This window comes from Caulobacter sp. GW821-FHT10F06, from assembly GCF_058809215.1.
Genome location: NZ_JBXASK010000013.1, coordinates 1 through 57,348 on the forward strand (window position 1 = coordinate 1; position 57,348 = coordinate 57,348).

46 protein-coding genes are annotated in these 57,348 nt (G+C 67.8%); 21 read left to right on the forward strand and 25 right to left on the reverse strand.

Annotation, left to right across the window (positions count from 1 at the left end; all coding sequences use genetic code 11):
* Positions 1 to 60: 60 nt before the first annotated feature.
* Positions 61 to 366 (forward strand): hypothetical protein, encoded by a 306-nt coding sequence (locus tag AC1RUS_RS22605; protein WP_492918871.1) that lies wholly within the window; start codon positions 61 to 63, stop codon positions 364 to 366.
* Here AC1RUS_RS22605 and AC1RUS_RS22610 read toward each other — a convergent pair.
* From AC1RUS_RS22610 to AC1RUS_RS22640, 7 genes are all read right to left on the reverse strand, one after another.
* Positions 363 to 1,469 (reverse strand): sugar kinase, encoded by a 1,107-nt coding sequence (locus AC1RUS_RS22610; RefSeq protein WP_028037821.1) that lies wholly within the window; start codon positions 1,467 to 1,469, stop codon positions 363 to 365. The two genes, AC1RUS_RS22605 and AC1RUS_RS22610, sit on opposite strands and share 4 nt — an antisense overlap.
* A complete protein-coding gene (locus tag AC1RUS_RS22615) occupies positions 1,470 to 2,144 on the reverse strand; it encodes a bifunctional 4-hydroxy-2-oxoglutarate aldolase/2-dehydro-3-deoxy-phosphogluconate aldolase (RefSeq protein ID WP_492918872.1) in 675 nt (224 codons plus the stop codon). It abuts the gene before it with no gap.
* A 437-nt stretch (positions 2,145 to 2,581) separates the two neighbouring features.
* Positions 2,582 to 5,308 (reverse strand): phosphoenolpyruvate carboxylase, encoded by a 2,727-nt coding sequence (ppc, locus tag AC1RUS_RS22620; RefSeq protein ID WP_492918873.1) that lies wholly within the window; start codon positions 5,306 to 5,308, stop codon positions 2,582 to 2,584.
* A 167-nt stretch (positions 5,309 to 5,475) separates the two neighbouring features.
* Positions 5,476 to 6,246, reverse strand: coding sequence for a 2-dehydro-3-deoxy-D-gluconate 5-dehydrogenase KduD (gene kduD / locus AC1RUS_RS22625; protein ID WP_492918874.1), 771 nt, complete (start codon positions 6,244 to 6,246; stop codon positions 5,476 to 5,478).
* A gap of 134 nt (positions 6,247 to 6,380) precedes the next feature.
* The gene (gene kduI, locus AC1RUS_RS22630; protein ID WP_492918875.1) at positions 6,381 to 7,223 is read right to left on the reverse strand and encodes a 5-dehydro-4-deoxy-D-glucuronate isomerase; all 843 of its coding nucleotides are present in this window, start codon (positions 7,221 to 7,223) and stop codon (positions 6,381 to 6,383) included.
* 24 nt (positions 7,224 to 7,247) lie between these two features.
* Positions 7,248 to 8,711 carry a glucuronate isomerase gene (gene uxaC / locus AC1RUS_RS22635; RefSeq protein ID WP_492918876.1) on the reverse strand — a complete coding sequence of 488 codons (1,464 nt, stop codon included), beginning with the start codon at positions 8,709 to 8,711 and terminating at the stop codon, positions 7,248 to 7,250.
* Between the two features lie 108 nt (positions 8,712 to 8,819).
* On the reverse strand, positions 8,820 to 9,881 hold the full coding sequence (locus AC1RUS_RS22640) for a LacI family DNA-binding transcriptional regulator (protein ID WP_492918967.1): 1,062 nt from the start codon (positions 9,879 to 9,881) through the stop codon (positions 8,820 to 8,822).
* A gap of 181 nt (positions 9,882 to 10,062) precedes the next feature.
* Between AC1RUS_RS22640 and AC1RUS_RS22645 the strand changes: the two genes are divergently transcribed.
* A complete protein-coding gene (locus tag AC1RUS_RS22645; RefSeq protein WP_492918968.1) occupies positions 10,063 to 11,571 on the forward strand; it encodes a UxaA family hydrolase in 1,509 nt (502 codons plus the stop codon).
* Entirely contained in the window at positions 11,568 to 13,013 is a 1,446-nt protein-coding gene (locus AC1RUS_RS22650) for a mannitol dehydrogenase family protein (RefSeq protein ID WP_492918877.1), read from the forward strand. Before AC1RUS_RS22645 ends, AC1RUS_RS22650 begins: the two co-directional genes overlap by 4 nt.
* Here the strand turns inward: AC1RUS_RS22650 and AC1RUS_RS22655 are convergent.
* The 3 genes from AC1RUS_RS22655 to AC1RUS_RS22665 form a co-directional block, all read right to left on the reverse strand.
* Entirely contained in the window at positions 13,010 to 13,570 is a 561-nt protein-coding gene (locus tag AC1RUS_RS22655) for a sugar transferase (RefSeq protein WP_492918969.1), read from the reverse strand. The two genes, AC1RUS_RS22650 and AC1RUS_RS22655, sit on opposite strands and share 4 nt — an antisense overlap.
* Positions 13,571 to 13,583: 13 nt before the next feature.
* A complete protein-coding gene (locus tag AC1RUS_RS22660; protein ID WP_492918878.1) occupies positions 13,584 to 16,247 on the reverse strand; it encodes a coiled-coil domain-containing protein in 2,664 nt (887 codons plus the stop codon).
* A gap of 168 nt (positions 16,248 to 16,415) precedes the next feature.
* Positions 16,416 to 16,604: a hypothetical protein gene (locus AC1RUS_RS22665; protein ID WP_492918879.1), complete on the reverse strand. Its 189-nt coding sequence runs from the start codon at positions 16,602 to 16,604 to the stop codon at positions 16,416 to 16,418.
* A gap of 295 nt (positions 16,605 to 16,899) precedes the next feature.
* Here AC1RUS_RS22665 and cysD point away from each other — a divergent pair, with 295 nt between their 5' ends.
* Positions 16,900 to 17,817, forward strand: coding sequence for a sulfate adenylyltransferase subunit CysD (cysD, locus tag AC1RUS_RS22670; RefSeq protein WP_492918880.1), 918 nt, complete (start codon positions 16,900 to 16,902; stop codon positions 17,815 to 17,817).
* The gene (gene cysN / locus AC1RUS_RS22675) at positions 17,817 to 19,733 is read left to right on the forward strand and encodes a sulfate adenylyltransferase subunit CysN (protein ID WP_492918881.1); all 1,917 of its coding nucleotides are present in this window, start codon (positions 17,817 to 17,819) and stop codon (positions 19,731 to 19,733) included. The genes cysD and cysN overlap by 1 nt, the downstream gene beginning before the upstream one ends.
* Here the strand turns inward: cysN and AC1RUS_RS22680 are convergent.
* From AC1RUS_RS22680 to AC1RUS_RS22690, 3 genes are all read right to left on the reverse strand, one after another.
* A complete protein-coding gene (locus AC1RUS_RS22680) occupies positions 19,721 to 20,890 on the reverse strand; it encodes an MFS transporter (protein WP_492918882.1) in 1,170 nt (389 codons plus the stop codon). The genes cysN and AC1RUS_RS22680 overlap by 13 nt on opposite strands.
* Positions 20,891 to 20,921: 31 nt before the next feature.
* Positions 20,922 to 22,637, reverse strand: coding sequence for a methionine--tRNA ligase (metG, locus tag AC1RUS_RS22685; RefSeq protein ID WP_492918883.1), 1,716 nt, complete (start codon positions 22,635 to 22,637; stop codon positions 20,922 to 20,924).
* Positions 22,638 to 23,545: 908 nt separating this feature from the next.
* Positions 23,546 to 24,076, reverse strand: coding sequence for a porin family protein (locus AC1RUS_RS22690; RefSeq protein ID WP_492918884.1), 531 nt, complete (start codon positions 24,074 to 24,076; stop codon positions 23,546 to 23,548).
* A gap of 259 nt (positions 24,077 to 24,335) precedes the next feature.
* Here AC1RUS_RS22690 and AC1RUS_RS22695 point away from each other — a divergent pair, with 259 nt between their 5' ends.
* From AC1RUS_RS22695 to recG, 6 genes are all read left to right on the forward strand, one after another.
* Entirely contained in the window at positions 24,336 to 25,451 is a 1,116-nt protein-coding gene (locus AC1RUS_RS22695) for a beta-ketoacyl-ACP synthase III (protein ID WP_492918885.1), read from the forward strand.
* A gap of 243 nt (positions 25,452 to 25,694) precedes the next feature.
* On the forward strand, positions 25,695 to 26,489 hold the full coding sequence (gene tcyJ, locus AC1RUS_RS22700; RefSeq protein WP_492918886.1) for a cystine ABC transporter substrate-binding protein: 795 nt from the start codon (positions 25,695 to 25,697) through the stop codon (positions 26,487 to 26,489).
* A gap of 3 nt (positions 26,490 to 26,492) precedes the next feature.
* Positions 26,493 to 27,152 carry a cystine ABC transporter permease gene (gene tcyL, locus AC1RUS_RS22705; protein WP_492918887.1) on the forward strand — a complete coding sequence of 220 codons (660 nt, stop codon included), beginning with the start codon at positions 26,493 to 26,495 and terminating at the stop codon, positions 27,150 to 27,152.
* Entirely contained in the window at positions 27,149 to 27,883 is a 735-nt protein-coding gene (locus tag AC1RUS_RS22710) for an amino acid ABC transporter ATP-binding protein (protein ID WP_492918888.1), read from the forward strand. Before tcyL ends, AC1RUS_RS22710 begins: the two co-directional genes overlap by 4 nt.
* Positions 27,884 to 27,953: 70 nt before the next feature.
* Entirely contained in the window at positions 27,954 to 28,253 is a 300-nt protein-coding gene (locus AC1RUS_RS22715; protein WP_492918889.1) for a hypothetical protein, read from the forward strand.
* Positions 28,254 to 28,309: 56 nt separating this feature from the next.
* Positions 28,310 to 30,385: an ATP-dependent DNA helicase RecG gene (recG, locus tag AC1RUS_RS22720; protein ID WP_492918890.1), complete on the forward strand. Its 2,076-nt coding sequence runs from the start codon at positions 28,310 to 28,312 to the stop codon at positions 30,383 to 30,385.
* 118 nt (positions 30,386 to 30,503) lie between these two features.
* Here recG and AC1RUS_RS22725 read toward each other — a convergent pair whose 3' ends face one another.
* The 3 genes from AC1RUS_RS22725 to AC1RUS_RS22735 all read right to left on the reverse strand — a co-directional run bounded on the left by AC1RUS_RS22725 (position 30,504) and on the right by AC1RUS_RS22735 (position 35,504).
* Positions 30,504 to 33,146 carry a glycoside hydrolase family 3 protein gene (locus tag AC1RUS_RS22725; protein ID WP_492918891.1) on the reverse strand — a complete coding sequence of 881 codons (2,643 nt, stop codon included), beginning with the start codon at positions 33,144 to 33,146 and terminating at the stop codon, positions 30,504 to 30,506.
* Between the two features lie 195 nt (positions 33,147 to 33,341).
* Complete coding sequence (locus AC1RUS_RS22730; RefSeq protein WP_492918892.1) at positions 33,342 to 34,544, reverse strand: hypothetical protein; 1,203 nt, start codon at positions 34,542 to 34,544, stop codon at positions 33,342 to 33,344.
* Positions 34,545 to 34,559: 15 nt separating this feature from the next.
* On the reverse strand, positions 34,560 to 35,504 hold the full coding sequence (locus AC1RUS_RS22735) for a DUF808 domain-containing protein (RefSeq protein ID WP_492918893.1): 945 nt from the start codon (positions 35,502 to 35,504) through the stop codon (positions 34,560 to 34,562).
* A gap of 115 nt (positions 35,505 to 35,619) precedes the next feature.
* On the opposite strand from AC1RUS_RS22735, the gene AC1RUS_RS22740 reads away from it, so the two are divergent.
* Both AC1RUS_RS22740 and AC1RUS_RS22745 read left to right on the forward strand, forming a co-directional pair.
* Complete coding sequence (locus AC1RUS_RS22740; protein WP_492918894.1) at positions 35,620 to 36,594, forward strand: phosphotransferase family protein; 975 nt, start codon at positions 35,620 to 35,622, stop codon at positions 36,592 to 36,594.
* Complete coding sequence (locus AC1RUS_RS22745; protein ID WP_492918895.1) at positions 36,591 to 36,956, forward strand: DUF6285 domain-containing protein; 366 nt, start codon at positions 36,591 to 36,593, stop codon at positions 36,954 to 36,956. Before AC1RUS_RS22740 ends, AC1RUS_RS22745 begins: the two co-directional genes overlap by 4 nt.
* On the opposite strand, the gene AC1RUS_RS22750 is transcribed toward AC1RUS_RS22745, so the two are convergent.
* From AC1RUS_RS22750 to kdsA, 5 genes are all read right to left on the reverse strand, one after another.
* On the reverse strand, positions 36,923 to 38,065 hold the full coding sequence (locus AC1RUS_RS22750) for a DUF3089 domain-containing protein (protein WP_492918896.1): 1,143 nt from the start codon (positions 38,063 to 38,065) through the stop codon (positions 36,923 to 36,925). The two genes, AC1RUS_RS22745 and AC1RUS_RS22750, sit on opposite strands and share 34 nt — an antisense overlap.
* Positions 38,066 to 38,096: 31 nt before the next feature.
* Positions 38,097 to 39,299, reverse strand: coding sequence for an acetyl-CoA acetyltransferase (locus tag AC1RUS_RS22755; protein WP_492918897.1), 1,203 nt, complete (start codon positions 39,297 to 39,299; stop codon positions 38,097 to 38,099).
* Between the two features lie 11 nt (positions 39,300 to 39,310).
* Complete coding sequence (locus tag AC1RUS_RS22760; RefSeq protein WP_492918898.1) at positions 39,311 to 40,795, reverse strand: OB-fold domain-containing protein; 1,485 nt, start codon at positions 40,793 to 40,795, stop codon at positions 39,311 to 39,313.
* 196 nt (positions 40,796 to 40,991) lie between these two features.
* A complete protein-coding gene (gene rfaD, locus AC1RUS_RS22765) occupies positions 40,992 to 41,993 on the reverse strand; it encodes an ADP-glyceromanno-heptose 6-epimerase (RefSeq protein ID WP_492918899.1) in 1,002 nt (333 codons plus the stop codon).
* A complete protein-coding gene (gene kdsA / locus AC1RUS_RS22770; RefSeq protein WP_492918900.1) occupies positions 41,990 to 42,859 on the reverse strand; it encodes a 3-deoxy-8-phosphooctulonate synthase in 870 nt (289 codons plus the stop codon). The genes rfaD and kdsA overlap by 4 nt, the downstream gene beginning before the upstream one ends.
* Before the next feature lie 59 nt (positions 42,860 to 42,918).
* Between kdsA and AC1RUS_RS22775 the strand changes: the two genes are divergently transcribed.
* From AC1RUS_RS22775 to AC1RUS_RS22785, 3 genes are all read left to right on the forward strand, one after another.
* Positions 42,919 to 44,367 (forward strand): cryptochrome/photolyase family protein, encoded by a 1,449-nt coding sequence (locus AC1RUS_RS22775; RefSeq protein ID WP_492918901.1) that lies wholly within the window; start codon positions 42,919 to 42,921, stop codon positions 44,365 to 44,367.
* 47 nt (positions 44,368 to 44,414) lie between these two features.
* Entirely contained in the window at positions 44,415 to 45,650 is a 1,236-nt protein-coding gene (locus AC1RUS_RS22780) for a class I SAM-dependent methyltransferase (RefSeq protein WP_492918902.1), read from the forward strand.
* Positions 45,651 to 45,916: 266 nt separating this feature from the next.
* Positions 45,917 to 46,198 (forward strand): hypothetical protein, encoded by a 282-nt coding sequence (locus AC1RUS_RS22785; RefSeq protein ID WP_492918903.1) that lies wholly within the window; start codon positions 45,917 to 45,919, stop codon positions 46,196 to 46,198.
* On the opposite strand, the gene AC1RUS_RS22790 is transcribed toward AC1RUS_RS22785, so the two are convergent.
* Positions 46,179 to 47,732, reverse strand: coding sequence for a cryptochrome/photolyase family protein (locus AC1RUS_RS22790; RefSeq protein WP_492918904.1), 1,554 nt, complete (start codon positions 47,730 to 47,732; stop codon positions 46,179 to 46,181). The genes AC1RUS_RS22785 and AC1RUS_RS22790 overlap by 20 nt on opposite strands.
* A 105-nt stretch (positions 47,733 to 47,837) precedes the next feature.
* Between AC1RUS_RS22790 and AC1RUS_RS22795 the strand changes: the two genes are divergently transcribed.
* Both AC1RUS_RS22795 and sseA read left to right on the forward strand, forming a co-directional pair.
* Entirely contained in the window at positions 47,838 to 48,836 is a 999-nt protein-coding gene (locus AC1RUS_RS22795; RefSeq protein ID WP_492918905.1) for a cysteine synthase A, read from the forward strand.
* Positions 48,837 to 48,918: 82 nt separating this feature from the next.
* On the forward strand, positions 48,919 to 49,773 hold the full coding sequence (sseA, locus tag AC1RUS_RS22800) for a 3-mercaptopyruvate sulfurtransferase (protein ID WP_492918906.1): 855 nt from the start codon (positions 48,919 to 48,921) through the stop codon (positions 49,771 to 49,773).
* A 167-nt stretch (positions 49,774 to 49,940) separates the two neighbouring features.
* Here the strand turns inward: sseA and AC1RUS_RS22805 are convergent, their stop codons facing one another.
* A complete protein-coding gene (locus tag AC1RUS_RS22805) occupies positions 49,941 to 51,050 on the reverse strand; it encodes an amino acid ABC transporter substrate-binding protein (RefSeq protein ID WP_492918907.1) in 1,110 nt (369 codons plus the stop codon).
* A gap of 53 nt (positions 51,051 to 51,103) precedes the next feature.
* Here AC1RUS_RS22805 and metC point away from each other — a divergent pair, with 53 nt between their 5' ends.
* Both metC and AC1RUS_RS22815 read left to right on the forward strand, forming a co-directional pair.
* Positions 51,104 to 52,261, forward strand: coding sequence for a cystathionine beta-lyase (gene metC, locus AC1RUS_RS22810; protein WP_492918908.1), 1,158 nt, complete (start codon positions 51,104 to 51,106; stop codon positions 52,259 to 52,261).
* A gap of 7 nt (positions 52,262 to 52,268) precedes the next feature.
* Positions 52,269 to 52,844, forward strand: a complete 576-nt coding sequence (locus tag AC1RUS_RS22815; RefSeq protein ID WP_492918909.1) for a DUF1697 domain-containing protein — start codon at positions 52,269 to 52,271, stop codon at positions 52,842 to 52,844.
* Between the two features lie 192 nt (positions 52,845 to 53,036).
* Here the strand turns inward: AC1RUS_RS22815 and AC1RUS_RS22820 are convergent, their stop codons facing one another.
* A complete protein-coding gene (locus AC1RUS_RS22820; protein WP_492918910.1) occupies positions 53,037 to 53,969 on the reverse strand; it encodes a LysR substrate-binding domain-containing protein in 933 nt (310 codons plus the stop codon).
* An 87-nt stretch (positions 53,970 to 54,056) separates the two neighbouring features.
* On the opposite strand from AC1RUS_RS22820, the gene AC1RUS_RS22825 reads away from it, so the two are divergent.
* Positions 54,057 to 54,686, forward strand: a complete 630-nt coding sequence (locus tag AC1RUS_RS22825; RefSeq protein WP_492918911.1) for a pyridoxamine 5'-phosphate oxidase family protein — start codon at positions 54,057 to 54,059, stop codon at positions 54,684 to 54,686.
* A gap of 52 nt (positions 54,687 to 54,738) precedes the next feature.
* On the opposite strand, the gene AC1RUS_RS22830 is transcribed toward AC1RUS_RS22825, so the two are convergent.
* Complete coding sequence (locus AC1RUS_RS22830; protein WP_492918912.1) at positions 54,739 to 57,135, reverse strand: TonB-dependent receptor; 2,397 nt, start codon at positions 57,133 to 57,135, stop codon at positions 54,739 to 54,741.
* Positions 57,136 to 57,348: the final 213 nt, after the last annotated feature.

Genomic DNA, 57,348 nt, shown 5'->3' on the forward strand with positions numbered 1-57,348 from the left:
CCTCCGGCCCTCCGGGCCACCTCCCCCAGAGGGGGAGGATCTCTAGCCAGAAGAACCGCCATGCCGCGCAGTAAAACCCTTGCCAAGCGTCCGAACTACGTCCGCCCCGAAGACCGCCAATACTCCAAGGCGTTCAGGGCGCGGGTGCAGCGGCTGGTCTTCGCCAAGATGAAGGCGCACCAGGCAGAGGACGATCGGCGCGAGCGCGCCACCGCCCAAGAAAAAGCCCCCGACCTTAAGACCGGGGGCTCTTCAACCATTGTCATCCCGGGCGAAGACCCGGGACCGCCGGAAGCGCATGCGCCTGCCGAGGTCCCGGTTCGGCGCGCTGCGCGCTTGACCGGGATGACAGTCTTCAATGACTAGCGGATGACCCGCGCGCCCTTGCCCTTCATCACGGCTTCGACTTCCGCCTGGCGCACCATCGAGGTGTCGCCCGGGGTGGTCATGGCCAGAGCGCCGTGAGCCGCGCCGTACTCGACGGCGGCCTGGGGGCCCTTGCCTTCCATGAAGCCGAACGCGAGACCCGACGCGAAGCCGTCGCCGCCGCCGACGCGGTCGTAGATCTCGAGGTTCTCGCGCATCATCGAGGCGTAGAACTCGCCGCCGGCGTACAGGATCGCCGACCAATCGTTGACCGAGGCGGTCTTGGCGTTGCGCAGCGTGGTGGCGGCGACCTTGAAGTTCGGGAACTCCTTCACCGCCGTCTGGATCATCTTCTTGAAGTTGGCCGGATCGATCGAGCTGATGTGCTCGTCCAGGCCTTCGACTTCAAAGCCCAGGCAGGCGGTGAAGTCTTCTTCGTTGCCGATCATCACGTCCACGTACTGGGCGATGTGACGGTTGACCTTCTGCGCGCCTTCCTTGCCGCCCTGCGACTTCCACAGCGAGGCGCGGTAGTTCAGGTCGTAGGAGATCACGGTGCCGTACTTGCGGGCCACTTCGACCGCTTCGATCACGGCTTCGGCGGTGTTGCTGGCCAGGGCCGCGAAGATGCCGCCGGTGTGGAACCAGCGCACGCCTTCCTCGCCGAACAGCTTTTCCCAGTTCACTTCGCCGGGACGGATCTGCGAGGCGGCCGAGTGACCACGGTCCGAGCAGCCCAGGGCCGGGCGAACGCCGAAGCCCTTTTCGGTGAAGTTCAGGCCGACGCGGGTGTTGCGGCCCAGGCCGTCAAAGTCGCGCCAGATGACGTGCGAGGTGTCGACGCCGCCCTGCATCATCAGGTCTTCGACCAGCCAGCCCAGGTCGTTGACCGGCAGGGCCGTGACGGCCGTCGAGCGCTTGCCCCAGCACTTCTTGAAGGCGCGGGCGACGTTGTATTCGCCGCCGCCTTCCCAGACGTTGAACTGGCGGGCGTTGCGAACCCGGCCGAAGCCCGGGTCGAAGCGCAGCATCACTTCGCCGAACGAAGCGCAGTCCCACTTCGTTTCCGAAGCCGGGCGGATGTTGAGGATGTTGTCGGTCATTTAGGCCTTCCCACGAACCTTCTTGATCAGATCGACGGTCTCTTGGACCTTCTTGGTGATGCCGGCGTAGTCGCCGGCGTCCAGCAGTTCCTGCGTGATGAGCTTGGAGCCCATGCCGGCGGCGACGATGCCCGCGCCGAACCACTTCTTGACCGAGGCTTCGTCCGGATCGACGCCGCCCGTCGGCATGATGCGGGTCCAGGGCATCGGGCCCAGCACCGCCTTGACGAAGTCCGGGCCGCCGACCGACGAGCCTGGGAACACCTTGACGATCTCACAGCCCAGTTCTTCGGCGTACGAGATTTCCGAGGCCGAGCCGCAGCCCGGCGAATAGGGGATCTTGCGGCGGTTGCAGACCTTGGCGACGTCGGCGTTGAGGATCGGGCCGACGACGAATTTGGCGCCGTTGGCGATGTAGATGCCGGCGGTCGGGGCGTCGACGATCGAGCCCACGCCCATGATCACGCGCGGATCGGCCGAGGCGAAGTGCTTGGTGACTTCGTAGAAGACGTGGCTGGCGAAGTCGCCGCGGTTGGTGAACTCGATGCAGGGCGCGCCGCCGTCGGCGCAGGCCTGGATCACCTTCTTACAGACCTCGGCGTCGGGGTGATAGAAAACCGGGATCACACCCTGGTCCATCATAGCGGTCAGAACCGCCATACGATCTTTCACCATCACATAGTCCTCCAAAAGGATCGTTCTTGCGCCAGCCCCGCCGAGCGAGGCCGTCACGTGGAAGATTTCGCCGGTATTGGCTCAGGGCGATCGTTTAGACCGCGTCGCTCGCAGACGCCACTCCGTGGCTGCCGCAGCGTCAAACAAAGGCGCGTTCGCGCCGGCTTGTTTCCGTCCCCAATGTCCCTCCCCTGGCCCGTCGAGGCAAAAGTGAGGGCGCCGAGTCAGACCCGACGCCCCGAAGTTTGCGCAGGAGCGAGCTCAAAAGAGCCGCAACGAAACGGGGCGACCAAGTCGTTCCGAAACGTTATGACACCGGTGTCACGAAGGAGCAAGTCCTTGGGCGCCACCGGTGTCATGCGCAGATAATCAGAAACCGCGGCTTTAGGCAAGTGGTCTGACCGCTTACCTAAACCCCTGTATCGAAAGGAGTTTTATCAGCCGGTATTGCGCAGGCCGGCCGCGATGCCCGCCACCGTCAGCTGGATCGCCAGCCGAACGCTCTCGTCCTGATCCCCGCCCCGACGCCGCGACAGCAGTTCCAGCTGCAGGTGGTTGAGCGGATCGACCGACAGGCCGGCCAGGGCGACGGACTCGGCCAGCTCCGGCTGGTTGTCCAGCAGGGTGGTCCCGCCCCGGACTTCGAGGGCCAGGCGCTGGGCCGCGTCGTGCTCGCGCTTGATGGTCTCGAAGATGCGGTTGGCGTTGTCCGGGTCGCGCGACAGGGCCACGTAGCGGGCGGCGATGCCCATGTGGCTCTGGGCCAGGGCCAGCTCCATGTTCGACAGCAGTGAGGCGAAGAAATCGAAGTCGCCGGCTAGGTCCTGCAGCTGGGCCACCGACAGCTTGGCCCGCTCGACGCCGGAGGCGAAGCCGTACCAGCCGGGCAGCATGAAGCGGGCCTGCGACCAGCTGAACACCCACGGGATGGCCCGCAGGTCCTCGATCTTGCGGCTAGCGGTCCGGCTGGCCGGGCGGCTGCCGATGTTCAGGCCCACGATCTCGCCGATCGGCGTGGCCGACCAGAAGAAGTCCTCGAAGGCGGGGTCGTCATAGACCAGGGCCCGATAGCCTTCGAACGAGCTCTGGGCCAGGGCGGTCATCGCCGCCTCGACCTTGGGATCGGGACGCACGACCGGACGGTCGCTGGCCATCACCACGGCGGCGGCCAGGCCGTCGAGGTTGCGGCGGGCGGTGGGCTGGTCGCCGAAGCGGCGCGCGATCATCTCGCCCTGCTCGGTCATGCGGATGCGGCCCTGGACGGTGCCGGCCGGCTGGGCCAGCACGGCCTCGGCCGCCGGACCGCCGCCCCGTCCGACGCTGCCGCCCCGGCCGTGGAACAGCTGCAGACCGATGCCCATCCGGTCGGCTTCGAACGCCAACGCCGATGCGCCCCGGGCGACACCGCGCCGCGAGGCGACATAGCCGCCGTCCTTGTTGCTGTCGGAGTAGCCGAGCATGATTTCCTGCACCGGCCGGTCGCCCAGGATGGTGCGGCTGATCGGCAGCTCCAGCCACTGGCGCAGGACGCGAGGACCCTGCTCCAGGTCCTCGATGGTCTCGAACAGCGGGCTGATCTTGACCGAGGCCCGCGGCGCCGCACCGCCCCAGACCAGGCCGACCTGCTTGAGCAGCACCAGCGGCTCGAGAATGTCCGACAGGGTCGCGGACTTGGAGATCACATAGGCCCCGAGGCAGGCGCGGCCATAGTCGCGCACCGCCTGGGCGGCCGCCTCCATGGTCGCCAGCTCCTTGGTCGTCTCCTCGCCATAGGCGGTGAACGGCGAGACCAGCGGGCGCTGGTGCGACAGCTCCTCGATCAGCACCTTGCAGCGCTCGGGCTCGGGCAGGTCGAGGTAGCGGATGTTGGTGCCGGCGCGCTGGAACAGCTCGTGGATCGTCCGCTCGTGGACGTCGGCGTTCTGGCGCAGGTCCAGGCTCATCAGGTGGAAGCCGCAGGCCTTGGCCACCTCGACCAGGGTCCGCAGGTTGGTGCCGACCAGACGCTCGCCGCCGTTGCGCTCCAGCGAGTCGACGATCACCGACAGGTCGGCGACAAAGGCGTCGGGATGGACATAAGGCTCGACGTCCGTCCGGCCGTTGGCGAAGGCGACCCACTGGTTGGTCAGCTTCTGCGACACCGCCGAAAGACGGTCGAAGATCAGCTCCAGCGCCAGGCGGTAGGGCTCATCCTGGCGATGGACGGACGGGTCCCGGCTCTGGGCCGCCAGCGCCTTCAGCTCGTCGGACACCGGCGTGTAGGCTGTCGAGATCGCCAGGTTGGACCAAAGCTTGCGGACCTCGCCGGCGTACCAGTCCAGGATCACTCGCGACTGCGAACTGAAGGCCAGCTTCAGGGTCTCGCCATTGACGCCGGGGTGGCCGTCGCGGTCGCCGCCCAGCCACGAGCCCATTTTCAGCAGCGGGGCCAGCTCGGCGTTGTGGGCGATCTGGGCGGTCCAGTCGCCATAGAGGTCGATGATCGCCGGCAGGATCGAGGTGCGGACGATCGACAGGGCGTTGCGGATCTCGTCCTTCACGGTGATCCGCTCGGGCCGGTAGAGACGCGTCCGCCACATCAGGGCGATCTCGCGGAACAGCCGCTCGCGGATGTCGGCTTCCAGGTCGGCCGGCAGGTGGTGGCGGCGCAGGGCCATCAGCCGCGAGATCTCGGTCTCGCGGTCCACCATCGAGCGGCGGCGCACCTCGGTCGGGTGAGCGGTCAGCACCGGCACCACATTCATGGCGGCGAAGATCTTGGCGACGTCGGCGTCGGTCTTGCCGCCGACCTTCAGCGCCTTGACGGCGTCGACCAGGGTGCGCGGCCGATCATCGCCCGGCTGGGCGGCGGCCTCGGCGTGGCGGCGGCGGCCGGCGACATCCTCGCCGATATTGGCCAGCAGCGAATGGCTGGCGAAGGCCCGGGCCAGGAACACGGCCTGATCGTTGGAGAGATCGTAAAACAGGTGGTCGAGCACCGGCGCCTCGCCGCTGTCGTCCTCGCGGGAGGCGGCCTTGCGAGCCTTGGTCACCAGGGCGGCGGCCTCCTCGCCTTCCAGATAGGCGATAGCCTCGGCCAGCAGGTCGCTCAGCAGATTGGCGTTCTGGCGGACGTGGCGGCTGGTGGGACGATCGCCGCCGAGCGACAGGGCCGGGTTACGCATGAGCGAGCTCCGCTGACGCCGATGGCGCCTTTACAGAAGGATGAACCTAGACGCCCTGCCCCATCTGGCGCTGACGTTGCGGCGCCCTTACCGCGCTTCGCCGTCTGGGAAAACCCGGACGGCATGATGGTTGCGCTACCATCAGATATTCGCGTGTTTTTGTGCCGCTAGCGCGCCAGCCAACCGCCGTCCACGGGCAGAGTAATCCCCTGGACGTAGTCGGCCGCCGGCGAGGCCAGGAACACGGCTGCGCCGCCCAGGTCGCTCGGCTTGCCCCAGCGGGCGGCCGGGATACGGGCGAGGATCGAAGCGTTGCGGTCCGCGTCGTTGCGCAGGGCCTCGGTATTGTTGGTGTCGAAATAGCCCGGCGCGATGGCGTTGACGTTGATGCCCTTGGTCGCCCATTCGTTGGCGAGGATCTTGGTCAGGCCGGCCAAGCCGCTTTTGCTGGCCGTGTACGACGGCACGCGGATGCCGCCCTGGAACGACAGCAGGCTGGCGATGTTGATCACCTTGCCGGCGACGCCATCGACCGGGCCTTGCTTCAGCGCCTGTTTGGCGAAGGCCTGGGTCAGGAAGAAGACGACCTTCAGATTGGTGTCCATCACCGCGTCCCAGTCGGCTTCGGTGAACTCGATGCTGTCGGCGCGGCGGATGATGCCGGCGTTGTTGACTAGGATGTCGACCTTGCCGAAGGCGGCGACGGTTTCGTCGATCACCCGTTGGACGGGCTCGGTCGAGCCGAAGTCGGCCTTGATCGACAGGAACTTGCGACCGGTCGCCTCGACGGCGGCCTTGGTCTCGGTGGGCTCGCTGCGACCAGCGGCGGCGATGTCGGCGCCGGCTTCGGCGAGCGCCACGGCCACGGCTTGGCCCAGACCAGTGTTGGCGCCGGTGACGAGCGCGACCTTGCCTTCGAGGCTGAACGGATTGGCCATGGTGTGTTCCTGTCTGAAAATGCTGTCATCCCGGCGAAACCGGGACCGCCACGAGCGCAAGCGCCTTGGGCGGTCCCGGGTCTACGCAACGCTCCGCCCGGGATGACAGGTCGGAAACGCGTGGGCCGAAACCCCTACTTCAGCTGGCAGATGTCCAGCACGTTCATGTCGGTGTAGTCGAGGTTCTCGCCGCCCATCGCCCAGATGAACGTGTAGTTCGAAGTGCCCGAACCCATGTGGATCGACCACGGCGGGCTCATCACGGCTTCCTCGTTGGCGATCACGATGTGACGCATTTCGTCCGGCTCGCCCATGTAGTGGAAGACGCGGTCGTTATCGCCCAGGCCGAAGTAGAAATAGGCTTCCGAGCGGCGGTCGTGCAGGTGGGGCGGCATGGTGTTCCAGACGCTGCCCGGCTTCAGGACGGTCATGCCCAGCAGCAGCTGGGCCGACTTGCAGGTGGTCGGCACGATGTATTGGTAGATGGTGCGCTCGTTGGAGGTCTCCAGCGCGCCGCGCTCCAGCGGGATGGCGTCCGAGAAGGCCAGCTTCTTGGTCTCGAACGCGGCGTGGGCCGGCAGGCTGACCAGATAGAAGCGCGCGGCGGCGCCGCCCGTGCCTTCGAAGGTGACGTCCTTGGCGCCCATGGTGACGTAAAGACCGTCACGCGGAACAATCTCGTAGGCCACGCCGTCGACGGTGATCGTACCGGTCGTGTCGCCGACGTTGATCACGCCCAGCTCGCGGCGCTCCAGGAAGGGGTGGCCGGCGGCCGAGGCGGGCTCGGTCTGGTCGGGCAGCTTGACCGGCGAGGTGGCGACCACGCCGCCGACGACGAAGCGTTCGGCGTGGTTGTAGGTCAGGACGATCTGGCCGTCCTGGAACAGGCCGTCCATCAGGTAGCGCTCGCGCAGGTCGTCGTTGCTGACCGCGAACATCATGTCCGGATGGGTGGCGTGATAGGTCTTGGTGAACATCGAGGTGTCTCCGGATGGGTGTTCTTATTCGGCGGCGGCGGGCAGCGACGTGGGACGAGCCCAGTTGGGACGCTGATCGAGCTTATAAGCCTGCTTGGGCAGGTTGTACGTCAGGTCGACGATCAGCTCTTGGGCCTCGACGAGGTCCATGCGGTGCTCGGCGACCATGCGGGCCAGGAAGCTGCTGTCGACGCGGCGGGCCACGTCGTGGCGGGCCGGGATCGACAGGAAGGCGCGGGTGTCGTCGTTGAAGCCGACGGTGTTGTAGAAGCCCGCCGTCTCGGTGACCTGCTCGCGGAACCGCATCATGCCTTCCGGGCTGTCGTGGAACCACCAGGACGGGCCCAGCTTCAGCACCGGATAGTGGCCGGCCAGCGGGGCCAGCTCGCGGCTGTAGCTGGTCTCGTCCAGGGTGAACAGGATCACCGACAGGCGCGGATCGTTGCCCAGCTTGCTGAGCAGCGGCTTCAGCGCCTTGACGTATTCGGTCTGCACCGGAATGTCCGCGCCCTTGTCGCGGCCATGCGAGTTCAGCAGCCCGACATTGTGATTGCGGTGCGAACCGGGGTGGATCTGCATCACCAGACCGTCCTCGAGGCTCATCTTGGCCATCTCGGTCAGCATCTGGGCGCGGAACAGCTCGGCCTTCTCAGGTGTCACCTCCCCCTTCACCAGGCTGAGGAACACAGCCTCGCTCTCGGCGTCGGTCAGGTCGGCGGTGGCGGCGGTTGGATGGCCGTGATCCGACGAGGTCGCGCCGGCCTCGATGAAGGCGGCGCGGCGCAGGCGGTGTGCGTCCAGATAGCCCTTCCAGCTGAACACGTCCTGGCCCGAGACCTCGGCGAAGCGCTCGAAGGCGCGGCCCGAGCGCTCGTCCTCGAAGTCGATGACCGCGTCCGGACGATAGGCGGTGATCACATGGCCGCCCCAGCCGCTGTCGCGGATGGCGTGGTGGTGCTTGAGGGTCTCGTGCGGGCCTTCGGTGGTGGCCAGGGTCTCGATGTTGAAGCGGTCGAACAGGGCGCGCGGGCGGAAGGCTTCGGTGGCCAGGGCCTCGTTGATGGTGTCGAAATAGAGGTCCGAGGTCTCGGCCGACAGGAAGACCTCGAAACCGAACACCTGGCTGAAGACGTGGTTGAGCCAGATCCACGACGGCGTGCCGCGGAAGAGGTGGAAATTGCTGGCCAGCAGCCGCCAGGCCTCGCGCGGATCGGTGTCCGGCACGCCCGACTTGGACCGCACCTTCAGCGCGTCCAGCGAGACGCCCTGGCTGTAGAGCATGCGGAACAGATAGTGGTCGGGCGCCAGCAGCAGGTCGGTGGCGTCCTGGAACGGGGCATTGGTCGCAAACCAGCTGGGATCGGTGTGGCCGTGCGGGCTGATGATCGGCAGGCCCTTGACCGCCGCATAGAGCTCCCGCGCGATCCCGCGCGTCCGCTCGTCCGCCGGAAACAGCCGATCGTCATGGAAATTCAGGGGCCTGGGCATGGGTGTCTCCTGCTTCCTCACCAGCCGGCGGCTTCGCGACTGGCCGCTTTTGACGCGCGCTTGGTAACCGGTGTCATGGCCTTATGCAAGCGACGCCGAACGCTGGGCTCAGACCTTGGGAGCCTGACCCGAAGACTCGCGGACGACAAGATGCGGCACGGTGCTGGCCGGGTCGCGCTTTTCCCGTGTCTCGACGCCGATCAGCTTTTCGGCGGCCATACGGCCGACCTCCCGCGTGGGAATGTGGATGGTCGTCAGCGGCGGCCAGACGGCCTGGGCAATCTGGAAATCATCGAAGCCGACCACGGTCAGATCGCGGGGGACATCGAGACCCGCCCGCCGCGCGGCCTGCAGCACGCCGGCCGCCATTTCGTCGTTGCCGGCGAAGATCGCGGTCGGTCGCGGTGTCTTGGCCAGCAGCACCTCGGCGCAGGCCAAGCCGGATTCGAAGGTGTACGCGCCCTCCACCACATAGTTGTCGTCCAGCGTCAGGCCGGCCTTGTTCAACGCGTCCTCGAAGCCTCCTCGCCGCTCGTGCGACGAGCGGAAGCTGGGCAGACCGCTGATGAAGCCGATCTGCTTGTGACCCAGCTCGATCAGGTGCGCGCCCATGGCCTCGCCGCCCAGCCGGTCGTGACCGACGATCATGTGCTCGGGCTTGTCCAGCGGCACCGAGGCGATGCGGATATATTCGCAACCGATCTCGCCCAGCAGCTTAGCCACGCGCTCGTCTTCGGACACCGACGGCGGCAGCACGACCCCGAACAGCTTCTGACGCTCCACGAAGGTGCGCACGTCGGCCAGGAAGGTCGGGCTGGAGCGGTTGCAAGGGTGCACGACCAGCTCGAAGCCCGAGCCGCGCATGCCGTCCAGCAGACCCAACTGCATGTTCACGACGTATTGCGGGTTGGGGTTGTCGTAGATCATACCGATTAGGAACGAACGGCGGAAGGCCAGCCCGCGCGCCTGCGGATCGGGCGCGTAGCCCCACTCCGCGATGACCGCCTCGATCCGCTCGCGGGTCTCGTCGCGCACAAAGGGCGACTGATTGATGACACGGGAAACGGTCTTCTTGGACACGCCCGCCAACCGGGCGATGTCGTTGATCGTGGCGCGCTTGCGCCCGCCCTCCAGGCCGCTCTCGGATTCGTTGTCGCCCAGCGACGGCAGAGACGGCTTTGAAGAGTTCACGGCGTTTCCATGCAGCTTTGAGCGCTTGCTTTTGTCATACTCTACACGTGCAAGCGTCGCCACCAATGGGCGAAACACCCGTTTGCAACAAATCTGACACCGGTTACCCTGATGTCAGAGGACATAGGACGGCATGAAACGCCGTCACGTGAAGGCGCCGATGATCGAAACTGCCCTAGCTCCGGACGAATCAATTCACGACGTCGACCCCCGCGATCACGTCGCCACGGCCCTGCGCGAGATCGGCGCGGGCGAGACCCTGAGCCTGCATGGCGCGACCGTCGTGGCCCGCGCCGACATCCCAAAGGGTCACAAGATCGCCATCCGCCCCGCTTCGGCCGGCGACGATGTGCTGAAATATGGCTGGCCGATCGGTCGCGCCACGATCGATATCGCCGTGGGCGACCACGTCCACGTCCACAATGTCGAGACTAAGCTGTCGGGCGTCGAGGGCTATGCCTGGGCGCCCAAGACGGCGGACAGCATCGCCGAACACGGCGACCGCACCTTCATGGGCTACCGCCGCAAGAACGGCCGCGTCGGCACCCGCAACGAGATCTGGGTGCTCTGCACTGTCGGCTGCGTGGCCAACACCGCGCGCCGCATCGCCGAGAAGGCCAATGCGCGCTTCGCCGACCGTGTCGACGGCGTCTTCGCCTTCCCCCACCCGTTCGGCTGCTCTCAGCTGGGCGACGACCTGACCCACACTCGCAAATTGCTGGCCGCCCTGGCCGCGCACCCCAACGCCGGCGGCGTGTTGATCCTGGGCCTGGGCTGCGAGAACAATCAGCTGAAGGCGCTGTTGGAAAGCGCGCCGGACCTCGACCCAGCCCGCCTTCGCTCATTCACCACCCAGATGGTCGATGACGAGCTGGAAGACGGTCTCGACGCCATCGAGGCCCTGATCGAGATCGCCGAGAACGACCGGCGCGAGCCCTGCCCTGTCTCCGAACTGGTGGTCGGCTTGAAGTGCGGCGGCTCCGACGGCTTCTCGGGCGTCACCGCCAATCCGCTGGTAGGGCGGATCGCCGACAAGGTGTCGGACGCCGGCGGCACGCCCGTGCTGACCGAGATCCCCGAGATCTTCGGCGCCGAGCAGATGCTGCTGGGCCGCGCGGCGTCGCGCGACGTGTTCGACAGCGCCGTGAGCGTAGTCGACGATTTCAAGCGCTACTTCATCGACAACCACCAGCCCATTCACGAGAACCCCTCGCCAGGCAACATCGCCGGCGGCATCACGACGCTGGAGGAGAAATCCCTGGGCGCCGTTCAGAAGGGCGGCCGCTCAACCCTGGTCGAGGTGATCCGTTACGGCGAGCGCGTCGGACCTCATGGCCTGACCCTGCTGGAAGCGCCTGGCAACGACGCGGTCTCCTCGACCGCCCTGACGGCCGCCGGCGCCACCGTAATCCTGTTCACGACCGGGCGCGGCACGCCGCTGGGCTTCCCCGCCCCCACCCTGAAGATCGCCTCCAACAGCACCCTGGCGGCGCGAAAGCCGCGCTGGATCGACTTCGACGCCGGCGTGGTGCTGTCGGGCCAGACCATGGACCAGGCGGCGGACTCCCTCATGGACCTGGTCGTCGAGACGGCGTCGGGCAAGGCCACCAAGGCCGAGATCAACGGCGAGCGTGAAATCGCCATCTGGAAAAGCGGTGTGACTCTGTGACGGCTGCCCTCGTGTCCGACTCCCTGCGCCTTCGCGCCACCAGCAGCCCGGCCGCCCTTCCCGGTGTCACCCAGCCCGCCTATGACCGCGACCGCATCACCGTGGGGGTCGTGCATCTGGGCCCCGGCGCGTTCCACCGCGCTCACCAGGCCTACTATTTCGACCAGTTGCTGGCGCGCGATCCGCGCTGGGCCATCTGCGCGGTCTCGCTAAAGAGCCCCGGCGTGCGCGACGCCCTGGCGCCGCAGGACGGCCTCTACACTCTGGCCCAGCTGGACGAAGAGACGACGTTCCGGATCATCGGGTCGATCGTCGAGGTGCTGGTGGCCCCCGAGGATCCGCCCGCCGTCTTCGCTCGCCTCGCCGCGCCGATGACCCGCATGGTCACCCTGACCGTCACTGAGAAGGGCTATTGCCTATCCAGCGACGGCGGCCTGGACGAGACCCATCCCGACATCATCCACGACCTGGCCCATCCTGGCGAGCCGGTCAGCTCGATCGGCTACCTGGTCGAGGGCCTGCGCCGTCGTCACGCGGTCGGCTTGCCGCCCTACGCCGTGGTCGCCTGCGATAACCTCGCCGACAACGGCTGGCGCCTGAAGGCGGCCGTCACCGCCTTCGCCGGCAAGATCGATCCCGAGCTCGCCGCCTGGATCGAGGCCGAAGGCAAGTTCCCGCGCACCATGGTCGACAGCATCACGCCGGCCACCGACGACGCCCTGCGCGTCCGCGTCGAGGCCGCCACCGGCCTGTCCGACGCCTGGCCGATCCAGCGCGAGGCGTTCACCCAATGGGTGGTCGAGGACGTGCTGGGCGCCGACGCGCCCGATCTCGCTGCGGTCGGCGTCACCCTGACCGACGACGTCCGGGGCTTCGAACGAGCCAAGCTGCGCCTGCTGAATGGCGTCCACTCGACCCTGGCCTATGCCGGCATCCTGCGCGGCCACGAGACCGTGTTCGAGGCCATGAGTGATCCGGTCCTGGCCAAACTGGCCCGCGACCTGATGGTCGAGGACATCACACCGACGCTGGTGGCCCCGCGCGGCCTGGACCTGGCCGCATACGCCGAGGCGATCCTCAAGCGCTTCCGCAACCCCGAAATCCGCCACCTGCTGGCGCAGATCGCCTGGGACGGCTCGCAGAAACTGCCCTTCCGCATCTTGGGCACGCTGGCCGAAACGCTGGAGGCTGGCCGCTCGGTTGAGCGTCTGGCTATCCCGTTGGCCGCCTGGATGCGCTTCGTGAGCCTGCGGGCCGCCGCGAACGAAAAGATCGTCGATCCGCTGGCCGACCGGCTGGTCGAGATCGCCGCGACCTGCACCGGCGAAGCCAAGACCGACGTTGCGGCCTTCCTGGCGCTGGACACGGTGTTCCCGCCAACCCTGGCCGCGAACCCGGCCTTCGTCGCGGCGCTCGAAAAAGCTTACGTCGAGCTCGGCTAGCGCGTGACGCCCCGCCCGGTGACGACCGGGGCGACCGTGCGCAACAGGATCATCAGGTCGAAGCCGAACGAGCGGCGGCGCAGATAGTCCGCGTCCAGCGCCACCTTTTCGGGTATGGCCAACTCGTCTCGGCCATTGATCTGCGCCCAGCCCGTCACCCCGGGCCGCAGGACATCGACGCCCGCGGCCACGCGTGCGGCGACAAGGTCGTCCTGGTTGAACAGTGCGGGGCGCGGGCCGACCAGGCTCATGTCGCCGATCAGGACGCTCCACAGCTGAGGCAGCTCGTCCAGGCTCAGCCGGCGCAGGGTCGGCCCGACCGGCGTCAGCCAGCGATCCGGATCCTCCAGCAGATGGGTCGCGACCTGAGGCGTGTCGATCCGCATGGTGCGGAACTTGGGCATCGAAAACAGCGTCGAGTGACGTCCGACCCTTTGCGACCAATAGATCGCCGGACCGGGCGAGGTCAGCCGAACCACCAGCCACAGCACGGCCAACGGAACCAGCAGCACAAGCAATCCGCCGGCGGCCGCGGCGACGTCGAAGACGCGCTTCAGCATCGGCTTGCGATCAGGCCAAGTCGCCGGTGGCGGCGTCCAGCAGCAGATAGGCGCGGCCGGCGTCGGACGACAGCAGGGCCGCCACCAGGAAGCCCTCGCGATCCTGGCCGCCGGCTTCCTCGATCATGCCCGCATAGCGCTTGAGGAAACGCTCGGCGTTGGCCCGCAAGGTGGCGTCGGAGAACAGGCGGCGCACCAGGCGACGGATGGCGGCGGGCGCCAGCTTCTTGACGACCTCGCGGGCGCCGGAGGCGTCGTGGGTCTGGATCGCGGCGGCGATCTCGTCGATCCGGCCGCGCGGCAGCAGGGCGTGGGGATCGATGCCCATGGCCGAGATTTCGGACGCCAGCTTCTCGCCCAGAGCCGCGTCGCCCGGCGAGCTGTTCTCGATGCCCGACAGCAACGAACGCCAGGACCAGTTGCCGCCGCCCGGCCCTTCCGGTCCGTCCGACGCGTTCGGCGCGGCGCGGCCGCCGGCGGTGTCGAACACCGAGCGGAACTCGTCGTCTGTTGCGGTGGGCGTCAGGCGCAGGCGCGGCCGTTGCCCCGGCTCCTCGGCGAGCAGGTCGTCTTCAGGCTCGGGAGCGGGCGGCGGCGCGGTCGTCTGGATCGGCGGCGTGGGACGTTGGCGACTGATCGGCGGAGCCACGACCGGGCGCTGGGCCGGCGTCGCCGTACCCATGGCGCTGGCCGCCTCGCTGAGCGCGTCGTAGTTGCGTCGGACGCGTTCCTGGAAGGCCTGGTCGATGGCGGCCGTCTCCTCGGCGGTGTGCCGGGCGGCGGTCCTCAGATCCTCAATGCTCTTCTCGATCGAGGCCTGGACCTCGAGCGCCTTCTTCATGGCCTCGGCGGGCATCTCGGCCGTGCGCTGGCCCACCTCGTCCAGCATGGCCTCGAGCTCGCCGAGCGTGCCGCGCGCCGTTTGGACGGCTTCGGCCAGCTTCTGCGCCGTGCGGGCGCCGGCCTGTTCGACCATCTGGGCCGATTGCTCGATGAGGTCGCGCGCCTCTTCCATGCGGGACTCGAAGACGGAGTCGGCCTTCTGGCCGGCCTGGAAGGCGATCTCGTTGAGCTGATCGACACGGCCGCGGGCGGCCTCGACGCGAGCGTCGACGCCTTCGCTGGCCTTCAGGGCCGCGGCGGCGAGCGCTTCCATCGCCTGCTTCAGTTCGATCTCAAGGCCCTCGCGCTGGCCGGCGGCGATGTCGGAGATTGTGGCCAGGACCTTGCTGGTTTCCTCCGTCAGGCTCTCGCGTTCCTGGCGGGCGGTCTCGGCCACGTCCTTGAACTGCTCGGAAGCGGCGGCGATCAGGCCGCGCAGGACCTCGGCGCCCATGGCGGCGACGTCGCTGAGCTCGGTGGCGCCGACGCGGGTGTAGGACACGAACTCGGTGAGCTGGGCCGTGCGGGTCTCGGTCTCGGCGGCGAAGTCTTCCTGCTCGGACCGCAGGCTCTGGCTGGCGGCCACCAGGGCGGCGCGTTGCTGGGCGAGGTTCTTCTCGACCGCGCTCATCTGGTCGCCCAGACCTTGGCCCGCCGTCTCGAGGCGAGCGATCTGGCGCGAGATGTCCTCGGCGCCGACGCGGGCGGCGTCGGAGGCCTCGGCGGCGGCGGCGGCGAGATCGGCGGCGCGAGCGGCCAAGGCGGCTTCGGCTTCACGCAGCTGGGTCTCGGCCAGGTCGGACGCCTCGGCGACCATGCGGGCCTGGCTGCCGATGGCGTCGACGACGGCGGTCGAACGGGTATCCAGAGTCAGGGACAGAGTCTCCAGCGCCTGGCGCTCGTGGCCAAGACCCTGCGCCAACTGATTGGCCATGCGCGAGGATTCCGCCGCGGCGTCGGCCAGCTTGGCGGTCTCTTCGGCGAGAGCCTGGCGCAACGACAGAATGCGTTCGCGCGCTTCGGTGGCGGCGATGGTGGCGCTGTCGATCTGGCCGCGAACGGCGTCGACCACACCCGTGGCGCCCGCCGCCGCCAGGGCGGCGGGGGTGACCAGACGATCGGTCAGGGTGCGGGTCCGCTTCAGTTCGGCCGAAACGCCCTGGGCCTGGCGCAGCAGATAGGCGCCCAGCAGCGTCATCAGGGCCGGACCGACAGCCAGGCCAATGAACACGGCCAGGGCGAAACCCTCGACCTTCAGGGCCGGAACATCGCGGGCATAACCCAGGGCGAAGGCGATCGGGGCCAGGGACCACAGCGACGCGGCGGCAAAGGCCAGCGCCCAGAACAGCAGCCCCGACATAGGTTGGGCTTCGGCGGCCTCCGGAAGCTCGTAAGGTTCGGCCGAACGGCGCAGGTCCGGGGTCTGGCGCTCCTCGGTGCGCGCCGGCGCGGCGTCGCGCTCGGGCTCCAGGATCGGCGCAGGCGGCTGGGGCGCGCTGGTGGCCAGCGAAGTCGCCGGAGCGGGCTCGAAGGTCGGCTGGGTCGGCTCGCTGATCCGGGCGCGGCGCGAGGCGGCCCGGGCGCGCGGCGAAGAGATTTCGGGCTCCGGCGCGGGCGCGGCGATCTCCAGATCCAGGTCGGACTCGCTCGCGGGCGCATCCACGTCGGGGGCCGGCTCGTGGTCCGCATCATCCTCGAAAATCGGGACTTCGGACGTGGCGACGGCCTCCTCGGCGGGCGTCTCCACGGGGACGGCGGAGAAATCGAGCGGTTGGCGCTTCTTAGGCTTCATACACAGCCAGGGTCCCAAGGCGTTCAGCGAGGGGCGAAGAGACAATCACGCGCGCCAACCCCACATTCGCGTAGAGACTGAACCTAGCGGCGAAAAGCCCGCGCGCAAAGCGGCTTCGGTTGAGTTTTAAGGGCTTCACGTCGTCGCGGCGGCGTTAAGCGCGTTCGTTCAGGCGGTGGGTTGGTCACAGGTCGGCGAGACGGCGGCGACGGGGACCTGGATCGGCGTGCGCGGCGAGCGCGGAACCGTGCGTTCCGACCGCTCGTGATTGGGCTTGGGAAGCGGCTTCTTCTCCACCGCCACGCCGAACTGGCCCAGCGCCATGGAGGACAGCCAGATGACCAAGACGGCAAGCATTTCCGCTAGGAAGCCCATGGCCCAACCCGCAATTCGATAGCGGCGTTATGCGACAAACTCGAAGCCGAGCCGAGTGAACTTTTGGTCATGAAGGTGAAGCTCGGCGCCATCCAAGCTTATAGCGCCTCCAGAATTCCGACGGTTGCCCGAAGGCCCGCCGCTGCCTAGGTCCGCCACTACACGCCCCACTCGCGCCATCGACCACGGCGAGAGGGACTTTTTCTGTTTGCGGACCCTTGTTTTGGCCCCTACCCAGCTTGCATCGATCGCGCCCAGCGCTTCGCCGGAACCGTTCATGACCGACATCTCGCCGGCTCGCCTGACCCACCTCCAGCGCCTGGAGGCCGAGAGTATCCACATCCTGCGGGAAGTGGCGGCCGAGTGCGAGCGGCCGGTCATGCTGTATTCGATCGGCAAGGACAGCGCGGTGATGCTGCACCTGGCGGCCAAGGCGTTCTTCCCGTCCAAGCCGCCCTTCCCGCTGCTGCACGTCGATACGACCTGGAAGTTCCGGGCCATGTACGACCTGCGCGACAAGGTCGCCGCCGACCTGGGCTTCGACCTGCTGGTCCACAAGAATCCGGAGGCCGAGGCCAAGGGCATCAACCCCTTCGACCACGGCAGCGCCCTGCATACCGACATGTGGAAAACCGAAGGGCTCAAGCAGGCCCTGGCCAAGTACGGCTTCGATGCGGCCTTCGGCGGGGCCCGCCGCGACGAGGAGAAAAGCCGGGCCAAGGAGCGGATCATCTCGTTCCGCTCGGCCGAGCAGCGCTGGGATCCGAAGAACCAGCGGCCGGAGTTGTGGAAGCTCTACAACACCCGCAAGCATCCCGGCGAAAGCCTGCGCGTCTTCCCGATCTCCAACTGGACCGAACTGGACGTCTGGCAGTACATTCACCTCGAGAACATCCCGATCGTGCCCCTTTACTTCGCGGCCGAGCGGCCGGTGGTCGAGCGCGACGGCAGCCTGATCATGGTCGACGACGATCGCTTCCGGCTGCGGCCCGGCGAGACGCCGCAGATGAAGAGCGTCCGCTTCCGCACCCTGGGCTGCTATCCGCTGACCGGCGCGGTCGAGAGCACCGCATCCACCCTGCCCCAGATCATCCAGGAAATGCTGCTGGCCACCACCAGCGAGCGGCAAGGCCGGGTCATCGATCACGACCAGTCCGCCTCGATGGAGAAAAAGAAGCAGGAGGGCTATTTCTGATGACAAAGGTCTACAAGCCCTCCGACCTGATCGCCGACGACATCGACGCCTATCTGGTCGCCCACCAGCACAAGTCGCTGCTGCGCTTCATCACCTGCGGGTCGGTGGACGACGGCAAGTCGACCCTGATCGGCCGGCTGCTCTACGACAGCAAGATGATCTTCGAGGACCAGATGGCGGCCCTCGAAGCCGACTCCAAGCGGGTCGGCACGCAGGGCGGCGCGATCGATTTCGCCCTGCTGGTCGACGGCCTGGCCGCCGAGCGTGAGCAAGGCATCACCATCGACGTCGCCTACCGCTTCTTCGCCACCGACAAGCGCAAGTTCATCGTCGCCGACACCCCCGGCCACGAGCAGTACACGCGCAACATGGTCACCGGCGCCTCGACCGCCGACGCGGCCGTGATCCTGATCGACGCGCGCAAGGGCGTGCTGACCCAGACCCGCCGCCACAGCTATCTCGTCAGCCTGCTGGGCATCCGCCACGTGGTTCTGGCCGTCAACAAGATGGACCTGGTCGGCTGGAATCAGGCGGTGTTCGACCGCATCGTCGCCGACTACCGCGCCTTCGCCGACCAGATCGGCCTGTCGGTCTTCACTCCGATCCCGATCTCGGGCCTGGGCGGCGACAACATGGCTAGCAAGAGCGAGGCGACGCCCTGGTACGACGGCCCGATCCTGATGGACTGGCTGGAAACCGTTCAGGTCGAGGACGACCTGCAGGCCCAGCCGTTCCGGCTGCCGGTGCAGTGGGTCAACCGGCCCAATCTCGACTTCCGCGGTTTCTCGGGCCTGATCGCCTCGGGCGTGGTCAAGCCGGGCGATCGCATCCGCGTGCTGCCCTCGGGTCGCGAGAGCAAGGTCGACCGCATCGTCACCCTGCCCAACGACCTGCCCCAGGCCGTGGCCGGCCAGTCGGTGACGATTACCCTGACCGACGAGATCGACATCTCTCGCGGCGATCTGATCGTCGCCGCCGACGCCCCCAGCCCCGTGGCCGGACAGTTCGAGGCCACCGTCGTCTGGATGGACGACGAGCCCCTGCCCCCGGGCCGCGCCTATCTGCTGAAGATCGGAGCCCGCACCGTCGGGGCCAGTGTCACCGAGATCAAGCACCGGGTGAACGTCAACACGCTGGAGCGCACGGCGGCCAAGCGGCTGGAGCTCAACGAGATCGGGCTCGTGAACATCTCCCTCGACCAGGCCGTGCCGTTCGAGGCCTATGCCGACAATCGCGAGCTGGGCGGCTTCATCCTGATCGACCGGATCAGCAACCGCACCGTCGGCGCCGGCATGCTGAACTTCGCCCTGCGCCGGGCCGACAACATCCACTGGCAGCACACGGACGTCACCAAGCAGTCGCGCGCCGCCTTGAAGGGTCAGCGCGGCCAGGTCGTGTGGCTGACCGGCCTGTCCGGCGCGGGCAAGTCGACGATCGCCAACCTGGTCGAAAAGCGCCTGCACGCCCTGGGCCGTCACACCTACCTCCTCGACGGCGACAATGTCCGCCATGGCCTCAACAAGAACCTCGGCTTCACCGAGGAGGACCGGGTCGAGAACATTCGCCGGGTGGCCGAGGTGGCCAAGCTGATGGTCGACGCGGGCCTGATCGTGCTGACCGCCTTCATCTCGCCGTTCCGCGCCGAACGCCGTCTGGCCCGCGAGATCCTGCAGGACGGCGAGTTCATTGAGGTCTTCGTCGACACGCCGCTGGCCGTGGCCGAGCAGCGCGACGTCAAGGGTCTGTACGCCAAGGCCCGGGCGGGCCAACTGAAGAACTTCACCGGCATCGACAGCCCTTATGAGGCTCCCGAGGCGCCGGAATTGCGCATCGACACCACGACCATGAGCCCCGTCGAAGCCGCCGAGCGGATCGTCGAGTGGCTGGAGGGCCGCGAGGTCGACTACGACATCTGAACCCGTCCGGTGCGGCGGTTCAGGGCGATGGCTCCGGCCAGGCCCAGGGCCGCCACGCCGGCCATGGCCAGGTAGCCGTAGGGTCCGAAGGCGTCGAACAGCCGGCCAGAGGCCAGGGTCGCCACGCCCAGGGCGAAGCCCATCGACAGGGCGGAATTGATCGCCTGGGCGGCCGAGGCGCTGGCCGGCGGGGTCAGCTTCTCGATCAGGCGCAGGCTGGCCAGGAAACTGGCCGCGAAGGTCAGGGCGTGCAGGGTCTGCAGCGGGAACAGCACCCACAGCGGCGGCGTGAAGGCGTAGGCGATCCAACGCAGGACGGCCGCCGCGCCGCCTAGGATCATCAGCTTCTCGGGCCCCACCCGGCGTCGCCAGGGCTCCAGGAACCACATGAAGGCGACCTCGGCCGCGACGCCGACGCCCCACAGCACGCCGATGATCGAGTTCGAGATCCCCTGCTCGCGCCAGATGATTGTCGAGAAGCCGTAGTAGAAGGCGTGCGCCCCCTGGATCAGGCCGGCGGTGACCACGGCCAGCACGAAGGTGCGGTCGCGCATCAGCGCGCCCAGCCCCTTCCAGCGTTCGGCTCCGACCGGCTTGGCCGCGCCCTCGGCATGGACTCGCTCGGGCGGCACGAACACCGCCGCGGCCAGGGCGGTCAGACCCGCGGCGAGCGCGATCCAGACGGCGATCAGCGTCGGGGCGATGATCGTCAGGGCCAAGCCCATGATCAGATTGGCGACGATGAAGGCCGCCGAGCCGGTTCCTCGCGGCAGACCGTAATTGAAGCCCTCGGTCCGCGCCCGGCGCAGGGTGATGACGTCGACCAGCGGCGACAGGGTCGACAGCAGGGTCTGGCCGACCAGCCAGGCGACCGCCAGGCCCAGCGCGCCCGGAGCGATCAGCAGCGCCGCGTAGCCCAGTGCCGCGCCCAGGGCCAGCAGCACCATCGGCGTGCGGCGCAGGGTGAAGCCGTCGGCCCACACCGCCAGGGCCGGACCGGTGAACGGCCGGGCCAGCATCGGGACGGCCAGGATCAGGCCGATCGCCGCGCCGCTCATCCCGCGATCGCGCAGGAAGGTGGCGATATAGGGCAGGCTGACGCCCGTCCCCAGATAGATCGAGACGTAGAAGACGCTCAGGCGCGCCAGGCTGCTCATCGCCCCTGCCCGCGCCGGATGCGTCCCTGGATCACGCCTCTTCCGCGCCGCCGAAACGGGCCGTCCACTCGGCGATCATGTCCTCGTCGATCTTCTTGAAGAGGACCTCCGGGGCCGTCACCGACAGGCCGGTCGGCAGCGCCGACAGCTCGACCGCCGCGTCGTTGCTCGGCCAGGCGGCCGGGAATTCGATCGAGAAGGCCTCGCAGATCTTCTCGGCCGCGAACGGGATGAACGGCGCGGAGATCTTGCCGTACAGCGCCGCCAGGTTCAGGGCCGTGCGGACGATGACGGCGGCGCGGTCGCGATCGGTCTTGATCGCGGTCCAAGGCGCGGCTTCCTGCAAATACTCGTTGCCGACCACCCACAGGGCCCGCAGCGCCTGGGCGCTCTTGCGCACCTCGATGGCGTCCATCTGTTCGGCCAGATCGGCCAGGCGCGCCGAGACGTCGGCGAACAGCTTCTCCTCCAGCGGACCCGGTTCGCCGCCCTCGGGCACGAGGCCGTCGAACTTGCTCTCGGTGAACTTCAGAATGCGGTTGACGAAATTGCCCAGCACGTCGGCCAGGTCGCGGTTCACCGCGCTGGCGAACTGCTCCCAGGTGAAGGCGGTGTCGCTGCTCTCGGGCGAATTGGCCGTCAGGTACCAGCGCCACAGGTCGGGCGGCAGGATCTCCAGGGCCGCGTCCATGAAGACGCCGCGCTTGGAGCTGGTCGAGAACTTGCCGCCGTACCAGTTGAGCCAGTTGAAGGCCTTGAGCATGTCGACGCTCTTCCACGGCTCTTCAGAGCCCAGGATGGTCGCGGGGAAGCTGACGGTGTGGAAGGCGACGTTATCCTTGCCCATGAACTCGACATAGCGGACGTCGTCGGCCCCGGCGTCAGTGCGCCACCAGCGGCGCCAGTCGCGCTCGGGCGAGGCGTCGGCCCATTCCTGGGTGGCGGCGATATATTCGATCGGCGCGTCGAACCAGACGTAGAAGACCTTCTCTTCCATGCCCGGACGCGGCAGGCCGTCCTTGGTCACCGGAATGCCCCAGGCCAGGTCGCGGGTGATGCCGCGATCGATCAGGCCCTCGTCCAGGTGCTTGTAGGCGATCGACTTGGCCAGGGCCGGCCACTGATCGTGGCTGTCGACCCAGGCGCGGATGCGATCCTGCATCTTGGTCTGCAGCAGATAGAGGTGGCGGGTGTCGCGCACCTCCAGGTTCCGCGACCCGGAGATCACCGAGTACGGGTTCTTCAGGTCGGTGGGGTCCAGCAGGTTGCCGCAATTGTCGCACTGGTCGCCGCGCGCCTTGGGGAAGGCGCAGTGCGGACAGGTGCCCTCGATATAGCGGTCGGGCAGGAAGCGCCGATCGTCGATGGAATAGACCATCTGGTCGACGCGTTCCTCGATCAGCCCCTGTGCTTCCAGCGCCTCGGCGAAGTGCTGGGTCAGGCGATGGTTCTGCGGCGAGGACGAGCGGCCGAACCAGTCCCACGACAGGCCGAACGCCCGGCCCACGTCGTGCTGAAGGACATGCTGCTCGGCGCAATAGGTGGCCACGTCCTGGCCGGCGGCGGCCGCCGCGAGTTCCGCGGGAGTCCCATGCTCATCGGTGGCGCAGATGTAGAGCGTCTCGGCGCCCCGGGCCCGCTGGAACCGCGCATAGACGTCGGCCGGCAACATCGATCCCGCCAGATTGCCCAGGTGCTTGATGCCGTTGATGTACGGCAGGGCGGAGGTGATCAGGATACGGGCCATGAGGCGGGTCTTCCGGGGAGTCGAAGGATCGGAGCGGAGGCGTCCGCATATAGAAGGCCGGGGCGTGAAACGAAAGCAGGCAACGTCAGACGCTGTGGAGGACCCCCTCCGGCCCTCCGGGCCACCTCCCCCAAAAGGGGGAGGATCGACACCGCGCCGCGCCTTTAGATGCTCCCCCTTCGGGGGAGCTGTCGCGGAGCGACTGAGGGGGTCCTCACGAGCGCCTGCAACCTCGCGCTTTCGCTGCGATGGCGATGGAAAGGGTCGCGGAGCGTCCGGACGACGTCCGGAGTTGAAATAGAAATACCGTTTCGACGAAGCCGTCCGCTCCGTGCCATCGTTATCCGCCAGCCTCCCGTCGGGTGGCCCTGTTGAGGCCTTACCGGGACCCGAACCGCGCCGTTTCCAGCGCGCTCCGACGGTCGAAGAGGACGGGCTTTCAGCCAGACACGCCCCTTTGCCTTCAACCACGCCGACGACGGGCGGGTCTGGCCAGCAACCAGATCCCCGGACACGGCCGAGTATCCCCCTCGACCCCAGTCCCGCTCGATCGCACCCCGCCGCCGCTTCGGTCGCTGGCCTTGCGCCCTTTCCTCGCGACGAGGTGAAGTCAGAATACGGGAAGGCTAGGCGCATCCGATACGACGGCGGCTATCCCCGCGCTCGAGACACAAAAAATCCGTCATCACCCGGCTTGTCCGGGTGACCCAAGCCGAGATCGAAGTCGGCCAAAGGTCAGCGAACGCAGCCGCCAGTGCCGCTTGGGTCCCCCGCATGAAGCGGGGGATGACGACTGTGTTTGGAAAGGGAGAGGATCAGCAGATCAGCGCTATCCGCCGATCGTCACGCTGTCTGTCCCCGCGCCGGGCGGGGCGTCCCGGGCCGCGATGGCCCGGGAACCTCCAGATCTAGAACTTGCGGACGTAGGCCACGGCCAGCGTGTCGGCGTCCTCCTTGGAGTTGGTGAACTCCGACTTCGTCCAATCGGCGCGCACGCCGTTCTTGTCGTCGAACTTGTACTGGGCGCCGACGCCGTAGTTCCAGCTGTCCATCGAGCCCTTCAGCGGCGAAGCGGCCGAGGAGGCGTCGAACTTAGTCGTGCCGTAGCCGGCCCGGGCCAGCAGTTCGATGTTCGGAGTCACCGGCAGGAAGCCCACCGCATAGGCCGCGGCCTGGTGCTGCTGCTTCACGGTGACGGGCGCGCCGGCGGCATAGGTCTTGTCGTCGGAGACGCCGCCGGCGACTTCGCCTTCAACACCAAAATGCGGGGTTATCTTGGCGCCCAGGCGACCTTGGACAGTCCCGGTGTCGGCGCCGCTCGACCGAGTCGAGCCATAGCCGAGAGAACCGTAATATTCAGGCGAAACCTGTGCTTGCGACAGGGCGGGAATAGCGGCGACCGAAGCGGCGACGATCGTCGCGGCGATGAGAGTTTTCATTGTAGTTACTCCTACTATTACGCAATCTTCAGCTCCCTCAGCCGCTTTACAGCTAGGAGGACAACGCGGCCGGTATAGGGCGGTTCACGGTCGCGTTTGGGGCCATTGCGTGTCGAAGCGGCAATGCGACCCATCGGCCACACCCCCGACGGCCCCGCACAGTGATGATGACGGCGGCGTCATCCATGATATCAACGGCGCCAGAACAAGAGATCGCGGAGCCCTTTGAGCCTCCGCGCGCATCATCGGGACTAGTCGCGTGCATCAAGCCGTCATCGCCGCCACGGGGCTCTACACCCCGCCGTTCAGCATTTCGAACACCGAGCTGGTCGAGGCCTTCAACACCTTCGTCGAGCGGTTCAACGCCGCCAACGCCGAGGCCATCGCGGCCGGCGACGTCACCGCCCTGGCCCCCTCCTCGCCCGAGTTCATCGAGAAGGCCTCGGGCATCAAGTCGCGCTTTGTGATGAACAAGGACGGCATCATCGATCCGGACCTGATGCGCCCGGTCCTGCCCGAGCGCTCCAACGACGAAATCTCGATCCTGGCCGAGATGGCCGTGGAAGCCGCCAAGCAGGCGATCGCCGCCTGGGGCAAGCCGGTCAGCGAGATCGGCGCGGTGATCTGCGCGGCCTCGAACATGCAGCGCCCCTACCCAGCCATGGCCATCGAGGTGCAGCAGGCCCTGGGCATCGACGGCTTCGCCTTCGACATGAACGTGGCCTGCTCGTCGGCGACCTTCGGCATCAAGACCGCCGCCGACTTCATCGCCACGGGCAGCGCCAAGGCTGTGCTGATGGTCAATCCCGAGATTTGCTCTGGGCACCTGAACTTCAAGGACCGCGACAGCCACTTCATCTTCGGCGACGTGGCCACCGCCGTGATCGTGGAAGAGGCCTCGCAGGCGACCGGCGGCTGGGAGATCCTGGGCACGCGCCTGAAGACGGTGTTCAGCAACAACATCCGCAACAACTTCGGCTTCCTCAACCGCGCCGCCCCGGAGGGCGAAGGCGCGCGCGACAAGCTGTTCGTGCAGGAAGGCCGCAAGGTGTTCCGCGAGGTGGTGCCGATGGTCAGCGAGATGATCATCCAGCATGCCGCCGACATCGGCGTCGATCCCCAAGGGCTGAAGCGCCTGTGGCTGCATCAGGCCAATATCAACATGAACGAGATGATCGGCCGCAAGGTTCTGGGCCGCGATCCGGCACCCGGCGAGAACGTCATCATCCTGGACGAATACGCCAACACCAGCTCGGCCGGCTCGATCATCGCCTTCCACTCGGCCAATGACGACTTCGCGCCCGGCGAGACGGGGCTGATCTGCAGCTTTGGTGCGGGGTATTCGGCGGGGACGGTGTTTGTGAGGAAGCGGTAGCGCCAGCGCACTTGCCCCCTCCGCGCTTACGCGCTCCTCCCCCATAGGGGGAAGATGAAGCGCGCCGACCTCATCTTCCCCCTATGGGGGAGGACGGTCGCGAAGCGACCAGGAGGGGGCGAGGACGGCGACCGCTCGTTTCACCATCAGCCATTGCAATCGGCGTCGACACCCGCGCTTGCCTCTGGCGGAGGGCGTCGCGGCGTATAGAACTGGCGTGTTCCGGATTTGCCGAGGCCGCCCATGCGATTCCAAGACCGTCGAAACCTGCTGCTGACCCTCGGCGGCGCGCTGGCCCTGAGCGCCTGCGGCGGCAAGTCGAAGGACACGGCCACCCAGACGACCGCCCAGCGGGTCGAGTCGACCAAGACCCTGCGCATCGGTCTGGAAGGCACCTATCCGCCATTCAACTTCCAGGACAAGGACGGCCAGCTGGCCGGGTTCGACGTCGACTTCGCCCGGGCCCTGGCCGAGCAGATGGGCGTCAAGCCGGTGTTCAGCCCCTCGCCCTTCGCCGGCCTGCTGGGCGCGCTGGAGGCCAAGCGGATTGACGTGGTGATCAACCAGATCACCATCACGCCGGAGCGAGCGGCCAAGTACGACTTCTCCAAGCCCTATACGGTCTCGGGCATCCAGATCATCACCCTGAAGGGCAAGCCTGGCCCCTACTCGCCCGCCGAGCTGGCCGGCAAGAAGGTCGGGGTGGGCCTGGGCACCAACTACGAAAGCTGGCTGCGGGCCAATGTGCCCACCGCCGACGTCCGCACCTATGACGACGATCCCACCAAGTACCAGGACCTGAAGGCCGGCCGCATCGACGCGGTGCTGAACGACCGGCTGGTCGCCGCCGACTTCGTCAAGAGCTCGCCCGAGTTCGTCGCCGCCGGCCCGGCCTTCGCGGCCCAGAACCAGGGCGTGGCCATGGTCAAGGATCCGGCCCTGAAGGTGCTGGTCGACCAGGCCATCGACGCGATGCGCGCCAACGGCAAGCTGGCCGCCATCTCGCAGAAGTGGTTCGGCGCGGACGTGACCAAATAGCCGATGGACGCCACGCTGGACCTTCTGCGCCAGTCCGCGCCGCTGCTGACCAAGGGCGCGGGCTACACCGTGGCGCTCAGCGTCATCGGCATGAGCCTGGGCCTGGCCCTGGGCTTCGGCCTGGCGCTGATGCGGCTGTCGCGCTCGCCGCTGCTGCGCTGGCCGGCCAGCGTCTATGTCTCGGCCATCCGGGGCACGCCGCTGCTGGTGCAGCTGTTCCTGATCTATTACGGCCTGCCGCAGTTCGGGATAGAGCTGCCGCCGCTGGTGGCGGCCGGGATCGGCTTCTCGCTGAACATCGCCGCCTATGCCTGCGAGATCCTGCGCAGCGCCATCGCCAATGTTGATCGCGGCCAGTGGGAGGCCGCCACCGTGCTGGGTATGAGCCGGGGCCAGGCCTTGCGCCGGGTGATCCTGCCCCAGGCCGCCCGCACCGCCGTCGCACCGCTGTCCAACAGCTTCATCAGCCTGGTCAAGGACACCTCGCTGGCCGCGACCATCCAGGTGCCGGAGCTGTTCCGCCAAACCCAGCTGATCACCGCCCGCACCTTCGAGATCTTCACGATGTATCTGGCGGCGGCGGCGATCTACTGGATCGTCTCGACCCTGCTGGCCGCCGGCCAGGGCGTGCTGGAACGCCGCGCCGCGGAGGGCCGCCGATGAGCGCCGTCTCCGCCAAAGGCCTGATCAAGCGCTTCGACACGACGACCGTGCTGAACGGCGTCGACATCGAGGTCGCCCAAGGCGAGGTGATCGCCATCATCGGCCCCAGCGGCTCGGGCAAGAGCACCCTGCTGCGCTGCATGGCCGGGCTTGAGCTGCTGGACGGCGGCAGCTTGCAGATCGCCGGGGTCCAGGCCGCGCCTCGCGCTCCGCTGGCGCGGGCCTTGAAGGGCCGCGTCGGGTTCGTGTTCCAGGGCTTCAACCTCTTCCCGCATCGCACGGCCCTGCAGAACGTGGCCGAGGGTCCGATCGTCGTGCGCGGCCAGCCCCGCGTCGCCGCCGAGACCAAGGCCATGGTGCTGCTGGAAAAGGTCGGGCTGGGCGCGCGGGCCAACGCCTATCCGGGCGAGCTCTCCGGCGGTCAGCAGCAGCGCTGCGCCATCGCCCGGGCCCTGGCCATGGATCCGGAAGTGATTCTGTTCGACGAGCCGACCTCGGCGCTCGACCCGGAACTGGTCGGCGAGGTGCTTGCCGTCATCCGAGATCTGGCCGTGGAACGCCGGACGATGCTGATTGTCACCCACCAGATGGACTTCGCCCGGGACGTGGCGGATCGGACGATCTTCATGGATAGCGGCGTTATCGTCGAACAGGGCCCCTCGCGCGAGCTCTTCGGAGCGCCTAAGGAAGAGCGCACGCGACGATTCCTCGGCAAAGTGGCGGCGCCCTGAGCCTTAATTTGGCCAACGGCGCCCCTCACCACATCGCCGCCAACGCCGCGTGCTGTTGAGGCGAGGTCCTGTGAAACCCTATATCGAACTGAAAGGCGCTTCCGGCGCCGTCTACCGCTACAAGCTCGCCGAGGGGGCCGACCCCAAGACGACGATCGCTGGAAATTTCGTCTATGTGGACGGCAGCGGCGCCGTGGTCTTCGCGGGCGAGGCCAACAATCTGGTCGGCGCGACCAGCCGCTGGTCGGAAGCCGTCACCCGTCATGGCGCGGCCCATCTCTATACGCGCCTGAACGTCTCGGGCGCTTCGCGCGCCGACGAATACGCCGACATCGTCATCGCCCTCGACCCGGTGATGAACCGAGGCTGATCTTCTGGCCGCGCGGCGTCCCTTTCTGACGCCGACTTGGCTATGGTCGCATCCTGATGCGCCCAGAGATTCTCTTTCCGCTGTTCACGCCGGTCTCCACGCTGAAAGGCGTGGGGCCGCGCGTTGCGCCCCTGGTCGAGAAGATCGCAGGCCCCATCGTCCGCGACGTGCTGTTCACCCCGCCCCAGAGCGTGATCCGCCGCACCGCCACCACGGTCGATCGGGCCGTCGACGGCCAGGTCCAGACCTTCATCGTCAGCATCGACGCCCATCAGCCGCCGGGCCGCCTGGGCCAGCCGTGGAAGATCCGCGCCTGGGACGAGACGGGTTTTCTCACCCTGACCTGGTTCAAGGGCCATGGCCCGCACCTGGAGCGCCAGCACCCCGTCGGCTCGCGCCGGGCGGTCAGCGGCAAGGTCGAGCGTTTCGGCTCGGAGATCCAGGTCGCCCACCCCGAATATCTGCTGCACGAGGAGCGCGCGGTCGAGATCCCGGAGTTCGAGCCGGTCTACTCGGTCACCGCCGGTCTGCCCTCACGCACCTTCCGCCGTTTCGCGCTGGAGGCCCTGGAGCGCGCCGCCGAGCTGCCCGAGTGGCAGGATCCCGCCTGGAAGGCCCGCGAGGCCTGGCCCGGCTGGCGCGAGGCCTTCGTCGCCGCCCACGGTCCGACCGGCGAGGCCGACGTCTCGCCGATGGCCCCGCATCGCCGGCGTCTGGCCTATGACGAACTGCTGGCCCACCAGCTGGCCCTGGCCCAGCGCAAGGCCAGCCGCCGCGCCCAGCCTGCCCCGAGGATCGACGCCAGCCCCCTGGCCGCCGACGCCGAGGCCGCCCTGCCCTTTAAGCTGACCGGCGCCCAGATCCGGGCCCTGTCGGAGGTTCGCGGCGACCTGGCCTCCGGCGAGCGCATGAGCCGGCTGCTGCAGGGCGACGTCGGCTCGGGCAAGACCGTGGTGGCCATGCTGGCCGTCGCCGACGCGGCGGGCGCGGGCTTGCAATCGGCGATCATGGCGCCGACCGAAATCCTGGCCCGCCAGCACTATGAGACCATGGCCGGGCCTCTGACGGCGTTGGGGCTATCGGTGATCCTGCTGACCGGACGCGACAAGGGCGCGGGCCGCGCGGCCAAGCTGGCGGCCCTGGCCGACGGCCGGCACGCCGTGGCCATCGGCACCCACGCCCTGTTCCAAGACGACGTAGTCTTCAAGGCCCTGGGCCTGTCGATCATCGACGAGCAGCACCGCTTCGGCGTCAACGAGCGCCGACGGCTTCAGGACAAGGGAGACGGGGTCCACCTGCTGGCCATGTCGGCCACCCCGATCCCGCGCACCCTGGAGCTGACGGTGTTCGGCGACCTGGACGTCTCGCGCATCGACGAGAAGCCGCCAGGCCGCACACCGGTCGCCACCCGCGCCGTGCCCGTGCCGCGTCTGCCCGAGATCGTCGCCCGCCTGAAGAGCGCGGCCGAGGGCGGCGCCCAGGCCTTCTGGATCTGCCCTCTGGTCTCGGAGTCCGAGAAGATCGACCTGCGCGCCGCCGAGGCCCGCGCAGAAGACTTGCGCCAGATCATCGGCCCGTCGGTGGGGCTGGTCCACGGCCAAATGACGCCTGCCGAGAAGGACGCCGTGATGGCCGATTTCGTGGACGGCAAGGTCTCGGTGCTGGTCGCCACCACCGTGGTCGAGGTGGGGGTCAATGTGCCCAACGCCAGCATCATGGTCATCGAGCAGGCCGAGCGCTTCGGCCTGGCCCAGCTACACCAGCTGCGCGGCCGGGTCGGTCGCGGCGCGCGAGAAAGCTCGTGCGTACTGCTGTACGACCTGCCGTTATCCGACACCGCCCAGCAGCGGCTGGACATCCTGCGCAAGTCCGACGACGGTTTCGAGATCGCCGAGAAGGACCTGGAGCTGCGCGGCGGCGGCGATCCACTGGGCCTCAAGCAGAGCGGCTTCCCGGCCTATCGCCTGGCCGACCCGGTGGCCCACCGCGACCTCATCGCCGTTGCCGCCGACGACGCCCGCCTGCTCCTGGCCCGCGACCCGCATCTGACGTCGGAGCGCGGAATGGCGGTTCGGACGTTGCAGGAGCTGTTCGACTGGAAGCCGACGTCGACGCTGCACGACGCGGGGTAGGCTCTGTGGCGATGGACCTCGCCCTTCGACAGGCTCAGGGTGAGGTCCAATGCAGGCCATGAGATAGAGAACCTCATCCTGAGCTTGTCGAAGGACGAGGTTCTCAAGATCACCGCCCCTAAGGCTCCAGCGTCTTGCGTCCCGACACCTCGAGGCTCGCCGCAACGCCCGCCGCCTTGACCAGACCCGAGCGCACCTGCGGCTGGCCGCCGCCGATCCACAGGTCGACGCGCCCGGGCTCGACATGGCGCGCGCCGGCGGCGTCGACGACGCTGAGCGCGCGGGCGTCGAGGACGAAGCGGACCTGTTTGGTCTCGCCAGCCTTGAGCACGACCCGCTGGAAGCCCTGCAGGGCGCGGATCGGGCCGGTCGAGCCCGGCCGCGAGACATAGAGCTGAACCACCTCGGCGCCGTCGCGCTGGCCGGCGTTGGTCACCGAGACCGTGACCTCGGTCGTCTCGCCAGCCGCCAGCGTCGGGCGCTGGATCGTCGGCGCGCCATAGGCGAAGCGCGTGTAGCTCAGGCCGTGGCCGAACGGATAAAGCGCCTCGCCCTTGAAGTAGCGATAGGTGCGGCCGGCCATGGTGTAGTCGCTGAAGGCCGGCAGCTGGTCGGCCGAGCGATAGAAGGTGACCGGCAGGCGGCCCGAGGGGCTGAAGTCGCCGGCGATCAGCGAGGCCACGGCCTGGCCGCCCTCGCCGCCCGGGTACCAAGCCTCGATGATGGCCGGCAGGTGGGCGTCGGCCCAGTTCACGCTCATCGCCGAGCCGTTCATCAGCACCAGCACGACGGGCTTGCCGGTCGCCTGCAATTTCTCCAGCAGGGCTTCCTGCGGCTTGGGCAGGTCAAGGCTGGTGCGATCGCCGCCGGCGAAGCCTTCGGCGAACACCTGCATCTCCTCGCCTTCCAGCTTGGCGGTCAGGCCGCCGGCGAAGACCACGAGATCGGCCGCGCGGGCGGCGGCCACGGCGGCTTCGACGCCCTGGCTGGGTTTGCTCCAGCTCAGGCGCTGGTCGCCCCGGTCGCCCGTCTGGATGGCCTCGATCGTCAGGGCGTGAGCCTTGCCCGCCGTCAGCGCCACCGACGCCTCCTGGGCGGCCGTCGGGGCGGTCAGGCCCCAGGCGTCCAGGGCCAGCTTGCCGTCGACATAGAGCCGGTAGCCGCTGCTGGTGGCCAGGCGCAGCTTGTGGACGCCCGTCTCGGTCGGGGTGATGAAGCCGGTCCACCGCATCGAGGTCTTGCGGTCCTTGCGCTCGGGACGGCCCCAGCTGAACCGGACATTGGCGTCGGTGCGCACCTCGGTCGGGGCGCCGGCCAGGGCCACGCCGTCAAAGGTCTCGACCTTCAGGCCAGGCGTCTTGCAGGCGGCGTCGACGCAGAAGATCGCGTCGGGCGTCGTCGCCATCGGCGATCCGACCCCGCCGGAGCCCTCGACGTAGCGAACCTCGGCCTGCGGGAAACGGGCCTTCAGACCGGCCAGCAGGGTCACGGGCGCCGAGGGCGTGCCGTTGTAGTTGCCCACCAGGGCGTCGACATTGTCGGCGTTGGGCCCGATCACCGCGATGCGGCGTGGCGCGGCCTTCAGCGGCAGCAGGCCGTCGTTCTTGAGCAGCACCAGCGAGGCCTTGGCCGTCTCCAGCGCCAGGGCGCGGTGGGCGGGGGTGTCGTTTTCGGAGGCCGGGATGCGGGCGAAGGCGTTCGACAGCGGCGGGTCGAACAGGCCCAGGGCGATCCGCGCCTCGAACAGGCGGCGGGCGGCCTGGTCGACCACCGCCTCGGGCAGGCGCCCGTCGCGCACCGCCGTGACGATCGGCTGCGGATCGGCGTCGCGCTTGACGCTGAACTCGCCGCAGATCAGGTCCATGCCGGCCGAGAACCCGGCCGCCACGGCGTCCTCGGGCGTCTTGACCCACTGGTGGGCGTCCTGGCGGAAGAAGTCCGAGACCGCCGCGCAGTCGGAGACCACGTGGCCGGTAAAACCCCAGGTGTTGCGCAGGCGATCCAGCAGCGGTCGGTTGGCGCAGGCCGGCACGCCGTCGACGGCGTTGTAGGCGCACATCACCGCCTGGACCTTGCCCTCGACGACCGTGGCGCGAAACGCCGGCAGGTAGGTGTCTTCCAGGTCGTGGGCGGAGGGGTGGATGTCGTCGCGGTGCCGGCCGGCCTCGGGGCCGCTGTGGACGGCGTAGTGCTTGGCGGTGGCGATGGTCTTGTAGATCTTGGGATCGTCGCCTTGCAGGCCGTGGATGAAGGCCACGCCCATGCGCGAGGTCAGGTAGGGATCCTCGCCATAGGTCTCCTGCCCCCGGCCCCAGCGCGGATCGCGGAAGATGTTGATGTTGGGCGACCAGACGGTCAGGCCACGATACTTGTCGGCCCCGCCGTCGGCGCCGACGCGCTCGACATATTTGGCGCGGAACTCGGTGCTGATGACGTCGGCGACATCATGGATCAGCGGCGCGTCGAAGGTCGCGGCGAGGGCGACGGCCTGCGGGAAGACCGTGGCGTTACCGGCCCGGGCGACGCCGTGCAGACCCTCGCTCCACCAGTTGTAGCGCGGCACGCCCAAGCGCGGGATAGCGGGCGCGACGTCGCGCAACTGGCCGGCCTTCTCCTCCAGGGTCATGCGCGAGACCAGGTCGGCGGCGCGCTCGCGCGCGCTCAGCGACGGATCGCGATACGGCTCGGCGGCGGGCGCGGCCTGGGCCGACAGCGACAGGCCGATCGCCAGAAAAGCGCCAAGTCCGATGGTCCGCATCATGCTCGTTTCCTCTCGTCCGCGATCTTGCCGATCGTCTGCGCGCCCCTGCGCGGCGGCGACATAAGCACGCGCGCGGACCGGGGCGAAGCGAAAATGGTAGCGGTATCTCGGGAAATTCGGGCGCGATTGACCGGGCGTGGAGGGCGCGGATCAACGACGTTTCCCGCCGCCGGACCCGCACAAAAAGGCGATGGCCTATCGGCGCCGCGCCGTCAGGATGACGTCGATCTCGTCGGTCCTGGGATTGATGAACTCCAGCTGGACGCGACCGTCGTCGAGGGTCTTCACCGTGGCCGGGACCGAGCTGTTGGTCAGCATCCAGCCCGCCGGCAGCACGACGGTGTTGATCGGCCGGCCGAACGACCGGCGCCAGACCAGCTCATCGCCGGCCAGCGTGTAGCGTTCCGGATCGGTATAGGTCTCGGTGAAGCGCAGACGCGCGCTCTGGCCTTTCTTCACGGGATCGAAGCGGAAGACGATGGCCTCGGTCTGGGCCGTGACGCCCTTCTGGTCGGGCGCGGCCTTCAGGATATCCAGCCCCTTCAGCGTCTCCCACTTCAGGGCCTGGCCGGTGTCAAGATTGCGCGCCGAGGGCTTGGACGCGGCGCTGCCGGCCCGGACGATATTGACGTAGACGCCCACGCCTTCGCGGCTCTCGGTGTAGTCGTGATAGAGGTCGAAGCTGTGGGTTTCCGGCGATTGCAGGAAATAGACGATCTCACGGTCCTGATGGGCGCGCTCGATCAGGGCGTCGGCCAGGGATGAGCGGCTGGCCTTCAGGTTCGGCGCGGGCTTGGCCTTGAGGATCAACGGCGCCTCGGCGGGCGTGTTGTTCCAGAACGCGATCTTGATCCGGCCGTCGGCCTCCTGCAGCACCTGGGCCGGATAGTTGCTCGACACCAGCTCGTAACCTGCCGGCAGGATGATGGCGTTGCGCTTGATGCCCAGCGGACGGTTGAAGACGATGGTCTCGTCGTCCTCGTAGTAGCTCTTGGCGTCTTCATAGGTCTTGTCGATCAGCACCCGGCCCTCGCCGCCGTCGGCGGGCACCGGGCGGGCCAGCTGGACGCCGATGTACTGGCCGTCGTCCTTGGCGTTCTTGACCCCGCCGGTGCGGGCGACATCGCCGGGCACGACGCTGAATTTCAAGGGCGCGCCGGTGGCCCGGTCGCTGACGCTCTCGTCGGTGGCGACGCTGCCGACGCGGATAGGATTGTAGTAGGCGGTCGCGCCCGGCGTGCTGGCGGTGACTTCGTAGATGATGCGGAACTTGTGGCTGCCCGGGGCGAGCAGCTCATAGCGTGTGTAGGCGTCGGACTCGGTCTGCTGAGCGCATAGCGGTCCGGCCAGCTCCAGCGCCAGGGCCGCCCCCAGCGCCGCCGTTCTGAAAACGCCCATCAGCTCCCCCTGAGTTCAGTGCGCCGCCGCGCCCTTGCGATGTTTCCACAGATGCACGACGCCGGCGATCACCCCGCCGATGGCGAAGCCGACCACGGCCGAGCCCGCCGCGAAAGCCAGCCAGCCGGTGATCGCCCCCACGCCCGGCGCACCATGGGCCCAGTGCGAGAAGCCCTCCACCCAGACCGGGATCGGCGTCAGGTGGAAGTGCTCCAGCCCGTGGACGATGATGCCGCCGCCGACCCACAGCATGGCGGCGGTGCCGATGACGGTCAGGGCCTCCATGGTGATCGGCATGGCCTTGACCAGCCCCCGGCCGAAGCCGCGCAGAGCCCCGACCTTGCCGCGCGACAGGTGCAGGCCGATGTCGTCCATCTTCACGATCAGCCCCACCACGCCATAGACGGCGACGGTCAGCAGCACGCCGACCAGGGCCAGGGCGGCGGCCTGGATCGGCAGCGGCTTGTCGGCGACGTCGGCCAGGGCGATGGCCATGATCTCGCCCGACAAGATCAGGTCGGTGCGGATCGCGCCGTTGACCTTTTCCTTCTCCAGCTCGGGTCCGCTGAGCGCCAGCTCCTCGACCTCTTCGCCCTCGTGGGCCGGGGTGAAGGCCTCGAGAATCTTCTCGGTGGCCTCGAAGCACAGATAGGCCCCGCCGCACATCAGGATCGGCGTCACCGCCCATGGCGCGAAGGCGCTGAGCAGCAGGGCGCCGGGCAGCAGGAACAGCAGCTTGTTGCGGAAAGAGCCCATCGCGATCTTCCAGACGATGGGAAGTTCGCGGTCGGGGGTGAAGCCCATGGCGTAGCCGGGCGTCACCGCGGTGTCGTCGACCACCACGCCGACGGCCTTGGTCCCGGCCTTGCCCGCCGCGCCGGCGACGTCGTCCAGGGAGGCGGCGGCGATCTTGGTGATGCCGGCGACATCGTCGAGCAGCGCGGCGAGACCTGAGGGCACGGGTGTTCTCTGAAGTTGTGGAAACGGTCGGCCGCCAAGGTGAGATGATCCGCGTCCAGAGTCGACAACCCACGGCGCTTGCCTGACGCTGGGTGAGCCCTGAAAGCCTGCCGCCATGGATGTCGCCGCCGCCCTCGCCCGCCTCGCGCCACGCCTCTCGCCGACCGCCACGACGGCGCTGAACGCCCACCGGCTGTCGGGCGGGGCCAGCCTGGAGACCTGGGCCTTCGACCTGGACGACGGAACGCCCCTGATCCTGCGCCGGCGTCCCGAAGGCGCGGCGTTGCGCGAGACCGCGCCGGGTCTGGCCGTCGAGGCCGCCCTGATCGTCGCCGCCGCCAGGACGGGCGCGCCGGTCCCGATCGTCGTCCATGCCTGCGCGCCGGAGGACGACTTGGGCGAGGCCTTCGTGATGCGGCGACTGGAGGGCGAGGCCCTGGGCAAGCGCATCGTCCGCGACGTTGCCTTCGACGCCGTGCGGCCAGACCTCGCCCGCCGCTGCGGACAGGTGCTGTCCCAGATCCATTCCGCGCCGCTGGAAGGCCTGCCGCCGCTGGCGACCTCGGACGCGCGGGGTGAACTGACGCGCTACGAGACCATCTATAGGCAGACCAACGCCGAACGCCCGGTGTTCGAAGCCGCCTTCCGCTGGCTGGAGGCCGCTGCGCCCGAGCCTGTCCCGCCGGTGCTGGTGCATGGCGATTTTCGCAACGGCAACCTGATGATCCATCCCGATGGCGGCCTGGTCGGCGTGCTGGACTGGGAGCTGGCCCATCTGGGCGACCCGGCCGAGGATCTGGGCTGGATCTGCGTCAATTCCTGGCGCTTTGGCCAATGGCGCAGGCCGGTCGGCGGCTTTGGCGACTATCAGGCCCTGCTGGACGGCTATGCCGAGGGCGGCCGCGAGATCCCGCTGGCCCGCGTGCAGTTCTGGCAGGCGCTGGGCTCGCTGAAGTGGGGCGTCATGTGCCTGATGATGTATACCAGCTTCGCCGACGGTTCCGATCCCTCGATCGAGCGGGCGATGATCGGCCGGCGCGTCAGCGAGACCGAGATCGACCTGGTCCGGCTGATGGAGGTCATGGCGTGATCACTCACCCCTCCACCGCGGAACTCCAGACCGCACTCGACACCTTCGACCGATACGACGGCCCGGACGATGGCCGCCGCCTGTTCCTGACGCGGGTAGCCGACAACGCTCGGGCGCTGCTGGCCCGCGAGGCCGCGCTGGGCCAGGCTGCGGAAGCTGCGGAGACGGCGCGGCTGTCGGCCTTGCTGGGCGTCGAGGGCGACTATGCCGACCTGAACCACCGCCTGTGCGAAGCGCTGCGGACGGGCGCGATCGCGCCGCGCGATCCGGCCCTGCTGGCGCATCTGCGCGCCACGGCCATCGATCGCATCGCCATCGATCAGCCCGGCTATTGCGGTCTGGAGGCCTTGCTGGACGCCTGAAGCGCCGCGGCCACCCGCGCCTGGGCGTCGGCCTCGATGTCGGCATAGAACAGGTTGAAGGCGTCGACCTTGTGCCGGTCGGCCCACGAGCCGGCGTCACGCAAAGCGGTCGACTTGGGCCGCCCGGTATAGAGCAGACCGCCCTGGCACTGGGCCCAGACCTGGCGCTGCAGGAAGGCCGGGCGAGCGCCCCACTCCAGCCCCGTGGCGTTGGCCGCGCCGAGGTTCAGGCGAGCCGGGGCCTTCTCGGTCTCCGTGCCGCCCAGCAGCGGGTTGAAGCACAGGGCCGCGCGACCGTTCAGGTCGATCAACTGGTCGGCGTTGTCCCAGATCAACGAGCGGCGGGTCAGGTCCTGGATGCGCTGGAAATCGCCTTCCTGGGTCGAGGCCCAGGCGGCCACGCAGCCGGTCTGGTTGCGGACCACGCAGGCGGGCACGGCCGCGGCCTCGCCATGCTCGGCGACCGGCACCACGGTCTCGATCAGATAGGCCGCCACCAGCCGCGCCTTGACCGAGGGATCGCCGCCGACCTCCTCGCGCAGCAGCCGCGCGGCCATGGCCCCGCCTTGCTCCACGCCGACGATTATGAACGGCCGGCCATTGTTGTAGCGGTCGATATAGGTCCGGAACGCCTGGCGCACGTCGCCATAAGCGAAGCGCCGGGCCTCGCGGGCGTCGTCGCGCAGGGTTAGATAGGTGTAGAGGCTGGCCTGGCGATAGCGCGGGGCGAACACCCGACCCACCCTGAAAAATGGCCCCGCATAGTTGGGCAGCACCACCCGGCTCAGGAACCGCTGGGCCTTGGGCTGGTCGATGGCGCCGTTCCAGTCCTGGCCGCCGTCGAAGGTGGTGGGATGGACGAAGAATACGTCGGCCGGCAGGTCGCTGGGCGAGAACCGCGTCGGATCCTTGGGCTGCAGCGCCCAGGACGTGGCCTTGGCGTAATCGGGCGCCGGCGGCGGCTCATAGGTCAGGAACGGGACCTTGGGGTCCAGAGCGTTGCTGAGGATGTCGTAGCGCCACACGAACGCCGCCGAGACGAGCAGCCCCAGGAAGAGCACCGCCCCGGCGAAGATCCAGCGTTTGAAGCCCTTGAAGCGGTCGCCCATGAGCCTGGGTTACACCAAGCCACGTACCGGTTTAAGCCCCCTCCTGGCCGATGATCGCCACCGAGCACACATTGCTGGCCGGCGCGCCGCCCAGATTGTGGGTCATGCAGAAAACCGGGTCTTTCAGCTGGCGCTCGCCGGCCCGTCCCTGCAGTTGCAGGTACATCTCGTAGAGCATCCGCAGGCCTGAGGCGCCGATGGGATGACCAAAGCACTTGAGGCCGCCGTCGATCTGGCACGGCACCCCGCCATCGGCGTCGTAGAAGCCGTCCAGCACGTCGCGCCATCCCTGGCCCTCGGGCGAGATGAACAGGTCCTCCATCGTTACCAGCTCGGTGATCGAGAAGCAGTCATGCACCTCCATCATCGAGATCTGCTCGCGCGGCCGCTCGATGCCGGCCTCGCGATAGGCCTTCCCGGCGGCGATGCGGGCGGTGTGGAAGTGGCTGCCGTCCCAGCCGTTGTACTGGCTCTCGTAGCCGTTTGAGACCGACAGCTGGATGGCCTTCACCATCGTCAGGTTCTTCTTGCCCATCGCCTTGGCGATCTCGGGCGTGGTGACGATGGCCGCCGCCGCGCCGTCCGACACGCCGCAGCAGTCGAAAAGACCCAGGGGCTCGGCGATCATCGGGGCGTTCAGAACCTGGTCGACGGTGATGGCCTTGCGCAGGTGCGCCTTGGCGTTCTTGGCCCCGTTGGCGTGGCTCTTGACCGAGACATGGGCGATGGCGCGCTTGAGATCGTCCTTCGACACCCCGTGCTTGGCGCGATAGGCGCTGGCCAGCTGGGCGAAGTTGCCGGGGGCCGAGCCATTCGGCATCACCTGCGGCGACAGCGTGCCGGGATTGGCCACCGGCAGGCCGCCATAGCCGGTGTCCTTCAGCTTCTCGACGCCCAACGCGATGGCGATATCGGCCGCGCCCGAGGCCACGGCGTAGACCGCCCCCCGGAAGGCTTCCGAGCCCGAGGCGCAGAAGTTCTCCACCCGGGTCACGGCGATGTTGGGCAGGCGCAGGGCGATCGACATCGGCGTGCCGCCCTTGCCCGTGCCCATCTCGTCGACATGGGTCGAGAACCAGGCCGCATCCAGCTGGCTGGGCTCGATGCCGGCATCGCTCATGGCCTCGATATAGGCCTCGACCATCAGGTCGTCGGGCCCGCAGTCCCAGCGCTCGCCGAACTTGCTGCAGCCCATCCCCAGGATGGCGACCTTGTCGCGGATGCCTTGCGCCATGATCGTCTCTCCTACTCCGCCGCGACGGCGGCTTGGGCGGCGGCGGCCGAGCGGTCCGGCGCGGCCTTCCAGAAGTAGCGGGTAAAGCCGCGCTTCTCGTCGATGTCCTTGATGCGGAACACCATCTTGACCGGCAGGCCGGTGTCGACGTCGCCGGGCGCGACGTCGGTGATGTCCATCATGATCCGCCCGCCGCCCTCGAAGACGATCATGCCGTAGTGGTTGGGCGGGGCCATCGAGAAGGTCAGGTAGTCAGCCGAGTAGCTGAGCACCGAGGCCTTGCGCTCGGCGAAGCGGTACGGCTCCTGGGTGTCGACGGCGGGGTTGTTGGGGGCCACCGAGATGCGGGTGCGCGGGAACTGCACCACCCCGCTCTCGCGGCAGCGACCGCCGACCAGGCCCAGGATCATGTCCTCGTTGCGATAAAGGGTGGTCAGGGCCGTCTTGTTGTCCTTCTCGGCCCGCATGCCCTTGTCCCAGTCGACCAGGCCGTTGAACATCAGGAACTTCAGGTAGTTGGTCTCTTCCTGGCGGTCGGCCAGCGAGCCCGTCACGCCGCGCGCGGGCTTGGCGTTGGCCGCGCCTGTGGCTCGAAACACAAGGGCTTCCGCGCCTTGGCCGAACTGGGCGATGACGATGATCTCGCCGACCTTGGCCTGCTCCAGGGCGTGAGCCAGCATCAGCGGGCCGTGGGCGCTGCCGGCCTCGCCCATCACGGCGGCGAGGTTGTCGCGCACGGCTTCAGCGGGAATGCCCAAGGTCTTGGCCAAGGTCGCGGCCATGCCGGAAAAAGTCGACGGGAAGCAGAAGTGGGCGACCTCTGCGGCCGAGACACCCGCCGCCTCCAGCGCGCGCTGGATCGCCGGCGGGACCAGCTTGACGATGCCTTCGTCGCGGATCCAGCGCTCCTCCCAGGAATAGTCGAAGCCGCCGTCATTGCCTCGGAAATGGTCGACGAAATCGTCGGTGACGCTGCCGCGTCCCAGGAAGTCCGCCGCGCCGCCCTCGGCGGTGACTACGAAGGCCGCCGCGCCGTCGCCGCAGTCCAACTCCAGCGCGGACACGGCGCGGGCCTTGCGCCGCTCACCCGCCGCGACCAGCGCGGTCTTGGCCGCGCCGCCCGACACAGCGGCCAGGGCATCGGCCAGGGCCGTCAGGCCGCAGCGCTGCGAGCCGGTGACGTCGCTAGCGGTGATCGACTTTTCCAGGGTGAGGGCGGCCGATACGATCCCCGCGCTCAGCCGGTCGGCGAAGGGCGCGGTCGTCGAGGCGAAATAGAGGGCGTCGATGTGGGAGCGATCGTCGTCGGCTCCGAGGGCGTCGCGAGCCGCCTCGACCGCCATGGTCAGGGCGTCCTCGTCCCAGTTGGCCATGGACCGCTCGCCCTTGCCCTTGGACTTCAGGTTCGGGGCGACCCAGGCATTGGCCTCGACCACCGCCTTGCGGCTGAGACGTAGACGCGGCGCATAGGCGCCCCAGGCGGCGATGCCGACCATGTTCCGCTCCCTTATCGCGTTAGATCGCGACTTATCAGCAGTTAGATTACGCTCGCGGAAGGGAGCGGCAAGTGTGACGTGGCGTTAGGCGGACACCGAAATCCGTCATCCCCCGACTTGTTCGGGGGACCGAAGCCAAGCCGGCAAAGTCCGCTTGGGTCCCCCCCATGACGCGGGGATGACCGCCTTGGGAAGGCTAGCGATACGGATCGTCCGTGTTCAGATAACCCGCCACATAGTCGTCCACGCCGTCCTCGAGCGAGGTCATCGGCGCGGTGTAGCCAGCCGCCCGCAGTCGATCCATCTTGGCCTCGGTGAAGTACTGGTACTTGCCCCGCAGCACCTCGGGCATGTCGACATAGGCGATGTCGGGCTCGCGGCCGATGGCGCGGAAGGTGGCTTCGGCCAGGTCCTTGAAGGCCCGGGCCTTGCCGGAACCCAGGTTGTAGACGCCGTTGACCTGAGGGTTGTCGGCCAGCCAGGCGACGATGTCGGCGGCGTCGCGGACATAGACGAAGTCGCGCAGCTGGCCGCCGTCGGCATAGTCGGGATGATGCGACTTGAAGAGCTTCACGCCTTCACCCGCCGCGACCTTGGGCCAGATCTGGGCGACGACCGACTTCATGCCGTCCTTGTGGTCCTCGTTGGGGCCGTAGACGTTGAAGAACTTCAGGCCCACCCACTGCATCGGCTTGTGGCCGCGCGCGGCCTCGCGGACGGCGTAGATGTCGAACAGAGCCTTGGACCAGCCATAGGCGTTCAGCGGGCGCAGGGCCTTCAGGGAGTCGGCGTCATCGAGGCCCTCGAAGCCCTGCGAGCCGTCGCCGTAGGTCGCCGCCGACGAGGCGTAGATCAGGCGGCGGCCGTGCTCGGCGCACCATTCCCACAGATCGCGCGACAGCACGAAGTTGGATTGGATGATCTTGTCGGCGTCCGACTCGGTGGTCGAGGAGACCGCGCCCATGTGGATGACCAGTTCGACGTCGCCGCCGCGCTTGGCCAGCCAGGCGAACAGGGCTTCGGGCGCGACGAAGTCGGCGATCGGGTGCTTGGCCAGGTTGCGCCACTTGCCGCTGGCCGCGTCGCGCAGGCGGTCGCAGACCACCACGTCGATCGAGGGATCCTCGCACAGCTTGGCGACGATGTTGGAGCCGATGAAGCCGGCGCCGCCGGTGACGAGGACGGTGCGGCGGGTCATGCGGCTACCCGCTTGGTCAGGGCGTCGTATTCCAACAGGTTGGCGATCAGGCCTGCGAACTGGCTCATCGGCACCATGTTGGGGCCGTCGGACGGGGCGTTGTCGGGATCGGGATGGGTTTCCATGAACACGCAGGCCACGCCGATGGCGACGGCCGCGCGGGCCAGCACCGGCACGAACTCGCGCTGGCCGCCCGAGGACGCGCCCTGACCGCCCGGCTGCTGCACGCTGTGGGTGGCGTCGAACACCACCGGGCAACCGATGTCCTTCATGATCGGCAGGCTGCGCATGTCGCTGACCAGGGTGTTGTAGCCGAACGAGACGCCCCGCTCGCAGGCCATGACGTTGGGATTGCCCGCGCCCGTCACCTTGGCGATGACGTTCTTCATGTCCCAGGGGGCCAGGAACTGACCCTTCTTGATGTTGATCGCCCGGCCGGTGTGGGCGGCGGCGACCAGCAGGTCGGTCTGGCGGCACAGGAAGGCCGGGATCTGGATGATGTCGACGGCCTCGGCCACCGGTGCGCAGTGGCTGATCTCGTGGACGTCGGTCAGGGTCGGCAGGCCCGTGACCTCGCGGATTTCCTGGAAGATCGGCAGGCTGTCGTGCAACCCGATGCCGCGCTGGGCGCTGGCCGAGGTGCGATTGGCCTTGTCGTAAGAGGTCTTGTAGATCAGGCCGACGCCCAGCCGATCGGCCATCTCCTTCAGTGCGTGGGCCGTCTCCAGCGCGTGCTGGCGGCTTTCCATCTGGCAGGGGCCGGCGATGATCGACAGCCGCTCGCCATTGCCGATGCGAACAGGCGCGCCGTTCGGGGTTTTCACCTCGACCACGGCGTTGGGGGCTACGGCTTGGGGCTGACTCAAGGCAAAGACTTCCGGCGAGTTGGGATTTCAGGCCGACAGGTGGCCTCAGAAAGAGGACGGTGCAAGTGCGGATCGACACCCAAGGCGACGGACCGATCCTGGTGTGGTTTCGAAACGACCTGCGCCTGGCCGACAATCCGGCCCTGAGCCATGCGGCCCAGAGCGGCCGGCCGGTGATCCCGCTCTACATCCTCGACGAGACGCCCGGTCCTCGCCCGATGGGCGCGGCCTCGCTGTGGTGGCTGGACAAATCTCTGAAGGCGCTGAGCGAGAGCCTGGAAGCCCTGGGCTCGAAGCTGATCCTGCGGCGCGGGCCGGCCCAGGCGGTGCTGAACGACGTCATCGCCCACAGCGGCGCGACCTGCGTGCTATGGAACCGGCTCTATGACGCCGCCAGTATCGACCGCGACACGCAGATCAAGGCCTCGCTCAAGGACGATGAGGTCGACGTCCAGAGCTTCAACGCCGGCCTGCTGAACGAGCCCTGGACGGTCAAGAACGGCTCGGGCCAGCCCTACAAGGTGTTCACGCCCTATTGGCGGGCGGCGCGAGAGCAGTTGACCCATGTCTTCGCCGAGGCCGCGCCCAAGACCTTGAAGGCGCTGGAACACTGGCCGCATAGCGAGAGCCTTGCAGGCTGGAAGCTTCATCCCACCAAACCGGACTGGTCCAAGGGTTTCAGCGACTGGACGCCCGGCGAGGCCGGCGCGCTGGAGCGGCTGGACGACTTCCTGGCCGGCCCCATCGACGGCTATGGCGAGAAGCGCGACATCCCCAGCGTCGAAGCCACCTCACGCCTGTCACCCCACCTGCACTTCGGCGAGATCGGCCCGCGCCAGGTGTGGGTCGCTGCGCGCAACGCCGTCGAGGCCGGCGACGTCCCGGCCGGCGAGGCCGAGAAGTTCCTGTCCGAGGTGGGTTGGCGCGAGTTCAACCACTCGATCCTGTTCCACAATCCCGAGCTGCCAAAAGCCAACTTCCGGCCCGAGTTCGACGGCTTTCCCTGGGTGAAGAGCCACGCGGCGTTCGAGGCCTGGACGCGGGGCGAGACCGGCTATCCCATCGTCGACGCCGGCATGCGCGAACTGTGGGCCACCGGCTTCATGCACAACCGCGTGCGGATGATCGTCGCCTCGTTCCTCATCAAGCATCTGCTGATCGATTGGCGCGAGGGCGAGGCTTGGTTCTGGGACACGCTGCTGGATGCGGATCTGGCCAACAATGTCGGCAATTGGCAGTGGGTGGCCGGCAGCGGCGCCGACGCCGCCCCCTACTTCCGGATCTTCAATCCGATTGCCCAGGGCGAGAAATTCGATCCGCGTGGCGACTATGTCCGTCGCTGGGTCCCGGAATTGGCCAACCTTGCGGCTAAGGTTATCCACAGCCCATGGACGGCGGTCGCGCATCTCACGCCGGCGGCGAAACGTACCTACGGGCGACCGATCGTCGATCATGGCCATGCCCGCCAGAGGGCCCTGGCCGCCTACCAGGACCTCAAGGGGGTCTAGGGGATTTACGAAACCGGTCTTTGGGAGCGTTAATGCCAGGAGACCGTATGCGGACCGCCATGACCTACTCGGACACAGCGCTCTGGAATGACCCCGATCTGAGGAAGGCGCCCAGCGCGTTCCGCACGGCCATCCGCGTCGCCGCCGAGAACTGGGCGATGGGCGATCTCAGCTTCATCCTGCCCTCGGGCAAGCGGTTCGACATCCACGGCAAGACGCCCGGTCCGCATGCGGTGATCCACGTCCGCGACTACCGTTTCGTGCGCCGGGCGCTGGCCTCGGGCGATATCGGTTTCGCCGAGGGCTTCATCGCCGGCGAGTGGGACACGCCCGACCTGTCGACGGTGCTGGAGGCCTTCTCTCTGAACTTCGACCGGCTGCACGACCTGGTCGAGGGCAACATCGTGATGCGGGCGATCAACGCGCTCTATCACCTGTTCAACCGCAACGACCGCCGAGGCTCCAAGAAGAACATCCACGCTCACTACGACCTGGGCAACGCCTTCTATAAGCGGTGGCTGGACCCTACCATGACCTATTCCTCGGCCCTCTATGAGCGGCCGGGTCAGCTCCTGCCCGAGGCCCAGACCGCCAAGTACGCGGCCCTGGCCCGTTCGATCGACCTGAAGACCGACCAGACCGTGCTGGAGATCGGCTGCGGCTGGGGCGGCTTCGCCGAGTTCGCCGCCAAGGAGGTCGGAGCCAAGGTCACCGGCATCACCATCTCCCAGGCCCAGCACGACTTTGCCCGCAAGCGCCTGTTCGACCAGGGCCTGGCCGACAAGGCCGACATTCAGCTGATCGACTATCGCGACGTCCAGGGCCGCTTCGATCGCGTGGCCTCGATCGAGATGTTCGAGGCGGTCGGCGAGGAATACTGGCCCACCTATTTCGGCAAGATCCACGAGGTGCTGAGCCCCGGCGGCCGGGCCGGCCTGCAGATCATCACCATCCGCGACGAGCTCTTCGAGCACTATCGCACCCATACCGACTTCATCCAGCGCTACATCTTCCCGGGCGGCATGCTGCCCAGCGAGACGCGCCTGAAGGCGCAGACCGACCGGGCCGGGCTGGAATGGCGCGACATCAATCGCTTCGGCCAGAACTACGCCGACACCCTGGCCGAATGGGCCCGCAGCTTCGAGGCGGCCTGGGGCGAGATCGCCAAGCTGGGCTTCGATGAGCGCTTCCGCAGGCTGTGGCGGTTCTATCTCAGCTATTGCGAGGCGGGCTTCCGCACCGAACGCACCAACGTGATCCAGCTGGCCCTGAGCAAGTCCTAAGGCCGCGTCTTCTCCCAACTGCTTATAAGCGTTGTCATCCCGGAAGCCTCGCAGAGGCTGTCCGGGACCCAGGGGCCGGCGCAGTGCGGTTGCCCCTGGGTCCCGGCTCTTCCCCCGGCCTTCGCCGGGGTGCGGCCGGGATGACAAGAATGGGAAGCTTCGGGCGATGGCGTCGCCGATCAGCAAGTCGACCCTGGTAACTTGCCCTTCGCGTCACGACCTTCGGTGTGCGTAGATAGTCCAAAGCACATCGAGGTCGCGTCCCAATGAACCTCTACACCATGGTCCTGGACTTCCACGGGGGGACCTACATCACCCAGTTCGACGCCGACACGCCCGTCGACGCCGTCGCCGCCTGGTGCGGCGAACTGCAGGAAGAGCAGCTGCTGGGCGAGGTGTCGTCCGACGTCGCCGAGGGCGTCATGATCGACGCGGTCGAGAACCGGCTGGTCGAGGTGGAAGGTCTGCACGGCGCCTGGTGCGCGGCGACGACGGTGGCGGGCAACCTGGCCCTGCTGAACATCATCATCACCCAGCGGATCGACTAGACCCCATCGCGGCCCGCGTCGCTGCCGCCTTGGCCCGGAAAGCGACGCGTTCGGCGTCCGGCATCTTCGACAAGGTCTTCAGCGGCATCATCATGCGGCCCAGTCCCGCCAGACGCGTCTCGTGGCGGTCGAGGAAGTCCCAATACAAGGCATTGAACGGACAGGCGTTGTCGCCGAGCCGGTCCTTGACGTCGTAGCGACAGCCTTTGCAGTAGTCGCTCATTCGATCGATGTAGGCGCCGCTGGCCGCATAGGGCTTGGAGCCGACAATGCCGCCGTCGGCGAAGGTGGCCATGCCGCGGGTGTTGGGCATCTCGACCCACTCATAGGCGTCGGCGAACACCACCATGTACCAGTCGTCCACCGCATCGGGATGCACGCCCAGCAGCATCGCTAGATTACCCGTCACCATCAACCGCTGGATGTGATGGGCATAGGCGTGGTCGCGCGCGGCGGTGACGGTGTCGGCGACGCACGCCATGTCCGTCTCGCCGCTCCAGTAGAACCACGGCAGCTTGCCCTCGGCGTCCAAGGCGTTGCGCAGGGCGTATTCCGGCATCTTCAGCCAATAGACGCCGCGCACAAACTCACGCCAGCCGAGGATCTGGCGGATGAATCCCTCGACGGCGTTGAGGGGAGCCTTGCCGGCGCGATAGGCCGCCTCGGCCCGCCGGCAGATGTCCAGCGGGTCCAGCAGCCCGATGTTCAGGGCTGGCGAGATCAGGCTGTGCCACAGGAAAGGCCGGCCCCAGCTCATGGCGTCCTGGGCGTCGCCGAAGCCGTCCAGCATGTCGGCGATGAAGTGTTCGAGAACCGCCTCGGCCTCATCGGGGTTCGTCGGCCAGTCGAAAGTGTCGACGCTGCCGAAGTGATCCTCGAAGCCGGTCCCCACTGTCGCCATGACCGCCTGGGTGACAGCGTTGGGCGACGTGCGCAGGCGCGGCGGCGGACGAACCCCGGCCGGGAGCTTCTTGCGGTTCTCCGCGTCGAAGTTCCACTGGCCGCCAGTGGGTTGATCGCCGTCCATCAGCAAACCTGTGCGGCGGCGCATCTCACGATAGAAATACTCCATCCGCAGTTCCTTGCGGCCCTCGGCCCAAGCGGCGAATTGCGAGCGGGAACACAGGAAGCGGTCGTCCTCCCGCACCTCGACCGGCGTCGACAGTTCGCCCGCCAAGGCGAGCAGGTGGTCTTCCAGACCCCACTTGCCGCACGCCGTGCGGATCACCTGATCCACGGTCTCATCGGCCAGGGCGCGGCGGATTTCACCGGCGATCGAACCGGTGTTGAGCGGATCGTCAAGCCGCAGATAGCGAACCCGAACGCCCCTCGCCTCCAGCCGCGCCGCGAACTGGCGCATGGCCGACCAGACCAGCACCAGCTTCTGCTTATGGTGTTTCCAGGCGGTCGCCTCGGCGACGGACTCGGTCATCAGGACGACGTCGCAAGCCGGGTCCAGGCCGTCCAGAGCCGACAGGCCGTCGCTCAGCTGATCGCCCAGCACCAACCTCAGCGCGCCTTGCCGTTTACTCATCCACTGGTCCTAGCCTTCAGGAAAACTGGGCTTGCGTCGGGTCGCCCGCGCACGATCTACCATGCACTCCATCTCCCGAAGCAGCCGCCTTACCCAAATCCGCACATGACCATTACCGCCAACGTCCTCGACGCGATCGGCAATACACCGCTGATCCGCCTGAACCGCGCCAGCGAAGCGACCGGCTGCGAGATTCTCGGCAAGGCCGAGTTCATGAACCCCGGCCAGTCGGTCAAGGACCGCGCCGCCCTAGGCATCATCCGCGACGCCGAAGCCAAGGGCCTGCTGAAGCCCGGCGGCCGCATCGTCGAGGGCACCGCCGGCAACACCGGCATCGGCCTGGCGATGGTCGCCTCGGCCCTGGGCTACAAGACGACGATCGTCATCCCGCGCACCCAGAGCCAGGAGAAGAAGGACGCCATCCGTCTGCTCGGCGCGGAGCTCGTCGAGGTCGACGCCGTCCCCTATTCCAACCCCGACAACTATGTCCGCTATTCCGGCCGCCTGGCCGAGGAACTGGCCAGGACCGATCCCAACGGCGCGATCTGGGCCAACCAGTTCGACAATGTCGCCAACCGCGAGGCGCACTATCGCACCACCGGCCCGGAAATCTTCGAGGAGACCGACGGGAAGGTCGACGGCTTCATCTGCGCCATCGGCTCGGGCGGCACCCTGGCCGGCGTCGCCCAGGCCCTGCGCGAGCGCAAGCCGTCTGTGAAGATCGGCCTGGCCGATCCCCACGGCGCGGCCCTCTACAGCTTCTATAAGGACGGCGAGCTGAAGTCGGAAGGCAATTCGATCAGCGAAGGCATTGGCCAGGGCCGCATCACCGCCAACCTGGAAGGCCTGGTCGTCGATCATCCCTTCCGGATCAGCGACGAGGAGATGGTCAAGGTGGTCTTCGATCTGGTCGAGCACGAGGGCCTGTGCCTGGGCGGTTCGTCGGGGATCAATATCGCCGGCGCGATCAAGCTGGCCGAGGCCCTGGGTCCCGGCCACACAATCGTGACCATCCTGTGCGACCACGGTTCGCGCTATCAGAGCAAGCTGTTCAATCCCGAGTTCCTGCGGGAAAAGGGCCTGCCGACGCCCAGCTGGATGTAGGCACCGCTTGCCCCCGGGCGATGATCGCGTGATCTTGCCCGCCCTCAGAACTGGGGCGAGTCAGACCCCGAAAGGCGCCGCCATGAGCAATCCCGCAGATCCCCTCGTCTCGACCGCCTGGCTGGCCGATCACCTCGACGCCCCGGACGTGCGTATCGTCGACGCCTCGTGGTTCATGCCCGGCACGCCGCGCGACCCGAAGGCAGAGTTCCTGACCGCCCACATTCCGGGCGCGGTGTTCTTCGACATCGATGACATCGCCGACGAGACCTCGGATCTACCGCACATGTTGCCAAGCGCGATCAAGTTCGCCTCGCGGGTCAAGAAGCTGGGCCTGGGCGACGGCTCGCGGATCGTCGTCTATGACAGCACGGGCATCCTGCCGGCCGCGCGGGTGTGGTGGCATTTCCGGGCCATGGGCCATGAGGACGTGGCGGTGCTGGACGGCGGCCTGCCCAAGTGGCTCGCCGACGGCCATCCCACCGAAGATGGTCCGGCCCTGCCGCAGGAGCGCCACTTCACCCCGCGCGCCCAGGCCGACATCGTCCGCTCGCTGGAACAGATGAAGGCCATCGTCGAAAGCGGCCGCGAACAAATCATCGACGCCCGCGCCGCCGGCCGCTTCACCGGCGAGGTTCCCGAACCCCGCGCCGGCCTGCGCGGCGGCCACATGCCGGGCGCAAGAAACATCCCGCTGAGCGCCCTGCTCGCCCCCGACGGCACGATGCTGCCGGCCGACAAGCTGGTCATCGTGTTCGCCACGGCCAGCGTGGACATCACCAAGCCGATCGTCTCGACATGCGGCTCGGGGATCACCGCGTCGGTGGTCGCGCTGGCGCTGGCGCGGCTCGGGCGGCCGAGGTCGGCGGTCTATGACGGGTCTTGGACGGAATGGGGCGGGTTGACGGATACGGCCGTGGTGACCGGGCCTGCTTAAAGTCAGCAGGACGCCCCCTCCGTCACGTCGCCTATCGGCGCCGCGCCACCTCCCCCGTACGCTTCGCTACGGGTGAGGAGAAAATAGCATCTCCTCCCCTGTGAAACGGGGGAGGTGGCGCGATGCGAATACGCATCGTGACGGAGGGGGCGTTCCGGGGTGGCCGCTCACCGCATCGGCGGCGCGTACAGCAGTCCCGGTTTCCCCGCATTCCACAATGCATTCAGCCCGCGATCCAGCTTCAGCGCCGAGCCGGCCCCGATCTCGCGGTTGAAGATCTCGCCGTAGTTGCCCTCGGCCGTGACCGCCCGATAGGCCCACGCGGCGTCCAGCCCCAGCGCCTGGCCCATATCGCCCTCGCCGCCCAGCAGCCGGCGCATCTCCGGATCCGCGCCGTCCTTCATCGCCTTGGCGGTCTTGGCCGTGACGCCGTGTTCCTCGGCCAGGACCAAGGCGTAGAGCGTCCAGCGCACGATATCGGTCCAGGCGGGATCGTCCTGGCGCACCAGCGGGCCCAGCGGCTCCTTGGAGATCACGTCGGGCAGGATCACGTGGTCGCCGGGGTTGTTCAGCACCGACCGGGCGGCGGCCAGGGCCGAGACGTCGGCGGTGAAGGCGTCGCAGCGCTCGGCCTGGTAGGCGGCGCGGGCTTGGTCCTCGCTGTCCAGCACCATGGCCGTATAGGCGATACCGCGACTGCGAAAATAGTCGTCGAGGTTCTGGGCGCTGGTGGCGTTGGACTGCACGCAGACCTTGGCCCCGTTCAGCTCGACCGCGCTGGTCAGGTTCAGCCCCCGGCGCACCAGGAAGCCCTGGCCGTCGAAATAGGACACCGCCGCCATGTCCAATCCCTGGCCGGCGTCGCGGGTGAAGGTCCAGGAGGTGTTGCGCCACAGGACGTCGACCTTGCCGGTCTGCAGGGCCGCGATCCGCTCGTCATTGCCCAGCGGGACCAGCCGCGCCTTGTCGGGATCGCCCAGCACGGCGGCGGCCAGGGCCCGGCAGAAGGCGACGTTGAAGCCGCGCCAGCGGCCTCGATTGTCCTGGAACGCGAAGCCCGGCAGGCCCGGATTGACGCCGCAGCGCAGCTCGCCGCGCGCGCGGACGGCCTTCAGGGTCTTGCTGGCGGAGGGACCGGTGACGACGGCCGGGATGCTCCTGGCGGCGGTCGGCGCGGGCGACGGATCGGTCCGGCGCTCGCACGCCGCGAGACCCAGAACCGCGATCGCCAAAGCCGCAAAACGCCCCAACACCGCATCGCTCCTTGAACCGGTCACGTCGAGCGCCTTAAACCACGGCAGGTCCCGCCGCGTCGCTTCGAGTTATGCCCATGGATGAAGAAACCCGTCTGATCCGCAAGGGCTCCGCGCTAGGTCTGCCCGCCCGCACGGTCAATCCGCCGATCCAGCGCGGCTCGACCGTGCTGATGCCCAACGCCGCGTCGCTCTATGACGACAACCAGATCAGCTACGGCATCACCGGCCTGTCCTCGCCCGCTGCCCTACAGGCAGCCTTGGCCGAGCTGGAGGGCTCGCCGGACGTCACCCTCTATCCGTCGGGCCTGGCGGCGATCACCGGCGCGATGCTGGCGGTGCTTAAGGCCGGCGACCACATCCTGGTGGTCGACAGCGCCTACAAGCCCACCCGCCGGTTCTGTGACCGGGTGCTGAGCCGCTTCGGCGTGACCACCACCTATTACGATCCGGCCCTGACGCCCGAGGCCCTGCTGGCCCAGGCCACGCCCAAGACCCGGATGATCCTGCTGGAAGCCCCCGGCTCCCTGACCTTCGAGATGCAGGACGTGCCGGCCATCGCCAAGGCGGCCAACGAACGCGGCATCCTGACCCTGATCGACAACACCTGGGCGGCCGGCCTCTATTTCAAGCCGCTGGCCCATGGCGTGACCATCAGCGTCCAGGCGCTGACCAAATATGTGGGCGGCCACTCGGACTGCTTCATGGGTTCGGCGACCACGCTTGACACCGTCATTGGCGACGAGATGGGCAACGCGATGTGGGACATCGGCTGGTCGGTGTCGCCCGACGACGCCTACACCATGTTGCGCGGCCTTCGCACCCTGGCCACCCGCCTGCCGCGGCACCACGAGAACGGCCTGGCAATCGCGCGCTGGCTGCAAGAGCGGCCCGAGGTGGCCCGCGTGCTGCACCCCGCCCTGCCCGACACCCCGGGCCACGCCCTGTGGCAGCGCGACTTCACCGGCGCCTGCGGCCTGTTCGGCGTGGTGCTGAAGCCGGCCAGCCAGCGCGCCGTCCATGCCTTCCTCGACGCGCTGGAGATCTTCGGCCTCGGCTTCTCGTGGGGCGGCTATGAGAGCCTAGCCATCCATTGCGATCCACAGCTGAAGAGCCGCTCGTTCCCGGTCGGCCTGGAAGGTCCGCTGCTGCGCCTGCATATCGGCCTGGAAAGCCCGGCCGACCTCATCACCGATCTGGAGCGTGGTTTCACAGCGCTCGCCGCCAACACCTAGGACCGTCATGACCACTCACATCGCCCTGCTGCGGGGCGTCAGCGTCGGCGGCCAGCAACCGATCGCGGCCGAGACCTTCGTCGCCCTACTGGAAGAGTTGGGCTTCACCGACGCGAAGGCCGTCGGCGGGGCCAACAACCTGGTGTTCGTCAGCCCCGAGCGCACGGGCGCGGATTTGCAGAACTTCCTGGAGACCGAGATCCAGGCCCGGCTTGGCCTGCGCACCGACGTCTATGTCCGCACCGCCCAGGCCTGGACGGCGATCATGGCGTCCAACCCCTACACCGACTTCGCCGAAACCGATCCGGGCCTGCTGATGACGCTGTTCCTCAAGGACGCGCCCGACAAGAAGGTCATCGGCGCCCTGCGCACCAAGCTGACCAACGGGGAACAGCTGCGCGTCGAGAGCCGCCAGCTCTACGTCACCTATCCGGCCGGGGTCGGAGCCTCGAAGCTCAGCAACGGCGTGGTCGAGAAGGCCCTGGGCACACGCCTGACCAGCCGGACCTGGACGGTGGTCGAGGCGATTGGGGAAGCAATTGGCGACGCGGCCAACGAAGTTCCCAGCGAAACCGAAGCCTAGGCCACATCGGCCTTTCGCCCTTCAGCGGCGCTCAATCTTAAATCCCGTCATTCCCGCCCTTGTGGCGGGAAACCCTCTATCCGCCGCGAGGGCGGATGTGTGGCGCGCTGGCGCGCCAATGCGCTTCACGTGTCAGCTGAACGAGGGGTTCCCGCCACAAGGGCGGGAATGACGGAAGGGGAGAACTCTGCCCTAGCCGCCCCCGGTGTCGACCGGCGCCAACGGGTTGCGCCGGAAGTGCTCGCGCGCGGCCTTGGTGAAGGCCGCGACATTGGCCGAGCCGATCCGCCGGGCGGGATGGACGGCGCTGACCGGCATGGGCGCGTTGGCGAAGGCCTGCAGGACCAGCGCCAGCCGCTTCTCCCGGACGGCCGCTTCGACCTGGTAGGACAAGGCCCGCGTGATCCCCAGCCCCGCCTCGGCGGCGGCGAGGGCCGCGTCGACGCTGTTGATCGAGAGGCGGGGCTCGATCCGCAGCGGCCGGTCGAGCTTGGAGAAGCTCCATTCGTCCGGCGCGCTCAGGCCCTCGAAGGCGATCAGGTCATGCGCCGCGAGGTCGGCGGGCGAGGCCGGAACGCCGCGCCGCTCCAGATAGGCCGGGCTGGCGACCAGCACGCGGCTGACCGCTCCCAGGGCGGTGGCGACCATGGCGCTGTCGGCCAGCGCGCCGATGCGAACGGCGACGTCGACGCCCTCCTCCACCAGATGGACGTTGCGGTCCGATAGCAGCAGCCGGACCTTCAGCGCCGGATAGGCCCGAAGCAGGCCATCGACGATCGGCGTCACGTGCAGGCGACCGAACACCACCGGCGCGGCGATGGTCATCTCGCCGCGAGGATCGGCGTCCTCGCCGCGCACCTGGCGCTCGGCGTCGTCGAGGTCGTCGAGGATCCGGCGGCAGCTTTCCAGGAAGATCGCGCCGCGCTCGGTCAGGCGCAGGGAGCGGGTCGTGCGGGTGAGCAGGCTGAGGCCCAGCTCGTCCTCCAGCCAGGCCACGGCCCGGGTGGCGGCGGATGGCGACAGCCGCAGGCTCCGTGCGGCCTCGGCGAAACTGCCGCGCGTGGCGACAGCGACGAACACGCGCATGGCGTCGAAGCGATCCATCCATTGTTGCTGAACTTGCAACAGAGACTTGTCAATCGATCCGATTATCCCAATCGATCAATGGGCGTAAAAAGCCTCATCGGACGTGCAGCCCCGGGAGACACCGCCATGGCCTATGGATTTCTCGACGCCTTCGCGACGCCGGAGCTACGCGCCGCACAAGCCGCCAACGGCGTCGGCGAGACCTGGGCGCAGTTCGCCGGCGACCGCGACTTCGACCGGTTCACGCCGAACGAAGAGGCCTTCATCGCCGCGCGCGACAGCTTCTACCTGGCCTCGACCTCCAGCAACGGCTGGCCCTATGTCCAGCATCGCGGCGGCCCGCCCGGGTTCCTGAAGGTGCTGGACGAGACCACCCTGGCCTTCGCCGACTTTCGCGGCAACCGGCAGTACATCACCCTGGGCAACAGCCTGGCCGACGACCGGGTCAGCCTGATCCTGGTGGACTATCCCAACCAGGCGCGACTGAAGATCCTGGCCCACATGCAGGCGCGCGACCTCGCCGACGATCCGGCCCTGGCCGAGCGCCTGGCCCTTCCCGGCTACAAGGCCAGGCCCGAGCGAGCCTTCGTGCTGAAGCTGGAGACGTTCGACTGGAACTGCCCGCAGCACATCACGCCGCGCTTCACCAACACCGAGATCGGGGCCGCCCTGGCTCCGGTCCACGCTCGGCTGGCCGGGCTGGAGGCCGAAAACCAGGCGCTGCGTGAGCGGCTGGCCGCCGCGGACCGCGCATGAAAAAGGAGGCGGCCCTCGCGAGCCGCCCCCTCTCCTCGATCTCCAGCGATCCTTAGAAGTGGTAGCGAACCGTGGTGCCGACGGTGCGCGGATTGCCCGGATAGCCCTGAACGATACCGGTCGACTTCGTCAGGCCCAGCAGGTTGGTGTAGTAGGCCTTGTCGGTGAGGTTCTCGGCCCACAGCTGGACGTCCAGCTTTTCGTCCTGCAGCAGCGCGCCAACCCGCAGGTTCACCAGGGCGTAGCTCTTGATCTGCGCCGAGGGGTCCAGGGTGATCGTGGTGTTCTGGGTCGAGCGCCAGTTGGCGTCGGCCGTGACATAGCCGACCACGTCGCTTGCGATGCGGTGCGAATAGTCGGCCGTGATGCTGCTGGTCCACTTCGGGGCCCAGGCGACCTGGCGGCCGGTCAGGTCGCAGGTCAGGGCCGTCGACTGGGCCGGGCACACCGAGTTGTGGAAGCTCTTGTAGGTGGCCTCGTTATAGCCGACCAGGCCCTTCAGGCGCAGCTCGCCCAGGCGCGCCTGGCTCTCCAGTTCGACGCCGCGCGAGCGCAGCGAACCCACATTGGCCAGGAAGCGGACGGCGGTGTTGCCCACGCCGATGGCCTGGTTGGCCTGGTAGTTCTTCACTTCGGTGTTGAAGGCGGTCACGTTCAGCAGCAGGCGGCGGTCGAACCACTCGCTCTTGAAGCCGGCCTCGACGTTGTCCGAGGTCTCGCCGTCGACGTCCTGCTTGGCGCCGTAGATCGAGGTGGCCGGATCGAAGGGCAGCAGGTTGAAGCCGGCCGACTTGTGACCGCGGGCGGCGGTCACATAGGCCATGAGGTCCGGCGTGGCCTGATAGCTGAGGCCGATCTGGCCCGACAGCGACTTGTCCTTCAGCGCGTCGGTGGCGCGGCCCACCTGGGCGTTGGCGCCGGCGGCCGACATGGCCGTGATCTGCGCCGCGTTCAGGGCGCCCAGGTTGCTCTCGACCCAGCCGGTATAGCTGTAGTCACGATCTTCCCACGTCTGGCGCAGGCCAAGGTTCACCGCCCACTTGCGGGCCGTGTCCGGATGCCAGACGACGTTGCCGAACAGCGCCGAGGTGTCGGTGTGGAAGCTGGCGTACGAGCGCATGCCAAAGCCGGCGACGGCGTCGGCATAGGCGCCCTGCGCCCAGGTCTTGCCGGCCAGGGTCGGGAACGCGGTCGCCGAGGGGTTGGCGGCCCAGATGTAATACTGGTTGCCGAAGCGAATGCGCGAATTCACGCCCAGATACTGACGCGACAGGAAGAGGCCGGCGATGGCCTCGACCGGCTTGTCCTTGGGCGAGGCCCAGCGCAGTTCCTGCGAGTACTGGCGCTCGACGTTGCACGAGCCGTAGTCGGGAATGGCGTTCAGCTGGGTGTAGTCGTTGTCGTTGTTGGTGAAGCAGGTCCAGTTCTGGAAGGCCGTGATCGAGGTGATCTGCCCCATCTCGCCCAGGTCCCAGTCCAGCTGACCGCTGGCCAGGTTGGCGTGGGTGGTCGCCGTCAGCGGCGCGTCGATATTGACCTCGCGCTTGCTGGCGTCGCTGACCAGCAGGGTGTAGCCGGCGGCCGTCATCCGGGCCTGCAGGGCGGCGGGGTTGTAGACCGACAGGGTCACCGGACCGGTCGAGTTGAAGTTCTGCTCGGTGTGCTGGGCGATGAAGCGGAAGGTGATGTCGTCGGTCGCCTTGGCCAGGAACTGCAGGCGCGCGCCCTCGCTCTGACGGGCGTTGGCGGCCGGGCCGCCGACGCGGTTGGGATAGGTCCCGTCCTTGTCGCTGTAGAAGGCCGAGATGCGCGCGGCCAGCTTGTCCTGCATCAGCGGACCCGAGGCGCTGAACTTCACTTCGCGCAGGTTGTCCTCGCCGTAGGTGGCCTCGATCGAGGCTTCCGGCGTGAAGCTGGGGAGCTTGGAATTGATGATCACGGCGCCGGCGGTGGTGTTCTTGCCAAACAGCGTGCCCTGCGGGCCGCGCAGCAACTCGATATCGGCCACGTCGCTGAAGTCGCCGCTGACCATGCCCTGGCGGCCGGTGTAGACGCCGTCGACGAAGATCCCGACCGAGCCGTCGATGCCGTCGGTGTTGAAACCGTTGTTGCCGATGCCCCGGATGCCCAGGTTCTGCTGCTTGGGATTGGTCAGATAGACCGAGAAGGCTGGGAACTTGTATTGGAAGTTGGTGAAGTTCGCGAGGTGCTGGCGCTCGATCTCCTGGGCCGAGACCACGGTCACCGGGGTCGGGACGGACTGGACGTTCTCCGAACGCTTGCGGGCGAAGACCATGACCTCTTCCAGGCCGGTGTCGGCGGTCGCGGCGGCGTCAGCGGCCGGCGCCGTGTCGGCGTGGGCGACTTGAGCGAGGCCAAACAGCATGCTGGTCGAAAACAGCACGGCCAGGCCGCGCTTGAGTTGACGATCGCGCTTTTGCAACGTCATGGATACATCCCCTGAATGTATTGAGGCGCGATCGACCGACCGAACAGCGCTCTTCGTGACGCCGACGGAAGTATAAGGGCGCGGGAAATTGCATCCGTTCGGATGTTGAACTGAGTCAACACGGAGAACAGCTACGACGTCTGCGCCCAATCCCCCGATCGGCTCGCCGTCCATAAGGAGTTCTTGCGTAGGTTTTGTGACGCCAGCGCGACG

What these genes read in the sequence shown, in the direction of transcription:
- tcyL (WP_492918887.1), top strand. Translation starts at nt 26,493, where the DNA reads ATGGACGCCACGCTGGACCTTCTGCGCCAGTCCGCGCCGCTGCTGACC.
- cysN (WP_492918881.1), top strand. Translation starts at nt 17,817, where the DNA reads ATGACAAAGGTCTACAAGCCCTCCGACCTGATCGCCGACGACATCGAC.
- AC1RUS_RS22825 (WP_492918911.1), top strand. Translation starts at nt 54,057, where the DNA reads ATGGCCTATGGATTTCTCGACGCCTTCGCGACGCCGGAGCTACGCGCC.
- kduD (WP_492918874.1), bottom strand. Translation starts at nt 6,246, where the DNA reads ATGGCCAATCCGTTCAGCCTCGAAGGCAAGGTCGCGCTCGTCACCGGC.
- AC1RUS_RS22725 (WP_492918891.1), bottom strand. Translation starts at nt 33,146, where the DNA reads ATGATGCGGACCATCGGACTTGGCGCTTTTCTGGCGATCGGCCTGTCG.
- ppc (WP_492918873.1), bottom strand. Translation starts at nt 5,308, where the DNA reads ATGCGTAACCCGGCCCTGTCGCTCGGCGGCGATCGTCCCACCAGCCGC.
- AC1RUS_RS22755 (WP_492918897.1), bottom strand. Translation starts at nt 39,299, where the DNA reads ATGGCGCAAGGCATCCGCGACAAGGTCGCCATCCTGGGGATGGGCTGC.
- AC1RUS_RS22660 (WP_492918878.1), bottom strand. Translation starts at nt 16,247, where the DNA reads ATGAAGCCTAAGAAGCGCCAACCGCTCGATTTCTCCGCCGTCCCCGTG.
- AC1RUS_RS22690 (WP_492918884.1), bottom strand. Translation starts at nt 24,076, where the DNA reads ATGAAAACTCTCATCGCCGCGACGATCGTCGCCGCTTCGGTCGCCGCT.
- AC1RUS_RS22790 (WP_492918904.1), bottom strand. Translation starts at nt 47,732, where the DNA reads ATGAGTAAACGGCAAGGCGCGCTGAGGTTGGTGCTGGGCGATCAGCTG.
- AC1RUS_RS22605 (WP_492918871.1), top strand. Translation starts at nt 61, where the DNA reads ATGCCGCGCAGTAAAACCCTTGCCAAGCGTCCGAACTACGTCCGCCCC.
- AC1RUS_RS22740 (WP_492918894.1), top strand. Translation starts at nt 35,620, where the DNA reads ATGGATGTCGCCGCCGCCCTCGCCCGCCTCGCGCCACGCCTCTCGCCG.
- AC1RUS_RS22795 (WP_492918905.1), top strand. Translation starts at nt 47,838, where the DNA reads ATGACCATTACCGCCAACGTCCTCGACGCGATCGGCAATACACCGCTG.
- uxaC (WP_492918876.1), bottom strand. Translation starts at nt 8,711, where the DNA reads ATGCCCAGGCCCCTGAATTTCCATGACGATCGGCTGTTTCCGGCGGAC.
- AC1RUS_RS22615 (WP_492918872.1), bottom strand. Translation starts at nt 2,144, where the DNA reads ATGGTGAAAGATCGTATGGCGGTTCTGACCGCTATGATGGACCAGGGT.
- rfaD (WP_492918899.1), bottom strand. Translation starts at nt 41,993, where the DNA reads ATGACCCGCCGCACCGTCCTCGTCACCGGCGGCGCCGGCTTCATCGGC.
- AC1RUS_RS22730 (WP_492918892.1), bottom strand. Translation starts at nt 34,544, where the DNA reads ATGGGCGTTTTCAGAACGGCGGCGCTGGGGGCGGCCCTGGCGCTGGAG.
- cysD (WP_492918880.1), top strand. Translation starts at nt 16,900, where the DNA reads ATGACCGACATCTCGCCGGCTCGCCTGACCCACCTCCAGCGCCTGGAG.
- kduI (WP_492918875.1), bottom strand. Translation starts at nt 7,223, where the DNA reads ATGTTCACCAAGACCTATCACGCCACCCATCCGGACATGATGTTCGCG.
- AC1RUS_RS22665 (WP_492918879.1), bottom strand. Translation starts at nt 16,604, where the DNA reads ATGCTTGCCGTCTTGGTCATCTGGCTGTCCTCCATGGCGCTGGGCCAG.
- AC1RUS_RS22710 (WP_492918888.1), top strand. Translation starts at nt 27,149, where the DNA reads ATGAGCGCCGTCTCCGCCAAAGGCCTGATCAAGCGCTTCGACACGACG.
- AC1RUS_RS22815 (WP_492918909.1), top strand. Translation starts at nt 52,269, where the DNA reads ATGACCACTCACATCGCCCTGCTGCGGGGCGTCAGCGTCGGCGGCCAG.
- AC1RUS_RS22680 (WP_492918882.1), bottom strand. Translation starts at nt 20,890, where the DNA reads ATGAGCAGCCTGGCGCGCCTGAGCGTCTTCTACGTCTCGATCTATCTG.
- recG (WP_492918890.1), top strand. Translation starts at nt 28,310, where the DNA reads ATGCGCCCAGAGATTCTCTTTCCGCTGTTCACGCCGGTCTCCACGCTG.
- metG (WP_492918883.1), bottom strand. Translation starts at nt 22,637, where the DNA reads ATGGCCCGTATCCTGATCACCTCCGCCCTGCCGTACATCAACGGCATC.
- AC1RUS_RS22830 (WP_492918912.1), bottom strand. Translation starts at nt 57,135, where the DNA reads ATGACGTTGCAAAAGCGCGATCGTCAACTCAAGCGCGGCCTGGCCGTG.
- AC1RUS_RS22785 (WP_492918903.1), top strand. Translation starts at nt 45,917, where the DNA reads ATGAACCTCTACACCATGGTCCTGGACTTCCACGGGGGGACCTACATC.
- AC1RUS_RS22760 (WP_492918898.1), bottom strand. Translation starts at nt 40,795, where the DNA reads ATGGTCGGCATCGCCGCCTGGGGCGCCTATGCGCCGCGTCTACGTCTC.
- AC1RUS_RS22610 (WP_028037821.1), bottom strand. Translation starts at nt 1,469, where the DNA reads ATGACCGACAACATCCTCAACATCCGCCCGGCTTCGGAAACGAAGTGG.
- tcyJ (WP_492918886.1), top strand. Translation starts at nt 25,695, where the DNA reads ATGCGATTCCAAGACCGTCGAAACCTGCTGCTGACCCTCGGCGGCGCG.
- AC1RUS_RS22645 (WP_492918968.1), top strand. Translation starts at nt 10,063, where the DNA reads ATGATCGAAACTGCCCTAGCTCCGGACGAATCAATTCACGACGTCGAC.
- metC (WP_492918908.1), top strand. Translation starts at nt 51,104, where the DNA reads ATGGATGAAGAAACCCGTCTGATCCGCAAGGGCTCCGCGCTAGGTCTG.
- sseA (WP_492918906.1), top strand. Translation starts at nt 48,919, where the DNA reads ATGAGCAATCCCGCAGATCCCCTCGTCTCGACCGCCTGGCTGGCCGAT.
- AC1RUS_RS22750 (WP_492918896.1), bottom strand. Translation starts at nt 38,065, where the DNA reads ATGGGCGACCGCTTCAAGGGCTTCAAACGCTGGATCTTCGCCGGGGCG.
- AC1RUS_RS22780 (WP_492918902.1), top strand. Translation starts at nt 44,415, where the DNA reads ATGCGGACCGCCATGACCTACTCGGACACAGCGCTCTGGAATGACCCC.